The organism is Mucilaginibacter sp. 3215 (assembly GCF_050433785.1).
GTDB lineage: Bacteria > Bacteroidota > Bacteroidia > Sphingobacteriales > Sphingobacteriaceae > Mucilaginibacter.
The window spans coordinates 1-50,267 of the sequence record NZ_JBNPWO010000030.1; the positions used below are offsets into that span (position 1 = coordinate 1).

Annotated in this window: 41 protein-coding genes and 1 tRNA gene; 18 read left to right on the forward strand and 24 right to left on the reverse strand. The window is 43.7% G+C overall.

Annotation, left to right across the window (positions count from 1 at the left end):
- Nucleotides 1-281: 281 nt before the first annotated feature.
- Both ABIC84_RS26780 and ABIC84_RS26785 read left to right on the forward strand, forming a co-directional pair.
- Entirely contained in the window at nucleotides 282-773 is a 492-nt protein-coding gene (locus tag ABIC84_RS26780; protein ID WP_090529199.1) for a hypothetical protein, read from the forward strand.
- A 31-nt stretch (nucleotides 774-804) separates the two neighbouring features.
- Entirely contained in the window at nucleotides 805-1,737 is a 933-nt protein-coding gene (locus ABIC84_RS26785) for a bestrophin family protein (RefSeq protein WP_429265546.1), read from the forward strand.
- A gap of 42 nt (nucleotides 1,738-1,779) precedes the next feature.
- Here ABIC84_RS26785 and ABIC84_RS26790 read toward each other — a convergent pair whose 3' ends face one another.
- From ABIC84_RS26790 to ABIC84_RS26805, 4 genes are all read right to left on the reverse strand, one after another.
- The gene (locus ABIC84_RS26790; protein WP_354485905.1) at nucleotides 1,780-1,983 is read right to left on the reverse strand and encodes a DNA-directed RNA polymerase subunit alpha C-terminal domain-containing protein; all 204 of its coding nucleotides are present in this window, start codon (nucleotides 1,981-1,983) and stop codon (nucleotides 1,780-1,782) included.
- 287 nt (nucleotides 1,984-2,270) lie between these two features.
- Complete coding sequence (locus tag ABIC84_RS26795) at nucleotides 2,271-3,224, reverse strand: acetyl-CoA carboxylase carboxyltransferase subunit alpha (RefSeq protein WP_429265547.1); 954 nt, start codon at nucleotides 3,222-3,224, stop codon at nucleotides 2,271-2,273.
- A gap of 47 nt (nucleotides 3,225-3,271) precedes the next feature.
- Nucleotides 3,272-3,775: a hypothetical protein gene (locus ABIC84_RS26800; protein ID WP_429265548.1), complete on the reverse strand. Its 504-nt coding sequence runs from the start codon at nucleotides 3,773-3,775 to the stop codon at nucleotides 3,272-3,274.
- Between the two features lie 276 nt (nucleotides 3,776-4,051).
- Nucleotides 4,052-5,806, reverse strand: coding sequence for a family 43 glycosylhydrolase (locus ABIC84_RS26805; RefSeq protein ID WP_429265549.1), 1,755 nt, complete (start codon nucleotides 5,804-5,806; stop codon nucleotides 4,052-4,054).
- A 186-nt stretch (nucleotides 5,807-5,992) separates the two neighbouring features.
- Between ABIC84_RS26805 and ABIC84_RS26810 the strand changes: the two genes are divergently transcribed.
- Nucleotides 5,993-8,077 carry a beta-galactosidase gene (locus ABIC84_RS26810; RefSeq protein WP_429265550.1) on the forward strand — a complete coding sequence of 695 codons (2,085 nt, stop codon included), beginning with the start codon at nucleotides 5,993-5,995 and terminating at the stop codon, nucleotides 8,075-8,077.
- On the opposite strand, the gene ABIC84_RS26815 is transcribed toward ABIC84_RS26810, so the two are convergent.
- From ABIC84_RS26815 to ABIC84_RS26830, 4 genes are all read right to left on the reverse strand, one after another.
- Nucleotides 8,074-8,445 carry a hypothetical protein gene (locus ABIC84_RS26815; RefSeq protein ID WP_429265551.1) on the reverse strand — a complete coding sequence of 124 codons (372 nt, stop codon included), beginning with the start codon at nucleotides 8,443-8,445 and terminating at the stop codon, nucleotides 8,074-8,076. The genes ABIC84_RS26810 and ABIC84_RS26815 overlap by 4 nt on opposite strands.
- A 205-nt stretch (nucleotides 8,446-8,650) precedes the next feature.
- Nucleotides 8,651-10,018 (reverse strand): HAMP domain-containing sensor histidine kinase, encoded by a 1,368-nt coding sequence (locus tag ABIC84_RS26820; RefSeq protein WP_429265552.1) that lies wholly within the window; start codon nucleotides 10,016-10,018, stop codon nucleotides 8,651-8,653.
- Nucleotides 10,019-10,702: a response regulator transcription factor gene (locus ABIC84_RS26825; protein WP_429265553.1), complete on the reverse strand. Its 684-nt coding sequence runs from the start codon at nucleotides 10,700-10,702 to the stop codon at nucleotides 10,019-10,021.
- A 343-nt stretch (nucleotides 10,703-11,045) separates the two neighbouring features.
- Nucleotides 11,046-14,183: a glycosyltransferase family 117 protein gene (locus ABIC84_RS26830; protein WP_429265554.1), complete on the reverse strand. Its 3,138-nt coding sequence runs from the start codon at nucleotides 14,181-14,183 to the stop codon at nucleotides 11,046-11,048.
- Nucleotides 14,184-14,396: 213 nt separating this feature from the next.
- Here ABIC84_RS26830 and ABIC84_RS26835 point away from each other — a divergent pair.
- From ABIC84_RS26835 to ABIC84_RS26865, 7 genes are all read left to right on the forward strand, one after another.
- Nucleotides 14,397-14,467 (forward strand) — tRNA-Gln (locus ABIC84_RS26835).
- A 154-nt stretch (nucleotides 14,468-14,621) separates the two neighbouring features.
- Nucleotides 14,622-15,566 carry a ribose-phosphate pyrophosphokinase gene (locus ABIC84_RS26840; protein ID WP_090529157.1) on the forward strand — a complete coding sequence of 315 codons (945 nt, stop codon included), beginning with the start codon at nucleotides 14,622-14,624 and terminating at the stop codon, nucleotides 15,564-15,566.
- Between the two features lie 136 nt (nucleotides 15,567-15,702).
- Nucleotides 15,703-16,287: a 50S ribosomal protein L25/general stress protein Ctc gene (locus ABIC84_RS26845; RefSeq protein ID WP_426584856.1), complete on the forward strand. Its 585-nt coding sequence runs from the start codon at nucleotides 15,703-15,705 to the stop codon at nucleotides 16,285-16,287.
- Between the two features lie 286 nt (nucleotides 16,288-16,573).
- A complete protein-coding gene (gene pth / locus ABIC84_RS26850) occupies nucleotides 16,574-17,134 on the forward strand; it encodes an aminoacyl-tRNA hydrolase (protein ID WP_429265555.1) in 561 nt (186 codons plus the stop codon).
- 104 nt (nucleotides 17,135-17,238) lie between these two features.
- Nucleotides 17,239-19,695, forward strand: a complete 2,457-nt coding sequence (locus ABIC84_RS26855) for a TonB-dependent receptor domain-containing protein (RefSeq protein WP_429265556.1) — start codon at nucleotides 17,239-17,241, stop codon at nucleotides 19,693-19,695.
- Nucleotides 19,696-19,810: 115 nt separating this feature from the next.
- Entirely contained in the window at nucleotides 19,811-22,282 is a 2,472-nt protein-coding gene (locus ABIC84_RS26860) for a TonB-dependent receptor domain-containing protein (RefSeq protein ID WP_429265557.1), read from the forward strand.
- A 131-nt stretch (nucleotides 22,283-22,413) separates the two neighbouring features.
- Entirely contained in the window at nucleotides 22,414-22,764 is a 351-nt protein-coding gene (locus tag ABIC84_RS26865; RefSeq protein WP_090529140.1) for a Spx/MgsR family RNA polymerase-binding regulatory protein, read from the forward strand.
- A gap of 326 nt (nucleotides 22,765-23,090) precedes the next feature.
- Here the strand turns inward: ABIC84_RS26865 and ABIC84_RS26870 are convergent, their stop codons facing one another.
- Nucleotides 23,091-23,318, reverse strand: a complete 228-nt coding sequence (locus tag ABIC84_RS26870) for a hypothetical protein (RefSeq protein ID WP_090529134.1) — start codon at nucleotides 23,316-23,318, stop codon at nucleotides 23,091-23,093.
- Nucleotides 23,319-23,665: 347 nt separating this feature from the next.
- On the opposite strand from ABIC84_RS26870, the gene ABIC84_RS26875 reads away from it, so the two are divergent.
- From ABIC84_RS26875 to ABIC84_RS26885, 3 genes are all read left to right on the forward strand, one after another.
- On the forward strand, nucleotides 23,666-25,657 hold the full coding sequence (locus ABIC84_RS26875) for a M1 family metallopeptidase (protein ID WP_429265558.1): 1,992 nt from the start codon (nucleotides 23,666-23,668) through the stop codon (nucleotides 25,655-25,657).
- Between the two features lie 218 nt (nucleotides 25,658-25,875).
- On the forward strand, nucleotides 25,876-26,193 hold the full coding sequence (locus ABIC84_RS26880) for a hypothetical protein (protein WP_429265559.1): 318 nt from the start codon (nucleotides 25,876-25,878) through the stop codon (nucleotides 26,191-26,193).
- A gap of 12 nt (nucleotides 26,194-26,205) precedes the next feature.
- Complete coding sequence (locus ABIC84_RS26885) at nucleotides 26,206-27,615, forward strand: ATP-dependent DNA helicase (RefSeq protein WP_429265560.1); 1,410 nt, start codon at nucleotides 26,206-26,208, stop codon at nucleotides 27,613-27,615.
- Between the two features lie 319 nt (nucleotides 27,616-27,934).
- Here the strand turns inward: ABIC84_RS26885 and ABIC84_RS26890 are convergent, their stop codons facing one another.
- A complete protein-coding gene (locus tag ABIC84_RS26890; protein ID WP_429265561.1) occupies nucleotides 27,935-28,669 on the reverse strand; it encodes a LytR/AlgR family response regulator transcription factor in 735 nt (244 codons plus the stop codon).
- Nucleotides 28,666-29,781 (reverse strand): sensor histidine kinase, encoded by a 1,116-nt coding sequence (locus ABIC84_RS26895; protein WP_429265562.1) that lies wholly within the window; start codon nucleotides 29,779-29,781, stop codon nucleotides 28,666-28,668. The genes ABIC84_RS26890 and ABIC84_RS26895 overlap by 4 nt, the downstream gene beginning before the upstream one ends.
- A gap of 236 nt (nucleotides 29,782-30,017) precedes the next feature.
- Here ABIC84_RS26895 and ABIC84_RS26900 point away from each other — a divergent pair, with 236 nt between their 5' ends.
- Nucleotides 30,018-30,329, forward strand: a complete 312-nt coding sequence (locus tag ABIC84_RS26900; RefSeq protein ID WP_426584876.1) for a hypothetical protein — start codon at nucleotides 30,018-30,020, stop codon at nucleotides 30,327-30,329.
- Between the two features lie 440 nt (nucleotides 30,330-30,769).
- On the opposite strand, the gene ABIC84_RS26905 is transcribed toward ABIC84_RS26900, so the two are convergent.
- The 4 genes from ABIC84_RS26905 to ABIC84_RS26920 all read right to left on the reverse strand — a co-directional run bounded on the left by ABIC84_RS26905 (nucleotide 30,770) and on the right by ABIC84_RS26920 (nucleotide 34,100).
- A complete protein-coding gene (locus tag ABIC84_RS26905) occupies nucleotides 30,770-31,768 on the reverse strand; it encodes an ABC transporter ATP-binding protein (RefSeq protein WP_429265563.1) in 999 nt (332 codons plus the stop codon).
- Between the two features lie 124 nt (nucleotides 31,769-31,892).
- Entirely contained in the window at nucleotides 31,893-32,723 is an 831-nt protein-coding gene (locus tag ABIC84_RS26910) for an outer membrane beta-barrel protein (protein ID WP_429265564.1), read from the reverse strand.
- 32 nt (nucleotides 32,724-32,755) lie between these two features.
- Complete coding sequence (locus tag ABIC84_RS26915; protein WP_429265565.1) at nucleotides 32,756-33,547, reverse strand: hypothetical protein; 792 nt, start codon at nucleotides 33,545-33,547, stop codon at nucleotides 32,756-32,758.
- Nucleotides 33,531-34,100: an RNA polymerase sigma factor gene (locus ABIC84_RS26920; protein ID WP_090529690.1), complete on the reverse strand. Its 570-nt coding sequence runs from the start codon at nucleotides 34,098-34,100 to the stop codon at nucleotides 33,531-33,533. Before ABIC84_RS26920 ends, ABIC84_RS26915 begins: the two co-directional genes overlap by 17 nt.
- Nucleotides 34,101-34,242: 142 nt before the next feature.
- Here ABIC84_RS26920 and ABIC84_RS26925 point away from each other — a divergent pair, with 142 nt between their 5' ends.
- On the forward strand, nucleotides 34,243-34,524 hold the full coding sequence (locus tag ABIC84_RS26925) for a hypothetical protein (protein WP_429265566.1): 282 nt from the start codon (nucleotides 34,243-34,245) through the stop codon (nucleotides 34,522-34,524).
- A 36-nt stretch (nucleotides 34,525-34,560) separates the two neighbouring features.
- On the opposite strand, the gene hemJ is transcribed toward ABIC84_RS26925, so the two are convergent.
- The 8 genes from hemJ to hemC all read right to left on the reverse strand — a co-directional run bounded on the left by hemJ (nucleotide 34,561) and on the right by hemC (nucleotide 42,860).
- Complete coding sequence (gene hemJ, locus ABIC84_RS26930; RefSeq protein ID WP_188833395.1) at nucleotides 34,561-35,094, reverse strand: protoporphyrinogen oxidase HemJ; 534 nt, start codon at nucleotides 35,092-35,094, stop codon at nucleotides 34,561-34,563.
- 112 nt (nucleotides 35,095-35,206) lie between these two features.
- Complete coding sequence (hemE, locus tag ABIC84_RS26935; RefSeq protein WP_429265567.1) at nucleotides 35,207-36,232, reverse strand: uroporphyrinogen decarboxylase; 1,026 nt, start codon at nucleotides 36,230-36,232, stop codon at nucleotides 35,207-35,209.
- Nucleotides 36,233-36,425: 193 nt separating this feature from the next.
- Entirely contained in the window at nucleotides 36,426-36,956 is a 531-nt protein-coding gene (locus tag ABIC84_RS26940) for a hypothetical protein (protein WP_426584890.1), read from the reverse strand.
- Nucleotides 36,956-37,663 (reverse strand): response regulator transcription factor, encoded by a 708-nt coding sequence (locus ABIC84_RS26945; protein WP_090529686.1) that lies wholly within the window; start codon nucleotides 37,661-37,663, stop codon nucleotides 36,956-36,958. Before ABIC84_RS26945 ends, ABIC84_RS26940 begins: the two co-directional genes overlap by 1 nt.
- A gap of 18 nt (nucleotides 37,664-37,681) precedes the next feature.
- Nucleotides 37,682-38,557, reverse strand: a complete 876-nt coding sequence (locus ABIC84_RS26950) for a sensor histidine kinase (RefSeq protein WP_429265568.1) — start codon at nucleotides 38,555-38,557, stop codon at nucleotides 37,682-37,684.
- Nucleotides 38,558-38,645: 88 nt separating this feature from the next.
- The gene (gene hemL, locus ABIC84_RS26955) at nucleotides 38,646-40,013 is read right to left on the reverse strand and encodes a glutamate-1-semialdehyde 2,1-aminomutase (RefSeq protein WP_429265569.1); all 1,368 of its coding nucleotides are present in this window, start codon (nucleotides 40,011-40,013) and stop codon (nucleotides 38,646-38,648) included.
- 171 nt (nucleotides 40,014-40,184) lie between these two features.
- A complete protein-coding gene (gene hemB / locus ABIC84_RS26960; protein WP_121233467.1) occupies nucleotides 40,185-41,156 on the reverse strand; it encodes a porphobilinogen synthase in 972 nt (323 codons plus the stop codon).
- Between the two features lie 129 nt (nucleotides 41,157-41,285).
- The gene (gene hemC, locus ABIC84_RS26965) at nucleotides 41,286-42,860 is read right to left on the reverse strand and encodes a hydroxymethylbilane synthase (RefSeq protein WP_429265570.1); all 1,575 of its coding nucleotides are present in this window, start codon (nucleotides 42,858-42,860) and stop codon (nucleotides 41,286-41,288) included.
- 830 nt (nucleotides 42,861-43,690) lie between these two features.
- Between hemC and ABIC84_RS26970 the strand changes: the two genes are divergently transcribed.
- Nucleotides 43,691-47,350, forward strand: coding sequence for an ABC transporter permease (locus tag ABIC84_RS26970; RefSeq protein WP_429265571.1), 3,660 nt, complete (start codon nucleotides 43,691-43,693; stop codon nucleotides 47,348-47,350).
- 160 nt (nucleotides 47,351-47,510) lie between these two features.
- On the opposite strand, the gene ABIC84_RS26975 is transcribed toward ABIC84_RS26970, so the two are convergent.
- Nucleotides 47,511-47,957 (reverse strand): hypothetical protein, encoded by a 447-nt coding sequence (locus tag ABIC84_RS26975; protein ID WP_429265572.1) that lies wholly within the window; start codon nucleotides 47,955-47,957, stop codon nucleotides 47,511-47,513.
- Nucleotides 47,958-48,171: 214 nt separating this feature from the next.
- Here ABIC84_RS26975 and ABIC84_RS26980 point away from each other — a divergent pair, with 214 nt between their 5' ends.
- Both ABIC84_RS26980 and ABIC84_RS26985 read left to right on the forward strand, forming a co-directional pair.
- The gene (locus tag ABIC84_RS26980; protein ID WP_429265573.1) at nucleotides 48,172-49,233 is read left to right on the forward strand and encodes a sensor histidine kinase; all 1,062 of its coding nucleotides are present in this window, start codon (nucleotides 48,172-48,174) and stop codon (nucleotides 49,231-49,233) included.
- On the forward strand, nucleotides 49,223-49,966 hold the full coding sequence (locus tag ABIC84_RS26985) for a LytR/AlgR family response regulator transcription factor (RefSeq protein ID WP_429265574.1): 744 nt from the start codon (nucleotides 49,223-49,225) through the stop codon (nucleotides 49,964-49,966). Before ABIC84_RS26980 ends, ABIC84_RS26985 begins: the two co-directional genes overlap by 11 nt.
- Nucleotides 49,967-50,267: the final 301 nt, after the last annotated feature.

Here is a 50,267-nt window from a genome sequence, read left to right on the forward strand (position 1 = left end):
TCTTGATTTAAAGTGTTTGTTCTTAGTTGTTTACTTTAATCTACAACCTTTTTTTCAAGAACTCTTCTTTAACTGTTTCATGCATACGATCTTATCTGCCCTGTATGGCCCTTGGCAGGGTATAGAATTTCTCTGTGACCCCAACGCACAAATCATTCCGTGCTCCATCGATGACATCCTGAAAATTCTAATCACATTCTAATTTCTTTCTTAAACCGTTTTAATGCCTGGTACCGACTATTGTATCAACAAACAGTAGTAAACACAAAAAAGGTATCATCATGAAAACATTAAACATTATCATCCCGTCTGATTTCACCTTATCATCATTAAACATTATACCTGTTTTAGCAGAGCGCTATCCGGATCAAAAGCTCAATATATCGCTCGTTCATTTCCTGCAATTGTCCGACTCTATATCCGATCTGCTATTATTATCCCGCAGAAGCAGGGAATATCAGCTCATCAGCGATGAATTTTACGCCGGTTGTACTATGCTGAAGAATGACTATGCAGACCGGATAGAAAACATCACCCCCGATTTTTTTTATGGCAACACGGTGGCTGTATTTAAAAACTATCTCGAAGAAAAAGAGACAGGCCTGATTGCCATGCCCGAAAATCACAGCTATGCAAGGTTAACACCCAATAGTTTTGACCCTACTATATTGATGCAACGGAGCGGGTATAAAATAATTACCCTTAAAGCTGAGGTTAAACAGCCTTTAATCATAGTTAATGCCGAAGCAGAGCATGAGCTGCTGGAGGTTTAATATTTATTAAAATCATTTAAAACAACTATCTATGTTACTAAAAGAAAATATCCCGGTAAAATATGTGGTAGGCAAAATAAAGAATGAATTGTTACTGGTTGCCGTGTATGCTGTAGCTATAGCCTTATTCCATCGTTTTTTGCCTGAATACCGCATTTCAATCCCAATTGCTGTGCCGGCCATACTGGCTACCATCATATCCTTGCTGCTGGCATTTCGTTCAAACCAGGCCTACGACCGCTGGTGGGAAGCCCGGAGTATTTGGGGAGCTATAGTGAACGATTCAAGATCGCTGGTGCGCGAGTTGATCACTTTCTTAGATGGCGATAACGCTGTATGTGAAGAAATAGAAGGATTCAAAAAACGGTTTGTTTACAGGCAGATAGCATGGTGCCATGGCTTAAGCCAATCATTACGCAAGCAAGATCCATATGCCAAAGCCACTCACCTGCTGGTTGACGAAGAGGTGAAATTTACTCATCGTTTTACAAACATGCCCAACAGTTTGCTAAAACTGCACGGGCTTGACCTAAAACTGGCTTATAAAAATGGATGGCTTAATGATTACCAGCAAGTGCAGATAGATGGCACGCTTAACCGCCTGTGTGATGCTATGGGAAAATGCGAACGGATCAAGAACACGGTATTTCCGGTTACCTACAGCTTATACATCCATTTTTGCCTGTACCTGTTTATCTTATTGCTGCCATTTGGCCTCATCGAATTCTTCGGCATGTTTGAAGTACCTTTGATCATAGCTATAGCAGCAGCATTTTTACTGGTAGAGAAAATGGCCATCCACCTGCAGGACCCATTTGAGAATAAACCGACAGACACCCCAACAACTGCCATATCGCAAACCATTGAACGCGACTTAAAGCAGATGCTTAACGATAAACATGAGAGTGAAAAGGCGCCGGTGCAAGCTGCCGCCGCTAAAGCAAACGTATATTATATATTGTAAGCTTTACACCCCTGTGCGGGAAGGCACAGGGGTTCACTTATTTTATTCCCTAAAGCCTAAACCTTCTTCTTTCATCTTCTCCTTCACTATCGGCACCGAACTTTTGCCGACACCATGCAAATGCAAAAACTCTTTCTCGGTAAGTTTTGATAATTCAAGCAATGATGTAATCCCGGCATTAGCCAATGCGCGCCGTGCAGGATTGCCCAGTTTGCCAAATGGGGTATTTAATTCTTCTGTCTTCATAATGAACAGTTTTATTGATGATCAAATTTAATATCAAATTCCGTTTTGTATGCGGGGTATTTGCGACTATTGAGGGGGGACTTGAGCTTATTCCTTGCGCTCGTTTGCAACTTTATAAAACAGAGAAAAACATGTCATTGCGCAGCGCGGCAATCGCACGGAAGCATAGCGGCCCTGTATAGCATGCGATTGCTTCGTCGTTCCTCCTCGCAATGACATGGAGTTGATGTAAAACAACAAGAGCCGCCTTTTCGGGCAGCTCTTGCTATCAACAAATGGATTGAATATTATTCATTAACCACACCCATTGAGCAGAATTTATCAATACGCTCTGTTACAAGCTCATCGATATTACGCTCTTTAAGGGTTTTCAGGTCTTTTAACAATTGTTTTTTCAGAATCCCGGCCATAGCAACCGGATCTTGATGGGCACCACCAAGCGGTTCTTTAATCACCCCGTCAATTAGCTTGTTCTTAAACATTTCTGTCGAGGTTAGTTTAAGTACTTCAGCGGCACGCTCTTTATTTTCCCAGGTTTTCCAAAGAATGGTTGAGCAGTTTTCGGGAGAGATCACCGAATACCATGAGTTATCCAGCATCAGCACCCTATCGCCAATACCAATACCCAATGCGCCGCCCGATGCGCCTTCGCCAATAATAACACAGATCACCGGCACTTTCAGCACTGCCATTTCGAGCAGGTTACGGGCAATGGCTTCACCTTGTCCGCGCTCTTCGGCCTCTAAACCCGGATAAGCTCCCGGAGTATCAATTAAAGTAACAACGGGCTTGTTGAATTTTTCGGCCATTTTCATCAGCCTTAAGGCTTTACGGTAGCCTTCCGGATTAGCCATACCGAAGTTACGGTACTGGCGCTCTTTAGTGTTACGACCCTTTTGATGACCGATAAACATTACTGTTTGGCCATTCAGCGTACCAAAACCACCAATAATAGCTTTGTCATCGCCAACGGTACGGTCGCCATGCAGTTCAATAAAATCATCGCACATCAGCTCGATGTACTGCAAGGTGTAAGGCCTTTCGGGGTGACGTGAAATTTGTACTTTTTGCCAGCCTGTGAGGTTGCTGTATATATTTTTTTTGGCTTCTTCCAGCTTTCCTTCCAGCTCGGCAACAGTTGCCGACATGTCGAGTTTGTTTTTTTCCTCAACCTGCTTTACCTTCTCTATTTGCTGCTGTAACTCAGCCAGTGGTTTTTCAAAATCAAACGTAATCTTCATACACTTTATTTGGAGGCGCTAAATTAAGCAAATCAAACGGGATATTTTCAATTATGAGCAGTGAGTGTTTCCAACTTCGTGATTTGCTGAGGGGCCAATGCATTGCCGGTGCTTAAACAGGCTTGCAAAATGGCATTCCTGAGCTCTCCGTAATACAAACCCGAGCGGTTGGCGTAAAAGATAATGCTGCCATTATCCGTCCCTTTTCTCATCAGTTTATCAAGTGTGGTTTCGTTGGTAACTATAAAATTGCCCATCTCTACACGTTTGCGGTGCAGTTCGGCAGCAATGGCCGTAATTTTGGTCAGCTGAACCGGGCTCAGGCTTAGTTCTTTTTTAAACTTCAGCGCTGCATCGGGCATGGGGTAATGATTAAGCCGGGCAACCTGTTCAATATCGTCAAATAAATACTCACCGGTAATCAGTTGGGTAAACTTTTTGTCGCTCAGGGTTTTTATGGGCGATTTTTTCAGCGTACTATCGGCTTGCTGGGCTTTGGCAGTAATGCTGAGCATTAAGGTTATGAGGAGGGGAAGGATGGTTTTTACCATAAGGGGGATTTAGTATCTTATGTTTGAATAAAATATTCATTACCGTTGGTTTTAACCAACGGTAAAAAAGCTAAAAGTTCCTGGCTTTAGCCAAACTATGTAAGCGATTTGGGCTGAAGCCCCTTTTGTGCTACCTATTATCCCGTTGGTTAAAACCAACGGCAATGAACTGTCTACCTGCAAACTGTATTTATCAAATTTAAAAATATTTTATGTAGAGACACATAATTAAGTCTCCAGTAAGATAAAACGCTTTGAATGAAAGGAATATTAACACTACTCCACCTTCACAACTTTTGTCCTCACCGAAATTCCATTTTCATTAAACGCTTCTATCTGAAAATAGTATGGCAGGCTTTTATCCATCCCATTAAAATAGTATTCGTTACGGCCGTAAACCATCATATTGTTGTACAATTTATCGGGCGCTATGCCGAAGTAAATGGTGTAGCCGGTGGCATTATCGTTTGGCTTCCATTTAAGCCAGGCATTGCGGCGTTCGCTGTCGCCACGCAGTATAATCAGGTTTTGCACGGTATCGGGTTTTGCACCTACACCTTTACCAAACACCCTTAAGCCAGATATTGCAAATTTGCCTGTAGGCATGTGCAGATTAACCATTTTTATGTAACGCGCTTTGACAGGGCTTTTAAGCTCGATATAATCGTGCGGCACATCTTTACGGTTTTTGCTTTTGTCGATAAGGGGCTGCCAGGTTTTGCCGTTAACCGACGAATAAACGATATACTGATGATACACACCTAATGATTTGCCCATAAACATGGCATCCTGATCGGCATAGTTAATTTGGATGGCATTTACAGTGCTGATTCCGCCGAGATCAGTTTTAAGCCATTCTCTTTTATTGGCTGTTTTGGCGCTCCAATAAGTTTTAATGTCTTCATCAACAGCATTATTGGCGGCATAAGCGCCCAGGGTTGATGAAACCTCTACAGGTTTATTATAATTAAGGATCATCCAGCCGGTAAAATTACTTTTCAGATGGTCTTCGGGGCCGCTGGATAAATAATGCGGATAATCGCCATAAGCGGTATTGCTGTACAGTACGCCATCCTTATCAAACCCGGCAGGCCAGAAGCCAATGCGACGTTCAAAGTTGTTTTTCACCGAGATGCCCATTGTGCTGATATGCCAGTAATTGCCATATTTATCGGCCCAGGTAGCGCCGTGACCCGCGCCTTTAGCAAAGCCACCCGGCTTGTATGAGAAAGGATTATGCTTTTGATAGGTGAAAGGCCCAAGCGGGTGATCGCCCACAAAAACGCCATCGCCGTAGCCGCTTTGCTCGGTACCGGGAGCACCGAACTGCAGGTAGTATTTGCCTTTATACTTGTTCATCCACGAACCTTCAATAAAGGGCAGCAGGAACACATTATCGTTATGTTCGCCAAAGCGTTCCCAGCCATGTTCTTCGGGGTTAAGCTTTACCATTTCCTTTTTAGGGCCTATGGGCTCAAAGGTATGCCTGTCAATTTCCTGCCCGTAAAGTGGCAATGTATTGCTGGAGCCATGGTAAATATAAACGCGTCCGTCATCGTCGGCAAACATACCCGGGTCCCATGCGCCTACTTTAAAATAATCTTTGGCGGCTTTCCAATCGTCATGTGTAGGATTAGTGCTCATCCACAGGGTAAAATCTTTATTATAGGTAGATCCGATCACCAGCAGGGTATCGCCCAAAACCAGCGTTGCAGGAGCACAAAGTTCATCGCCTTTAACTTCATTGTACGGACGGACAAATTTGCGGTACACAAAATTCCAGTTCAGCATGTCGTCGCTCCACCAATAGCCAAACTGATTGGTAGAGAACAAATAATACTTACCTTTAAACAAAGTCATGGTCGGATCGGCAGTGGCGCGGTGTTTGCCCCAGCTCGCAAATGTTTCGAAAGGGGTGTAACCATAATCGAGGTTAAGCGGGTTGCAGTAGGTAAGGCGTTTTTGCTGAGCATGGGCGCTCATTGCGCAGCAAAATATCAAGACGAGCAGATAACGGATAACTGTTTTCATAAGGAAATACTAACAGGTTATAATGGTATTACAACAGGGGGCTAATATCAGTTTTTAAATAGCAATAAAAGTTTTGTGTACTACTACATCTGTTTCACATCGTAAAATATTTTAACATTGTGTGTTAAAAACACAATTAATTCGTACTTTCATCAGCACAAGCCAGTTGTCCTAAATATCGCTTTTATGAACAAGAAATCCCTGCTGCTCTTCATGATGCAATTACTTTTTATTGCATCTGCTTTCGCGCAATATCCTAAAATGGATAAGCTGCTTTACGGCGTAGCTTATTATGATGAGTACATGCCTTACGAACGACTGGATAAGGACGTGCAAATGATGAAAGCCTGCGGCATTAACGTGGTGCGCATTGCCGAATCAACCTGGAGCACGGAAGAGCCACAGGATGGCGTTTTCGATTTTACCCATATCGACAGGGTTTTAAACGCTATGCAAAAAGCAGGGATCCATGTTATTATAGGTACGCCAACCTATGCTGTGCCTACCTGGATGGTAAAAAAACATCCCGAGATCTTAGCTATTACCCCATCGGGCCAAAACCAGTACGGGCCACGGCAAAACATGGATATCACTAATAAAGATTACCGTTTTTATGCCGAGCGTGTTATCCGCAAAATAATGGAGCATGTGAAGGATAACAAGGCCGTAATCGGTTACCAGGTAGATAACGAAACCAAATCGTACGGCACAGCCGGACCAAACGTACAGGCGCTGTTTGTTAACTACATGAAGGCTAAATATAAAACGCTTGATAACATCAACCACATTTTCGGGCTCGATTACTGGAGCAACCGCATCAATAACTGGGACGATTTTCCGTCGATGGTTAATACCATTAATGGTAGCCTTTCATCGGAGTTTGCCAAATTTCAGCGGCAGCTGGTTACTGATTATTTAGCATGGCAGGCAGCCATAGTGCGCGAATATAAACGTCCCGATCAATTCATCACCCAAAACTTCGACCTGGAATGGCACGGCTATTCGTTCGGCATTCAGCCCGATGTTGATCATTTTGCAGCGGCAAAAGCTTTGGATATTGCGGGCATAGATATTTATCACCCCAGCCAGGATAAACTTACCGGCGTGGAGATCTCCTTTGGGGGCGATGTGGCCCGATCAATGAAAGGCGGCAAAAACTACCTTACCATCGAAACAGAGGCGCAGGGCTTTCCGCAATGGGTACCATATCCGGGGCAGCTGAGGCTGCAGGCCTTTAGTCACCTGGCGTCGGGCGCCAATATGGTGAGCTACTGGCCGTGGCACTCTATCCATAACTCGGCCGAAACCTACTGGAAAGGTTTGTTAAGCCATGATTTTGAACCCAACCCGGTTTATGAAGAGGCTAAAACCATCGGCAAAGATTTCGACAGGCTAAGCAGCAAACTCATCAACCTGAAAAAGAAAAACGACGTAGCCATCCTGTTCAGTAACGAAGCCCTTACCGGCTTTAAAGCTTTTGGCTTTGGCTGGGGCGTACGTACCGGCTATAATGATGTATTGCGCCAGTTTTACGACGGCTTGTACCATATGAACGTAGGCTGTGATTTTGTTGATCCGACAAGTAAAAATATTGAAGATTATAAACTGCTGATAGTTCCCCTGCTATACGCGGCGCCGGATAGTTTGTTAAAGCGCTTAAATACATATGTTAAAAACGGCGGGCACATCATTTATACCTTCAAAAGCGGTTTCGCCGACGAAAATGTGAAAGTACGTACCACCCATCAGCCGGGAATTATTGAAGAAGCCTGCGGAATTTACTACAGCCAGTTCACCGAACCCAGCAATGTATCATTAAAAGCCGATGACTGGAACCTGAAACCCGAAGATAAAAAGCTTAATACCTGGATGGAGCTCATTACCCCTACTACCGCTAGAGTATTAGCTTACTATGATCACCCGGTTTGGGGCAAGTATGCCGCCATTACCGAAAACACTTACGGCAAGGGCCAGGCAACATACATTGGCAGCTTAACCAGCAGCGCCGTTACCGACAAATTATTGGCCGATGCCGTAAAAAAAGTTGGCCTCTGGGGTGCCGATCAGCAGATAGCCTGGCCGGTTATCACCAAACAAGGTGTAAACCAGGGCGGCAAAACGGTTCATTATTATTTTAATTATTCGGCAAAAGAAACCAATCTGACTTATCCTTATAATAATGGCAAAGAGTTGTTATCAGGCGATAATGTCAGCAAAAACAGCGATTTAAAACTGGAGCCATGGGGCGTTAAGATCATTGAGGTTAATTAATTATGATTGGTCTTCCTGGTTCTCCGTAAAAGGATGAGCGCTATAAGACCGATAAAGCTGAATACCCCAAGGATCCAATACCCGCTTATCTGCGATGGGTTTACTGCTTTCTGATCGGTACTTTGCTTTACGCCGGCATCGCCGCTGGGTACGCTGGCTTTGTCACTGTCCTGCAATGTGCCCGTTCCGGTGCCTGATACGGTAGCTACGCCCGGAGCACCCTGGCTCGACCCGTTCCCGGCGCCTGCCCCATTAGCCTTGGTAGTTGATGATGAAGTATCTTTGGATGATTGCGCCAGCAAGGGCGCGGTAGCGCCCAATGTTAATCCCAGCAGCATGACGGCCAGTTTTATTTTAAATGCTTTCATGGTGTTTAGTTTTGATGCAGATTGATTAAAACAATAGCTGTGCCAGTGATGGGGTAATCTTAATAAAATTCAATGTTGAAATAAAATGATAAACAAACGGTTGAGAGCTGGCGGGAAAAAGAAATCTCTTGCGCCATGCTTAATTCGTTTTGCAATGCCTATAAAACACACAATACCCTCACGGGTTCGTTGGTGGCAAAAAGTATTATTTAATTTTATAAACAGGTAGCATCACCCTGATCTCGGTACCTTCGCCCTCTTTAGAAACGATACCGATATTGCCCTTATGCAGCCTTACAATGTTTAGTGCAAGAGGCAGACCTACGCCGTGCCCCTCATATTTGCCGGTATTTGAAGCGCGGAAGAATGGCTCAAATATGTGTTGCACATCGCTTTCGGGGATGCCAATGCCCTGGTCCTTTACGCTGAAAATAATACTGTTATTCTCGGCATATACTTTAAGTACTACCGGTTTATTCTCCGAGTATTTACAGGCATTAAGGCATATGTTACTTATAGCCAGTTTGAGGAGGTTGATGTTCCCCTCTGTCACTAAGCTATCTACATCATCGGGCAGTGATGAAAAATCAATACTAAGATTATTTGTTGGGTTAATATGATCAACGGCTTCTTTAACCATAAACGCCATTTCATCGGCACGGATCTGTTCCCAGTTTTGCTTTTTGCCATCGAAACCGCTCTGTGCCAGTCCCAATAAGCTGGTAATAATATCTTGCAGACTTTGGGTGCCGGTTAATATCTCCTGCAGGTTTTTATGCAGATCTGCCCCTGGTTGATCCAGATTTTTGAGGGAAAGTTCGGCTTCGCCTTTAATGATGGCCAGGGGGGTACGCAGCTCATGCGAGGCATTGCTGATAAAGTTGTTCTGGGTTTCAAAGGCGGTCTCCAGCCTGTCGAGCATGTTGTTGAAAGTTTGGGTAAGCTCGGCTATTTCGTCTTTCCCGTTGTAATCCTCCAAACGCAAATGCAGGTTGCTGGCGGTAATGGTATTTACCTTTTTTATGATGCTGCGTACCGGTTTAAAGGTATGGTATGAAAACCGGCGACCAATAATATACACGATCAATATCGAAATCAGGAAACTGATTATCAGCACCTGCTCAAGATCATTCAGCTCACTAAGGCCCGATGGATTGGTTGCCGAAACCACAATGATAGCATCCCCCTCGGGAAAGTGGAAGATATTGCCGGCGTAAAATACATTATCGGCTTTAAACCTCGATTTACCGTTGGCGATGATGTTATTTATTAATTGGCGCGGAACACCTGTCACCGTTTTGCCTTTTGTGTAAATATCAGGTTTAATGATGTATTGCTTTTCGGCTATGAGGCGTTCCAGATAGCGCTGGCGAATTTCACGGTACATGCCGAGGCTGTCGCGATCATTCAGATGATGGATCTGAGAGGAGATATTTACACGGGTCTCAAGCCGTTTATAAAAATCATCGAAGGTAAACTGGTGTACAAAATAAAAAATGGCGCTGCTGAATATCAATATTACCGACACTGTTAGCACCAGGAACAACAACGCTACTTTTTTCTGGATGCTCATTTAGGCTGCGTTATTTTTTAAAATATAGCCCATGCCAATAACCGTGTGGATCAATTTGTTGTCAAAATCTTTATCCACCTTTTTGCGCAGGTAGTTAATATATACATCAACCACGTTGGTTCCCATATTAAAATCAATGTTCCAAACATGCTCCAATATCTCAATGCGACTAAGCATGTGGTTTTTATTTTTAGCCAGAAACTCCAGCAGGCGATATTCCGTAGCTGTCAGGTCGATGGTTTTATCGCCGCGCTTAACCGATTTTTCGTCGCCGTTAATTACCAGGTCGGCAATTTGTATCACGTTTGGCGGCTGTGCAAGATTGGTATTGCGGCGGGCTAACGTCCGGATGCGGGCGTTAAGCTCGGCCAGGCTGAAGGGTTTAACCATATAATCATCGGCACCGCTGTCGAGGCCTACTACTACGTTTTCGGTAGTACCGAGTGCCGTAAGCATTAATATAGCAGCATTTTGATTGGCCTGCCGTAAGCGGCGACAAACCTCAATGCCATTAATACCCGGCAACATGATATCAAGGATGATCAATTGAAAATCCATTTTCATAGCCATTTCCAACCCGGTTGTACCATCAAGGGCAACGCTTATTTCGTGGCCTTCGGCAGTTAGGTCGCGCTGGATAATGGATACCAGTTTGGGTTCATCTTCTATGAGCAGGATCTTCATTGTGGCAAATATATATTACGCTTAGTATAAACAATAAATAACCATGATGTTTTGGTTAAACTCCACAGGAATATCGGTAAATTAAAGAAATAATAATTGTAAGCCCTGTCACCGGTCGAAGTTTAGCGTCAGCGTAACTTCGACCTAAAATCGCGGAAGCATCCTGCTTCCGCGACTCAGGTTAACATGCTCGCTTTAATTCTTTTAGGCAAGGACATTCAAGCTGAAAGCTTGAGCTGTTTTAGGTCGAAGTTACGCTGACGCTAAACTTCGACCAGCTCTCGTGTAGATAAAAAAAATGCCCTCCTCACCGGTGGGCATTTTCAAAAATTGAAAAGGAGACTTACTTTTTTCCCGTCACCCCAAATTTCTTTTCAAAGCCGCTCAGCTGCGTGCTGAATTTATTGAATAGTTGCGGCTGCTTGTATTGCTTGCTAAACTCAACCAAGCCACCTAATATCTGCATGGAATATTGCAGGTCACGGTTTTCGAGGTTGGTTTCGCCTTTTTGGAATAGTGCGTAGCTGTAATCAAGCTGATTGCTTACATAGTCATCAACCAGGTTAGCCAGTTTGTTGCCAAGCTGAATATCGTTTAAACGATAAGCGTTTTCAATCATATAATATTTACGTACCGCTATCTCTAATGAGTTAATAGTGGTTGGCATTACCTCATCATATTTTTTAAGTACTTTACGGGCCGAATCAGGTTTGCCGGCTTTGGCCAGGTCATCGGCCAGGGTTGAATAAAGCCTGGTGATAAGCGGGTAAAACATCGTCATTGATTCGTGATCAAGATAGCTGGCGTTTTTCATGTTGCCCCATTTGTATTTGGTCATCATGTTTTCATACATCTTACCGATGTTGCTGGCTTCAAGCGGCCCAACGGCTGTATCCGGTTTTAATGGCAGTAAACGGTAAGCGAAGCCTTCGTTATACATATATTTATCCAGGCCGATCATATTACTGTTAGGTACAGTAACCGAAAAATAAATCGGCCGCTTCCAGTTGTTATGGCTCAGGATATCCATCATCGCCAGTACATCCTTGGTAACGTAACGACCGTTAAATGTCCAGTCCATTTCCGGGGCTATTTTATCTTTATCGGCAGTTGGTACAGTGCCGGTTTTAATAACCTCATCAGCGTTAACCGTTAGTTTGAATTTATTGGTTGGCAGGTAATTGGCAACATCGCCATTGTTATACTCAACCATGGCTTCTTTTTTATCAGAGGTGATGAAATCGAAAACATCTTTCAGCTCGGTAGCCCCCGGGATTTTCTGATCGCTAAAGTAGATCACATCACGTACGCCCGGTTTAAATTTATCGTTTGTCATGCTGATCGGCAGTGGCTCCGACTCATTCATTTTGTTTTTCATACCGCGGATGTACCAGTCGGTGCCCAGCAAGCTCAGGTTCACGATACGCACATCGGGGCGTACATTTTCCACCTCCTGTATATACCAAAGCGGGTAAGTATCATTATCGCCATAGGTAAACAAAATAGCATTTGGCGCACATGAGTTCAGGTAGTTATAAGCCATATCATGCGGGGTAAGCTTGGTTGAGCGGTCATGATCGTCCCATTCCTGGTTGGCCATTAATAAAGGAGCGGCCAGTAAACAAACCACTGTAGAGATAATGGCGCTAATCTTTGCATTCAGCTTTTTGCTTAACACATCGGCAATGCCTATCACGCCCAGGCCTATCCATATGGCAAAGGCATAAAAAGAACCGGCGTAGGCATAATCACGTTCGCGTGGCTGCAGTGGGTCCTGGTTAAGGTAAAGTACAATAGCCAAACCGGTGCAAACGAAAAGGATGGCTACAACACCGGCTTCACGTTGGTTGCGCGCAAAATGAAATACCGCGCCAAACAAGCCTATGATAAGCGGTAAAAAGAACAGGCGGTTATAACTTTTGCTTTCGGTAACCGAATACGGAAGGGGCTTGTTAAAGTTCCATCCGCTGATCCATTCGCCGTCGGCACCTGAATTTAAACTCTGACCGTCAAGATCATTAGCCCTGCCGGCAAAGTTCCACAGGAAATAGCGGGTATACATTTGATTGATCTGCCATTTGGCAAAAAAACTGATGTTTGAGCCAAAGGTTGGGTGTTCGCTTTCCCCGAGACCAGTCCACTCACGGTAAAACTCCGGATGGCCGGGCTTATCGCTAAACATCCGCGGGAATATGGTATTACGGTCATAAACGGTATTCAATTTTTTACCGGCAACTTCGTATTTGGTTGCCCCGCGGCGGTAAATATTAGCACCTTCGGTTTGAGCCGTAGCTTCCGAATCAAAAAACTGCCCGTATAATAACGGGGTATCGCCGTATTGGTCACGGTTAAGGTAGCTGTTTAGGGCAAAGGCATTTTCCGGGTCGCTGTTATTCAGGTTAGGGTTAGCCTTTGCACGTACCACGATCATTACAAATGAACTGTAGCCAAACAGGATAAACAGCAGGCAGATCAAAAAGCTGTTGAGCGCGAAGCGTTTTTCGCGGATCTTTACTACATACTCTAACAAGGCTAAAACTGCTCCGCTTACTATCAGGCCAATAATGCCACCGCTTATGCCTAATATCAATACAAAGCATACGGCCGCTAAAATAATGGCAGGTTTAACAGGATTTATAGTATAGTAAATGCCTGCAACAATGGTAATAATGAGCAGTACAAAAAACACTACTGCCCCGCTGCCAAAACTCATGCCCAGGGTGTTTACAAAAAGCAGGTCGGAAAAAGCCGCGCCTTTTACGGTGTATTGTATCACTCCCCAAAGTACAAAGGCCAGGGCCACCACGCTTGCCAAAAAGGTAAGCAACGTTCCCTTTGTAGTAACATTTTTTACCCTGCGGAAATAGATCACCAAACCGATAGCCGGGATCACCAGTAAGTTTAATAAGTGAATACCGATGGAAAGGCCCATTACATAGGCGATGAAAACTATCCACCTGTCGGCATGAGGCTCATCGGCATGGGCATCCCATTTTAATATCGCCCAAAATACTACTGCAGTACAAAGTGATGATTGTGCGTAAACTTCCGATTCAACAGCCGAAAACCAAAAGGTATCCGACCATGCATAGGCTAATGCGCCTACAAGGCCCGAACCTATGATCAGGACGAGGTTGGTAACATTAAGCTGTTCCTGTGTTTTAACCAATAGTTTTTTAGCAAGGGCTGTAATGGTCCAGAACAGGAACATGATGGTAGCGCCGCTGGCCAGGGCCGATGCCATATTGGCCCAATAAGCAACTTTGGTATTATCGCCCATGGATAGCAGGGTAAATACCTTGCCAATGATGGTAAACAGGGGCGCGCCGGGTTGGTGGGCTACCTGTAAGCGATAGATACAGGCTATAAATTCGCCGCAATCCCAAAAGCTTGATGATGGCTCAAGGGTTAAAATGTAAGTTACCGTGGCAATGATAAAGGCCACCCAGCCAAATATATTGTTGAGTTTTTTGTAATTCATGTTCGGATGCTATCTAAAAAACAGGTTTAAAGCAGCCGAAAATAATAAAACTATTGGGATGTTGCCATTAAAAGAGGCGTTTTGAGGCGCATTTGTATTTTATTTTACTGTGTTTGAGTTGATAATAAACTTTTTTAAAATTCTATTTTGAGAATCAAATATTCGCGCTATATTTGCATTCCTTTTCGGGGAGTAAAACAAACCAAAGGAGATTGCCTGATAGTATAATGGTAGTACGACGGTTTTTGGTACCGTTTGTCTAGGTTCGAATCCTGGTCGGGCAACAATAAAATTCGGATTTCGGATTTTCAATTTCGGATTTATTCTGATTGGAAAACTTGAAATCCGAATTGTGTTTTATAACGGTTGTATTTGTAAAAGATCAACGGTGAAGGACAGGTAAAATCCGAAATCGAACATCCCAAATTCAAAATCAAAATGCCCTTACAATTTAACCCGGTTAAATTATTTTCAGGATCAGGTTCGCAGGAACTTGCGCATCTTATAGCTGATGCTTATGGTCGTGAGTTAGGCGAAGTTGTGATATCGCGTTTTAGCGATGGCGAATACCAGCCGCATTTTAATGAATCTGTAAGAGGATGTGATGTTTTCCTGATCCAGTCTACCCACCAGCCTACCGATAATTTAATGGAATTACTCATGATGATTGATGCCGCCCGCCGCGCTTCAGCACATTATGTAAACGCCGTTATACCTTATTTTGGTTTGGCGCGCCAGGACAGGAAAGATAAACCACGTGTTGCCATTGGTGCAAAACTGGTAGCCAACCTGTTAGTTGCAGCCGGTATTAACCGCATCATGACCATGGATTTGCACGCAGCGCAGATTCAGGGATTTTTTGATGTTCCGGTTGATCACCTGGATGCCTCTATCATTTTCGTACCTTATATTAAAAGCCTTGGTTTAGGTCACCTTACTATTGCATCGCCTGATATGGGCGGTTCATACAGGGCCCGCAGCTTTGCCAAGTTCTTTAATGCCGAAGTGGTAATTTGCGACAAACGCCGTAAACGTGCTAACGAAATTGAAGCCATGACGCTGATAGGTGATGTTACTGATCAGGACATTGTACTCATTGACGACATTTGTGATACCGCAGGTACGTTAGCAAAAGCAGCCGGACTGATCATGGAACGTGGCGCACGCAGCGTTCGCGCGGTTTGTACACACCCGGTATTATCAGGTAAAGCTTATGAAACTATCGAAAACTCGGCATTAACCGAACTGATAGTTACAGATACGATCCCGCTTAAACACAGCAGCCCTAAAATAAGGGTGCTTTCAACCGCCGAACTGTTTGCTAAAGCGATAAGCAACGTAAACGAACACGGTTCGATTAGTACCTTGTTTAAGGTGGATTAAGAGTTTATAGATCATGGTTGATGGTTCATAGTAAATTGCCAACCGTGAGATAAAAACGAATAAAGATTTTATGGGAAAATAGGCCATGAACAATGATCTATCAACCATGAACTAAATAATAAACAAATAAATAAAAATGAAATCAATTGCTATTAGCGGTTCTCCAAGAGAGAACGTAGGGAAAAGAGACGCGAAAGAGCTGCGTTACAATGGCCTGGTGCCTGCAGTGCTTTATGGTGGTGCTACCCAGACCCACTTTTCTGTGTCCGCAGCTGATTTGAGGGCCGTTGTTTATACTCCGGTTGTTCATTTCATCGATCTTGAAATTGCCGGTGTTAAATCACAAGCTATCATCCAGGACATCCAGTTCCACCCACTAACTGAAAAAATCACTCACGTTGACTTTTTATTGTTAGATGAGAAAAAACCTATCACTATCGAGATCCCGGTAAAATTAACCGGTACTTCTCCAGGTGTTAAAGTAGGTGGTAAACTGGTTCAAAAATTAAGGAAACTGCGTATCAAAGCGCTTCCTAAAGATCATCTTGATGCTATTGAAGTAAGCATCGAATCTCTTGAAGTAGGTAAATCAGTAAAAGTATCTGATATTAAATTAGATAACTTAACTATCACTAATGCTAAAGAAGATACCATTGTTTCTGTAACTACCTCACGTGCATTGCGTCAGGCTGAACAAGAAGCAGCTTCAGGTAAAAAATAGGCTCCCTAACCCTCTGAAGGAGGAACAAGAGGTGAAATTAAAAACAGCGGTAGAGTACTTCTATCGCTGTTTTTGTTTGAGCAATAAATAATATCTTCGCATAAAAATTTAATTAATTACTCGGAGCATTTCTGAAAAGATAACCATCACGTCATTGCGAGGTACGAAGCAATCCCCGATTAGGAGGTCCGTCCTGTACAGTTTGCGATTGCTTCGTACCTCGCAATGACGATTGTATTATTGGTTTGGATAGCTTCATAACTCCCCCTTTAGGGGGTCAGGGGGCATGAAATATTTAATTGTAGGTTTAGGAAATATTGGTCCGGAGTATGCAGATACCCGGCATAATATAGGTTTTATGGTGTTGGATGAACTGGCCAGGCAAGAGGGAGCGAGGTTCCAAAACTCGCGGCTGGCTTATTATACCGAGATATCCTTCAAGAGCCGTACGCTTTGCCTTATTAAACCTACTACCTACATGAACCTGAGCGGAAAAGCCCTGAGCTACTGGATGAAAGACCTGAAAATTCCGGTGGAGAATGTTTTGGTTATTGTAGATGACCTTGCTTTACCGCTGGGTACCTTGCGCTTAAAACCCAAAGGCAGTGCCGCCGGGCATAACGGCCTTAAAAATATTGAACAGGTGCTTGGCAACAATAACTATGCACGCCTGCGTTTTGGCATTGGCGATAATTACCCCAAAGGCCGCCAGGTTGATTTTGTGCTGAGCCCGTTTGATAAAGATGAACAGCCCGAATTGCCTGCACTGATCGACCGCTCGATAGAGATGTTAAAGAGTTTTGCCACTATTGGAACCGAACTTACCATGACCCGTTATAATAAGTAACAACGTCGTTACAAACTAATATTTTAGTTAAAATTCCGTTCAAATCGTAATTCGTGTTGTAACACACGGGTGTGTACTTACGTCTTGTAAACCTAAATAACCTTATGAAACAAATCCTGCTAACGGTACTTTGCTGTTACTTTTCTACGCTTCTACTTGCTCAAACAAAGGCTCCGGCTGCACCGGCGGTTCCTGCTATTATTGTAAAAGGTATTATCATTGATTCAGCTAATAACAAGCCTATGGGGTATGTTACTGTTGCACTCCAGGATGCCGCCACCAAAGCTCCGGTAAAAAGCACGCTGGCGAAAGACGACGGCAGCTTTGAACTGAAAGCGCCCGAAGGTAAAACTTACCAGTTGGTTGCTGTTTTTATTGGTTACGCTACCAAATCCATCCCGGTAAAACTAACAGGGAATATATTTAACGCAGGCCGGATCCTGCTTTCGGCATCGAGCAAGCAATTGAAGGAGGTTACCGTAACCGCGGTAAGGCCGGTAATGAAACAGGAGGTCGACCGCCTGAGCTATGATGTAACTGCCGACCCGGAAAGTAAATCGATCACCGCTTTGGATATGATCCGTAAAGTACCTTTGTTATCTGTTGATGGCAACGATGCTATCAAGCTACGGGGTAACGACAATTACAAGATCCTGATCAATGGAAAAGAATCGGCCATGATGGCCAAGAACCCATCGGATGTCCTGAAATCCATGCCTGCTGCCAATATCGAAAAGATAGAGGTGATCACCACACCACCCGCAAAATATGATGCCGAAGGTCTTGCGGGGATCATCAATATCATCACCAAAAAAAATGCCGACCAGGGCTATAATGTAAGTATCAATACAGGCTATAACAATGTTTTTGGCGAACGCGCCAATGTGAACTTAACCGTAAAGCAGGGTAAATTTGGTTTTAGCGGCTATGCAGGTTATAACTACAGGCCCTTGCGTACGTCATCGTTCGAGAACATGACTACTTTTTTTAAGCCACAGTCAACCGATCCGCAGTCAACACTTAGTCAAACAGGTACAAGAGGCAACACTGGTAAAAACCTGTATGGCAGCGGCGAGTTAAGTTATGAGGTAGATACCCTGAACCTGATTACCGGTATGTTTGATTTTTATCATGGCAAAAGCAATCAGCATAATTATCAGGTTACCACCCAACGCGATAGCGCCGATGCTGTTACGCAATTTTACCGTTTGTTTAACAATGGCACAGGCGAATTTAAAGGATCAGATGTGGGGCTGAATTACCAATTAGGCTTTAAAAAAAACAAGGAGCAGTTGCTTACCGTATCTTATAAATACAATTATAACAACAATCTTCAAACCAGCGAGGCCACAAAAGGAGACGGTGCTACCGGCAAAGGTATCCCCAATGATTACAGGCAATATAATAACTCAGGTTCAAAGCAGCATGCTTTTCAGTTAGATTATATCCAGCCTGCCAAAATTCTTACTGTTGAGGCCGGTGGTAAAGCAACTCTGCGTAATAACTATAGCCAGTTTAATACCGACGTAAAAAGCGACGTTGATAATGAGTATCACGCCGATACAGCGCAGGTGAATAATTTTACCTATAAACAAAATATTTATGGTGTATACAACTCCTATTCCGTTAAGTTAACCAAATGGGCTTTTAAAGGCGGTATGCGGTTGGAACATACCACGGTTAACGCCGATTTCGCGGTAGGGAAACCAACCGTTAACCAAAACTATGATAATTTTGTGCCCTCGGTATCGGTACAACGGAGCCTGAAAAGCAGCAGTCTCACGCTTGGTTTTACCCAACGCATCCAACGCCCCGGTATTTACCAGCTTAACCCATATACTGATCAATCCAACCCGCAATACCGTAACGTTGGTAATCCTAACCTAAGGGCCGCGGTAACCAATAATTTTGAGCTGGGTTATAGCAATTTTGCCAAAGGCTCCATCAACCTGAGCACCAATTACTCATTTGCCAATAACACGGTACAAAATTTAGCCTCGGTTGATACCGCAGGAGTTACTACTACCACTTACGCTAATGTGGGCTCGAACAAAAACTGGGGCTTTGATCTGAATGTGAATTATCCCATCACCAAAAAACTGAACGTGAATATAAATGCCGAATTACTGTTTGTTTGGCTGAAGGGCTATTACAACGGCTCGCTTTTCAGCAACAGTGGTAACCAGGGACACATTTTTACTTATACCAGCTACAAATTTGATGGCGGCTATCGCGCCGGCTTAAACATTGGGTATGACAGCCGTTATGTATTGTTGCAGGGAAAGGACAATTATTTCTTTTTCAGTTCCATCAGCGGAACCAAAACGATGTTTAACGAAAAGGTATCATTATCATTAAACGTTAACAATCCTTTCAAAAAATTCAACAAGCTCGACTTTTATACCAAAGGTGATGGCTTTGAAACTTACACAGCCAATAACAACTTTTATCGCACTATTAACGTGAGCCTGAGCTACAAGTTTGGCAGGCTTAACAGCAGCATAAAGAAAAATCAACGTGGTATTAACAATGATGATACCAGCAGCGGAAGCCGCAATTAACAACTTCAGTAACTAATCCGTTACCCGGCAGTGGCAAACGTTAAAAAGTGTTAAACGCATACTTTTTACTGTCACACCCGGTTATCTTAAACGTCTTATGACCAAAATCGCAATTATGAAACAATTTCTACTAACAGTGATCTGCTGTTTTGTCACGGGCATGGTTATGGCCCAGGCTGCCGCACCGGTTCCTGTTCAAAATATAACTGTTAAAGGTACCGTGATCGATTCGGTAACCAACAAACCATTGGGGTATGGTACGGTGGCACTGCAGGATGCCGCTACCAAAACCCCGGTAAAAAGTACGCTTGCCAAAGATGACGGGAGCTTTGAACTGAAAGCCCCCGAAGGTAAAACCTATCAGTTAGTAGTAGCTTCTGTTGGATATGCAACAAAAGTACTCCCGGTGAAAATAACCGATAAAACGTTTGATGCGGGGCGGATCCTGGTAGCAGCATCAAGCAAACAGCTGAACGAGGTAACCATTACCGCTGTAAAGCCGGTTATGAAACAAGAGGTTGACCGCCTAAGCTACGATGTAACTGCCGACCCCGAAAGCAAAGCGGTTTCTGCATTGGACATGATGCGTAAAGTACCGCTTTTAGCCGTGGATGGCGACGATAACATCAAGTTAAAAGGCAGCGGCAAATACAAGATCCTGATCAACGGGAAAGAATCGGCACTGATGGCTAAAAACCCGTCAGACGTATTAAAGGCAATGCCGGCCACCAACATCGAAAAGATTGAGGTGATCACTACGCCGCCTGCAAAATACGATGCCGAGGGTTTGGCAGGTATAATTAACATCATCACTAAAAAGAACGCCGATCAGGGGTATAACGGCAGCGTCAACATGCGCTATAATAGTGTATGGGGCCCTGGCTATAACCTGAACATGACTGCCAAGCAGGGTAAGTTCGGAGTTTCGGGTTATGCAGGTTTTGGTAACCAGAAGCGTAATACCAATACATCAACCACCAAACAAACTTTTTTTGATCCTGAATCAAGCATCCTGCAAACAGGCAATAATTCATTTGGCGGCAAATATCGCTATGCTAATGCAGAGCTGAGCTATGAGATTGATACGCTAAACCTGCTTACCGGTTCATTCGAGTTTTTTCATGGCGAATTTGATCAGGACGGCTCACAACGATCGGCCCAGACGAATGCGGCCGGTGATCTGACCCAGGGTTATAGGCTGTCGAGCAACGGTTACAATCATGATCAGGGTCTCGACGCGTCTATCAACTACCAGTTAGGCTTTAAAGGGCATAAAGATGAATTGCTAACATTATCCTACAAATACAGCTACGGACCGAGCAAAAATTTCACCGATAACCAGTTTTCGGAAAGGGTTAATTATTACAATGCCCTCCAACCCGATTTCAGGCAATATAATAATGCAGGTAACCGTGAGCATACTTTCCAGTTAGATTATGCTTATCCATTGAAGAAAATCAGTATTGAGGCCGGCGGTAAAGTGATTCTGCGGAACAATTTCAGCGACTACAGACGCGAAGACAAAGATTCAACCAGTTCGGTATATAACGTCAATGCAGGACAAACCGGCGAGTTCGACTATCACCAGGATGTGTACAGTGCTTATAACTCATACCAGTTAAAGATGGATAAATGGACAGGCAAGGCGGGTTTACGTTTAGAGCATACCCAGGTAAATGCCGTGTTTACAGGCACGCCGCTTGATAAAAGCTATAATAACTTTATTCCATCGGTATCTGTTCAGCGCTCTATGAAAAGCAGCAGCATCAGTTTGGGCTTTACCCAGCGCATTCAAAGGCCGGGCATTTACCAGTTAAATCCATTTATTGATAAATCGAACCCTAAATTCATCAGTACCGGTAATCCCGATCTGAAACCCGAGCTGAACAATACTTTTGAGTTGAACTATAGTAATTTCTCAAAAGGATCAATCAATGTTGGTTTGAGCTATGCGTTCTCCAACAATGCTATCCAAAACGTAACCAGCCTGATTCAAAACAACATGGGTGATCATATTGATACGGTTACGTTTACTACGTACCAAAATTTGGGTAGCAACCGTTCACTTGGCTTAAACTTGAATACCAATTACTCAATCACTAAAAAGTTTACGGTTAACATCAACGGGCAAATTTCGCATGTATGGTTAAAAGGTACTTATAATGGTCAGTTTTACAAAAACGATGGTTACACCGGCAACGCTTTTGCCAATATTGGTTACAAGTTTGATGGTGGCTACCGTTTAGGGCTTGATGCCGGTTTCTTTAGCGGTGATGTTACCTTACAAGGTAAATCGAGCAATTTTATTTTTAACTCCTACGTACTATCTAAAGAGTTCCTGAACAAAAAGCTAACCATATCAGCGGTAGCCAACAACCCATACAGTAGATACCGTACATTCAGATCGACCACACATACAGTTGATTTTGACCAGGAATCATTATACCATAACCGCTACAGGAATTTTGCCGTGAGATTAAACTTTAAGTTTGGTAAATTGAATGGCGATATCAAAAAGAACCAGCGTGGCATTAATAACGATGATACCAAAGGCGGAGGAAAAAGCAATGGCGGCGGCAATGGTTAATTGCTGATAGATATTTGTTAGGAGAGGCGCGTAATGGCGCCTCTTTTTGTTTCGTATCGTCTCATTGTAAAAGAACAGGTGAGTTGCCATAGCATCTGCCTATGATACCTCTAAATCCGTAAATTTACCCCATGAAAGTTTACGGAATTACCAATTGCAATACAGTAAAAAAAGCCCTCGACTGGCTTAAAGAAAATAAAGTAGCTTACGATTTCCAGGATTTCAAAAAGCTGGGTGTAAGTACCGAAAAGCTGCAGGAATGGGACAGCAAAGCGGGCTATGAGAAATTTTTGAATAAACAGGGCCTCACCTGGAAACAGCTTGACCCCGCGGTTAAAGAAAGCATCAAAACCAATGTCGACGCGATGCAATTATTACAACAAAAAACCAGCATGATCAAACGCCCGGTTATTGAGGATAATGGTTTCCTTTTCTTCGGTTTTGATGAGAAGGTTTATGCCGATCATTTTTTGGGGAAGTAAGGGATTTCGACGACTTACGAGGCTTAGGGCTTCGTAAGTTTTAGTTAGCTTTCGAATTCATCGGGGTTTCGTTTGGTATGAAAAATTGAGATAATAAAAGCAGTATCAAGGTCTTTATCGTGCCAGTAAACTATTATATATGGGAATTTCTGTAGCGGGGCGAAGTGAAGATCTATATCATATCTTTTTGAATACAGTTCGGGATGGAGTTTTATAATACCTAAAACCCCTTTGAGCTCTTCCTAAGATATTTTGATAGGCCTTTTTGTTGTTCTTCATACCAGTTACAGGCATCAATAAATTCAAGCTCGGCCCTCCTTAAAAGTTTAATTGTAGGCACTGTTCAGGTCTTCTTCTATATCATCCCAATTTCGGGCGGTTGTTTTTCCTTCTAAAAAGTCCTTTTTTGATTTGAGTAAGCCTTCGATATCTTTTTTTGAAAAAGAGAACTCATTTTCTATATCGATAGTATACGTTAAACCAAAACGATTTAATATCTCCTGTAATACAGGTAAATCGCTTTCATTAGTTATGTTCACAGTTAGCGTGGTCATATTCAAATTTACAAAAGAAATTTGGTTTATGAATATAAGCCTTTAAAGTTCCACCGTTGTTGGTATGACAACTCCCAACAATGGTGGAAATAAATATGTTATCGCGAGGAACGAAGCGATCGTACGGAGGTAGGCCGCCCTGTATAACATGCGATTGCCGCGCTACGCTCGCAATGACATGATATTTTCGAAATGCTTATTTCAATATTTATCCCAATCCACCTGATATATAGCTACTAAGCATGAATTTAATTATTTAATAAATCCGTAACAATCGTTTTACCGATCTTTTGCTTCTGCCTAATTTGTAGTATACTTGTTCCTTTACGCAATTTATTTGACTGAACATGAAACTAAAACTGATGGCAGGTTGCAGCCTTGCCTTTATGTTGGCCGCAGGGATGAGTTATGCCCAGCAGCCAGCGCCTACCACCACACTCCCCGCTGGTTCTGTTTACGATTATCACGAAACTTTCGGTCCCGGGTTTTACACTAAGAATGGTACTGAGTTCCGCGCGGCAAGCGGTGAGCCGGGATATAAATACTGGCAAAACCGTGCCGACTATCAGTTGGCTGCCAAGCTGAACGATCAAACCAACGAAATTACCGGCTCGGAAGTTTTAACGTATACCAATAACAGTCCGCAAACATTGGGCTTTATGTGGATGCAGCTTGATCAGAACCTGTTTAAGCTCGATTCAAGAGGCACAGCTATCGTTCCGCCTGCGGGTAGCCGTAACTGGGGCCGCGGTGAAGCATTTGATGCTGGTTATAAAATTAAATCGGTAAAAGTTGCCGGTACGAAAGGCGAATATGTCGACGTTAAATTCCTGATCACCGACACCAGGATGCAGGTTTTCCTTCCAAAGGAAATTGCCGCGAACGGCGGACAGGCTAAACTGAAAATTGAATACTCATTTGTGTCGCCAAATTATGGATCAGACCGTATGGGCTATCTGCAAACCAAAAATGGTAAAGTTTATACTATTGCACAGTGGTACCCGCGCGTATGTGTGTATGACGACGTAATGGGCTGGAACACCCTGCCGTATAGCGGCCCGGGTGAGTTTTACCTGGAATATGGTGATTTTGACCTGAGCATCACTGCTCCTGCAAACCATATCGTAGTAGCATCCGGCGAATTATTAAACCCGCAGGATGTATATACCCCTGAGCAATTGAAACGCTGGGCAGCCGCCGAAAAAAGCGAAAGCACAGTGATCATCCGTTCGGCTGCTGAGGTTACCGATCCAAAATCGCGCCCTGCCGGTAAAACCCAGTTAACCTGGCACTTTAAAATCAAGAATGCCCGTGATGCTTCATGGGCTTCATCTGCAGCATTTATTATCGATGCTGCCAAGATGGACCTGCCAAGCGGTAAAAAATCAACTGCTATATCTGCCTACCCGGTTGAAAGTGATGGCAACGATGCCTGGGGCCGTTCAACAGAGTACGTTAAAAAATCTATTGAGTATAACTCATCAAAATGGTTCGAGTTCCCTTATCCTGCTGCTACTGCGGTTGCAGGTATAGTGGGTGGTATGGAATATCCAGGCATTGTTTTCTGCGGAGCTAAAGCCAAAAAAGCAAGCCTTTGGGGTGTAAACGATCACGAATTTGGGCATACCTGGTTTCCGATGATCGTAGGCTCAAACGAGCGCATGTACGGCTGGATGGACGAGGGTTTTAATACGTTCATCAATACGCTATCGACAGCTAACTTTAATAACGGCGAATACAAAAGCACCCGCGTGCCGGATATGCACACTATCGGTGCTTTCTTTACCAGGCCCGACCTTGAGCCTGTTATGAGCCAGCCGGCCAACCTTAAAGAAAAAAATACCGGCACCCTGCTTTATTCAAAACCAAGTGCCGGTTTAGTATTGCTGCGCGAGCAGATCTTAGGTCCTGAGCGTTTTGATTTCGCCTTTAAAACCTACATTAACCGCTGGGCATTTAAACACCCAACTCCCGACGACTTTTTCCGCACGATGGAAAATGCAAGCGGCGAAAACCTGCAATGGTTTTGGAGAGGCTGGTTCCTGAACGACTGGCGTTTGGATGTTGCTGTAAGCGATGTAAAATATGTTGATAATGATCCAACCAAAGGCTCGCTGATCACTTTAGATAACCTGGGTAAAATGGCAATGCCGGTTATCCTGGAAGTTAAAACCAAAGGTGGTAAAGTTGACCGCGTAAAACTGCCGGTTGAAATTTGGGAGCGTTATGCGTCATGGACATTTAAATATCCATCAACCGAAGAAATTGAATCGGTTACTTACGATCCTGATAAAGTATTACCGGATTACAATCCTGAAAATAACGTTTGGAAAAAATAACCTTATAAATCTCTCCTGAAGGGGAGATCAGTGAACGGCGACAAGATATCTTGTCGCCGTTTTTGCATTAAGCGTCCCTTGCCTGATCTCCAATAGCGATAAGTGCCCCTGCTTACAAAGCTAAACACCATACCCAGGAACGACCAGTTTTAAACTTGTTTTTTAGTCATATAGCCTCTGCAGTTTTTTGTAAATTGCATATTAATAAACGGAAGCCTATGGGACAGATTGTAATTGTTGCTTATAAACCTAAATCGGGCAAACAGGAAGCATTAAAACAGTTAATGAAAACGCATATACCGCGCCTGAAACAGGAAGGACTGGTAACCGACCGTGAATCCATCATTATGGAAGCTGCCGACGGCGCCATTATTGAAGTTTTTGAATGGCTGAGTGCCGAAGCCATTGCAAATGCCCATCATAATAAAGCAGTGCAGCAAATGTGGGGCGAATATGCTGAAGTTTGTGATTATGTTCCGCTTAATACACTGAAGGAGGCCGGAAACATGTTTGCGGGCTTTGTGCCCGTTAATTAAAGAAGGATTCCCGTGCCCATTACTTTAAATACAGATCAAAAATCTGCTTTCAAGGCAATCCAAAAATTTCTTGACCATCCGGCTGCCGATGTTTTTGTGCTGAAAGGATATGCCGGTACCGGTAAAACCTTTTTGATGCAGCACATTGCGCAATGGCTTAAAGAAAAGGAAAAGAAGTTTTGCATGCTGGCGGCAACGGGCAGAGCCGCCACAGTTTTAAGGGGTAAAACGGGTTTCTCCGCCACAACAGTTCATGGCGAATTATATAATTTTGATAAGATAGATGGCCTTGACGAGGAAACACTGGCCGAAAGTTCGGCACCACGTATGGCCGGACAAATGACCATGCAGTTTTCAACCCGCACTGCCGATGCCGAAACCACCATTTATATTGTTGATGAGGCTTCGATGCTTTCAGGCACGTTGACTGAGGGCAATGGCTTCGCGGTTTTTGGCTCGGGAATTCTGCTTCAGGATTTTTTCCAGGTAGCTAACAAGAGCAAGATTATTTTTGTCGGCGACCCCTGCCAGTTGCCACCCGTAGGGCAAAGCTTTAGCCCCGCGCTTGATACAGACTGGCTGGCTAAAAATCAGCGTTTCCCGGTATCTGTTAAGCTTTCAAAAATAGAACGTAATAAAGATGACAACGATATTCTGGTTTTGGCAGGAGCTATCCGCACGATGAGCGAAAGCCGGGAGCGCACCAAATTTCCAAAGATCCCGGCATCAAACCTCAACAATGTAAAACTTCACGCTACAGACGATGTTATGTTTAACCTGTACGCGGCAAATTATAAGGCGGCCGGACCCAATAGCTGCCTGGCTATAGCACGCAGCAATAAAAAAGTTCAAATGATAAACCGGGATATGCGACGCGAACTTTTTGGTTCGGGATATGTGCCCCTGCAGGTAGGCGATGTGCTGCTGGTAACACAAAATAATTATTCGGTACCACTCACCAACGGCGATTTTGTAATTGTAAATGAGCTTGAAGAAACCGAACAAAAGCTGGGCATGAAATTTCAAAAAGTGTTGGTCACCGCGCTGGCTTCGGGGAAGGAGTTTAAGATGCTGCTTTCTTTAGATACGCTTGAAAGCTTAAAGGGAAATCTCACTAACGATCAATCCAAAGCGCTGATCATCGATTTTAATGACCAGATGAAGGCAAAAGGCATTTCTCAAAAAAGTGAACAGTATAGGGAAGCCATGCGCGAAGACCCTTATCTCAACTGCCTTAAAGTTTCGTACGGCTATGCCGTAACCTGTCATAAAGCCCAGGGTGGCGAGTGGAACAATGTTTACCTCTTTTTAGATAAAAGCATGTACGGTTCACCATACTATGAACTTTGCAAATGGTGGTACACTGCCGTTACCCGTGCAAAAGATGAATTGAATTTGGTAAATGACTGGTGGGTTGCGTGAGTTTAAAAAAAGTTATTGCGAGTATCCATTAGGGAAACCCTAAAAAAAATGTAATGACATGTAAAATATATTTTAACGGTGTTGCGCGCGGGCCGCATTAGGGATTGCAGTGTAAAGCCCGGAGCGCGTAAAGGGGTTGCGGGCGGGAAAGGCGAGGACTTGCAACGGAAAGCCCGGGCCGCAGGCAATGCCCATGTTATAAAATCCATCAAGAAAAATACACTTAATAATCAATGACTTACAATCATGAGCTCCCTGCGGTCGGTTGTCTTCGTACCTGGCAATGACGCTTTTATTATTAATAGAATTTTAAGACACTTCACCCCATCTGCAACCGCTCACTCTTCAACTTTTTCTGAACGTCCTGCTTATAGTTGCGACCGATAGGCAGTTCATGTCCGGCAACATCCATGCTATAGGCATAAAAAGAATCTATTTTGTTCAACGCAACTATAAACGACCGGTGGATGCGTACAAACCTGTTCTCAGGAAGCATTTCTTCGAGCAGGCTGATCTTTTGCCTGGTAATGTGGACGTGGTTATTTACGGCCACTACTTTAACATAATCGCGCAGGCTTTCTATCCATAAAATATCATTGATATTAACCTTAATTGTTTTACGGTCTACTTTAAGATAAATGAACGTATGGGTATCACTTACAGGCTCTTCATGGGTAATCAGGAGTTTGCCCTTATGCTCGTTTAGCTGATAAATCTTGTCGACCGCCCGCAGGAAACGCTCAAAGGAGATAGGCTTTAAAAGGTAATCAACCGCATTCAAGTCAAAACCATCAAGGGCGTATTCGCTGTAGGCGGTGGTGAAAATTACTTTAGGTGGGTTCTTGAGGCTTTTCAGCAGGTCGGTACCTTTTATTCCCGGCATCTGAATATCCAGGAACATCAAATCGATAGGTTTTTGTTGCAAGAGGCGAAAGGCTTCAATACCGTCATTACAGGTAGCGGTAACCTCCATCTCGCTGAAGCGCGCAAGATAGTTTTTCAATACCTCAATGGCATGTGGCTCATCGTCGACTATAAGTGTGCGGATTTTCATGCGGTTACCATTTGTTGTACAGCAGCGTGTTTTATGATTTTCAGGTCGAGGTCAAGCGCCACAAAAAAGGTATCTTCTTCGTTCACGATCTTCAGGCGTGAGGTATGAGGGTACAGCAGGTTGAGCCTTTTGGTTACGTTCTTTAGTCCGATATGCCCCGGTGTATAGCCTTCTTCAACAGGATGTTCGGGTTTGCTGTTGGCTACTTTTAACTTGAAGTGGTTTAGTGTAACGCTGATATCAATATTGATCCAGGTAGCGCCAACCTGCTCGCTGGTGCCGTGTTTAAAAGCATTTTCGATAAAAGGTAAAATGAGCAGCGGGGCTATAGTTTTATCTTTCAAATTACCGGTAATGGTAAAGTTAATGTCGATGCGGTCTTCATAGCGAAGTTTTTCGAGCTTTACATATTGCTGCATCATAAATACTTCCTTCTCCAAAAGCACTTCATTATCTGAGCATTCATAGAGCATATAGCGCAGCAGGTCCGACAGGCCAATTATAGCCTGCGGCGATTTGGGCGAATTATTAAGACTTAACGAATAAAGGTTATTAAGTGTATTAAATAAAAAATGCGGATGTACCTGGGCTTTCAACGCGTTGAGTTCGGCTTCTAATGCCGCCTGCTTGCGCTCATACCACATTTTAAAAAGTTTAATAGCAAGTACAAACCCGGTAAACAGGTTAGTCCCTTTAAATGAATTTACCAGGCTTTGCCCATCTGTTAATTGCTCAAAAAACGGACGTTGGGTTGAGGCGATATAACCGGCATCTGTTACGTGCATCACCCTGATCAGGTAGGGCGCAACAAAAAGGATTCCGATGGTACGGCTGATAAACATACATGCAAAAACAAGCGGTATCAGCATCATGAAAAACATCACATATCGTTTTTCAAAAACGTATTTGGGCACCAGCCAGTAAGCAATGGCATAGTAATACGCTATTTGTATGGGCATGTACAAAAGGTTATTGCGTAAGGATACCCAAAAATTGGTCTGGAACGAATAAAGCGTCGTGATGAAAAACGATACAATTACCCAAAATATCAGGTGCTGCCAAAAGCGCGGCAGCTTTATATTATTGAGCAGGAGATCGAAGCCGGTATTCATATAGCTAATTTACTGTAAAACAGTTTAATTGGGCGGCTTTTAGGATAAAAGTGCGACAAACTGCAATCATTTGATGACGAACTACCTGGAGTAAGGCTGCTTCGGTACGTTTTTCAGGTTGGATGTTTATTTGTCGTATTAAAATGCAGTTAATCGTAACTGGCGGGTTGTGTGCCTACGCTATTTTCATGCCATTTTACGAGCCCTTAATTTTAGTTTATATTAAAAATAACACCATGAAAAAGTTAATTATCACAGTTTGTATCCTGGCATTTGCAGCAGTTGCGGTGCAGGCTCAAAATAAAATAACAAACGTACACGGTTTTTGGGTAGTTGAACACAAGATTAATTTGCCCCGCGTGCAAACCATTAAGTTTTATAACGATAACAATAAGCTGATATACGAGGAAACAGTTTACAGCAAACTCAACATTAAAAAGAAAAAGACCCGCCTGGCGCTTGATCAGGTCCTTGACAGGTTGAACGAGCGCACCGCCTATGTTGAAAGTAAAAACCTGGTAATGCTGAGCCTTGATTTAAGGCATTAAGATCTTTTTAAATATACGTTTAAAAACCGGTGGTCAACGCGAGGTATGGCGCCGGTTTATTTTTAAGAAAATTCTTTTCCTTCCCGTCAGCGGGTAAGCTTCGGGCGAAAGCGGGCAGAACAATGCCGGCCTGTGCTGCTGTTGGGGCATAGCAAGTTTTTGCAGAAGCGGGGACAACGAGCGAGCGAAGCAGGGCAAAATAATTGCAGCCCGTGGTTATGCCCGGTTTGCAGGGCAAAGGCCTTGAGCGCAAAGAAGCCTATCTGCTGACTTGATTTTTGGTTACTTTTGTGTCAAGACAGACGGCGAAGCCCTCTTGAGCACCTTAAAAAAACAAACAACAGCGAAAAACGTAACAGCCAACCCGCGGCGATTGAGCGGGCCGATGATGTCATATACAACTAAATCACGTTGCTAACCTTAGAACGTTTAATTGAAGATTAATACTCCAAATACTTCTCAATCCTTACCGCTACCAAATCTCCCTCGATATATTTCCCGGTTTCCTCGCTCAAGACCCGTACGGTTATATCTTCGTGCTGAAGGATCAGATCCTCATAAAAACCTTTAAATAGCACCTGCTTAACAACCCAGCTTTTGGTTGCCGCTATCAATTTAATTTTGATTTGCTCAGGATAAACAACCGCATATTCTTTGGTTATGTCAATGCCGCAAAAACGGGCTTCATGAGCGGTTAGTACGTTGCAATTGGTGAGCAGTTGGGCCGTATAAAGAAATTTGGGATGTTTGTATAGAGCCTTGGGATTGCCATGCTCAACAATTTCTCCTTTGTTTATAACAATGAGCTCATCTGCCATCGATAGCACTTCGGCAGGGTCATGGGATACCATGATCACCGTTAATCCGATTTCTTTAACTATCTGCCTGATATCATGCTGTAAGCCTTCCCTAAATGAAGTATCGACCTGGTTAAAGGGCTCATCGAGCAGCAATACCTGGGGATGGGTAACAATAGCGCGGGCAATGGCTACGCGTTGCTTTTCGCCGCCGCTTAGGTCGGCCACACGCTTATCGGCCATGGCAAACATATTGAGCTGTTTAAGCACCCTTTCGGTTTTCTCCTGTTTGGCTTTGAGATCTGTTGCCGGCAGCATAGCCGCCACGTTATCCCAAACTTTGGCAAACAGGTTAAGATCATCGGTATGCTGGGTTACCATTTTCATGGCATCATGACCGGGGATCAGCTTTTCTTCGGGTCCCCAAATGCGTTCGCCCTTAAAGTAAACAGTGCCTTCATCGGGCGAGAGCAAACCATATAACAATCTCAGTAAAGTACTTTTACCACTGCCGCTTTCGCCGATAATGGCGGTGATTTTGCCCGGTTCAATAACGAGCCCGGTTTTTTTTACACCGGCCTGCTGCTTTCCCGGGTATATTTTACTTATGGCAACCGCCTGCAAAAAAGGAATCTCTGACATCAGTGGCAAAGATAAACGTTTGAGTCATGATTCTGAACCATGATTTACCTGATTTAAGGATTACAGGATGGCAAGTCATCCATCTATCATGGCCATCCTGTAATCCTTAAAATCATGGTTCTGTTTAGAAGCCAAAAGTCAATCCGAATGAGAAGTTCCTTAACCCTTTTTGATCCGGGCTGTTTTCAAACATATCGTTGAAGTAATATTTGGCATATAAGCCCATGATACCGTATCCCATGCGTACAAATACGCCTTTGCGCAGTTTGGCAAAATGATAATCGTCATTAAATTTTTGCTTGCCATTTTCCTCGCTGATCTGTTTTACGCGACCATTAAGCAAGATCCCAATCTCCGGACCGGCAACCAATCTGAAGTAGTTGCCCCTGTCGTCCTCATGGCTGCGGTAGTAAAATGATAGGGGGATTCGCAAATAGCTTGATGAGAAACGGTTTTTGCTGTAGTGGATGCTATCCTGCACGTACGTAAGTACCGGCGCGTTACGCTGGATAGTAATATCGTTGCGCAGCCGGATATGTGTCCAGTCAAAACCGCCGGATACATAAATTTTGAAGGCACTGTTAAAGCGATAGCCAAATTGCAGCACATCAAAACCGAAGTTGCTTGTTTTCCACTGGCGGTAGCTTAAAAACTTGTTTTTGTCAGATAGGGTAAAGCTGCCGTTGTCGATCAGCGTAGCAAAACCCAGGTCGATCCTTGAAAAGGTTACCCCAAAGGAAAAGCCGGGCGCTTTGTGTGCGTGGTAGGCGGTATCAGGCTCATCATTGTTAATATTCACCTGGGTTACATCTTCGCCAAAACCCAGTTTTACCTTAACATGCTTTTTAAGGGTGGTGGTATCTGACGTGTTTTGGGTGGAATCGGCAGGTGTGCTTTGAGCGAAAACAAAGCTCGCGGCAAGGCATATTGTGATGGTGAAAATAAGGCGTTTCATATGTTGTGGTATATCTATCTTTCGCTAAAATATTATTTCTCTTTCTCTTTTTTTACTTTAATAAAGCCCAGGTTCAGGCCTGTAATGGTGGCGTCGTCTTCATCGGTATTACTGAATTCAATTACTTTGTCTTTACGTTTATCAACAGCGGCTATCACCACGTTAAAAACATCGCCAAGGCTACGGATACGATGTTTTTTTACAGGTTTGGCTGCAATTACATGAGCGTCATGCGACGGTACCCGGGCTATTAATGCCGCCTGTGTGTTGTCACTTGCAATGATGGTTAATTTCGGGCTGATTCCCGTTGCTGTATCCGGAACCACGGCGTTAACAACAGGATAATCTGCGGCGGGGGCATTTGCTAATAATGGTTCATCTGTATGGGCTGTTACAGGTGAGGGGATAGGATTTACCGGCTGTGATACAGATGGTGTCAAATTGCTTTTTGTTTTATTAACATGCGCTATAGTATTAACAGGTGCTATAACCGGATTTGCAGGTACTTTGTTTTGGGCCGTGGTTGGACGTACCACGGGTTTAACTGTAACTGCCATAGGTTGTGTTACCGGTTGATGGGTTTTAACTATTTCTGTTGGATGGTCATGATGTTTAGCCCTTTGTTTCGGGATGAACAGGATACCTGCGGTGATCAGTAATATTACACCTGCTGCCGCGCTTAGCAGAGGCGATAAAATTCCTTTACGCCTGCCGAGGTTTAATTCGGCGTTGATGCCCTGCCATACATGGGCCGATGGTTGTATTTCCAGGTCATCAAGCTTTTGTTGAAACAGCCTGTCCAGTTCCTTATCCTGCATATCCATAACTTTTGCCCTCCATTTTAGCAATTTGTTCTTTCAGTATTGTACGAGCCCTTGATAGCTGCGATTTAGAGGCACCCTCGGTAATGCCCACAATCTCCGCTATCTCTTTGTGCGAATAACCTTCCAGCGCGTAAAGGTTAAACACTATCCGGTAACCCGGTGCCAATTGCTGTATCATGCCCATCAGCACTTTTGCATCCAGGTTGGCCGCAGCTAATGGATTAACCGATGGCTCATGCCCTGCCTCGTCAATATCAATTACCTGCATCATTTTATGATGTTTGCGATAGTATTCAATTGAACTGTGAACCATGATGCGCCTAACCCAGCCCTCAAATGAACCATCGCCCCGGTAATCATCCATTTTGTGGAAAACCCTTATAAAACCATTCTGCAACATGTCTTCGGCCTCCATGCGGTCGGTGGCATAGCGCATACACACCCCCAGCATTTTTGAGGCAAACTGTTTATAAAGCAGTTCCTGCGCCTTCCGCTCGCCGGCCCGGCAGCGGTCTATCAGTTGGTGAATGGTATATTTAGGTTCCAAAAACATCATTTATAAGTAAGATGGCGGAGTGATGTAAATGGTTGCATGGGGATGTAAATATTTTGATGAATAGTTTAAGAAGATGAATGATGATGATTTGTTGTAACTTCGGTTTACAGCTTTTTGAGAAGCGCCAATAGATAAAATCATGGAATTAATCCTAAAATCAGATAACAAGCAAAGCATCGCGAAGATAATCGCTTTGGCTAAAGAGCTTAATGTTATTGTAGAAGAAAAAAGTGCAGAAACTGAGAGTATAAGCCGCGAAGCGCTCAAAGAGCGGATTTTGAATTTCAGGGCTGCTTCTGAATCTTCATTTGGGGATCCGGTAGAATGGCAAAGAGCTCAAAGGGGAGATCATGAATTAGATATATCTGCGATTTTAGAAAATCAAAAGAAGTTGCTTGAACTGGAGGGGAAAATAGCTTGACGATGAGGCTTTTAGATAAATATTAAAATCAGCTGATTATTTCTTCTCCCTATATCTTTTATAAATCTTCACGGCTATCATCAGTATCACAGCCAGCGATACCAAGCCAACAACACCAAAGATCCAATTCAAAGCGCTCTTAAGCACCACAAGAAAAACAATGGCGAACAGAAAAATGGTAGCAACTTCATTCCACAAACGTAGTTGAATGGATGTCCATTTGAACACGCCGTTACGCATCTGTTTTATTTTATTTTGGCAGATGAAATGATAGATCACTAAAGCCACAACAAAGGTTAGCTTGATATGCATCCATCCAAATTGAAGCCAAATTGGCTTGAGGATAAGCATCGTTGCGCCCGCTGCTATAGTAAGGTACATTGAGGGGATAGTTATGATATTCCATAACTTGCGTTCAATGATTTCGAATTGTTTAGACAATATAGTACGATCCGGCTCGGGCTTATCCTGGGCTTCGGTATGATAAATAAATAAACGTACGCTATAAAATAACCCCGCCATCCAGCAGACCACAAAAATGATATGTATAGCTTTTACGTAATCGTACATGTCAATTAATACATGTCATTGCGAGGAACGAAGCAATCGCGAACTTTACAGAGCGACTTGCATAGTTCGGGATTGCCACGCTATCGCTCGCAATGACATGTTGGCTTTATTATTAGTTTCTGTATTCTTTTATCACTTCTACCGCGTACTTCACATTATCAAACGGGATATCAGGCATAATGCCATGGCCCAGGTTAAAGATGAAGCCGTTTTCGCCTTTCATTCGGTCGAACAAACGGTAGATGCGTTCTTTAATTACTTTTTTATCAGCATAAAGAATATGCGGATCAAGGTTGCCCTGTACCGCTATACCTGCCGGTAAACGTTTTTTGATATCTAACAGATCAACATTCCAGTCGATAGAGATCACATCCGGTTTAGCCTCGGCCATTAGCGGTGCAAAAACCGAGCTGCCTTTACAGAAAGAAATCACCGGGATATCTTTACGGTTTAGTTTGCTGATGATCTCTGCAATATAACGGTGACTAAATTCTTTATAATCATCCCATGCCAAAGCCTGTGCCCAGCTGTCAAAGATCTGTACAGCGTTTACGCCGGCGGCGATCTGCATGTTCAAGTAATCAGCCGTAACGGTGGCAATTTTTGATAACAGCTGATGGGCCATTTCCGGCTCATTGTGCAGCATCAGTTTGGTACGTTTAAAATCTTTTGATGATCCGCCTTCAACCAAATAGCTCATTACGGTAAACGGCGCACCTGCAAAACCAATTAACGGGATGCGGCCGGCAAGGCGTTGCTGAATTACTTTAATGGCATCGGCGACATATTGCAGCTTATCCAATACATCAGTTTGCAGGTTGTCTATATCGGCCTGTGTACGTACCGGATTGGCAAACAGCGGACCAACACCCGCGTTGAAACTCAGGTCGCCTCCCATGGCTTCACCCGTTACCAGGATATCTGAAAATAAAATGGCGCCGTCAATCCCTAACAGGTCAACCGGTAGCATGGTAACATCGGCAGCGATCTCCGGTGTTTTACACATTTCGAGGAACGAGTATTTGTTTTTAATATCCCAATACTCTTTCATAAAGCGGCCTGCCTGCCTCATCATCCAAACCGGCGGGCGTTCTGTCTGCTCCGAAAATGCCGCTTTTATTAATAACGAATCTCTCATATTTTATGTTAGAAGCAAGAAAGTGGATAGAAGCAAGAGGTCAAGAATCAAGAGACAAGAAAGAAATTTAATCCTGTCTTGATTCTTGCTGCCTCGTCTCTTTATTCTTTCTGTCCCGACTCTTGCTTTTCTTTTCTTATTTTCTTAAATCTCGACTCTTGCCGTCTTGCCTCTTTTTCTTGTTTCTTGACTCTTACAGTCTTGATTCTGTCTTAAGCTCCTGCTGAAGGCGGCTTATCACGTCCTTCATTTTAGCAGTTATTTTATCCTTATGCTTTTCGGTTAATTGAAGATAGGCTTGGGCTTTTTCAATATTACCGCGCCTGATGCTGATATTGGCTACGCTAACCAATGCTGCTACGTGGTCATTAACCGAACGCAATGGATATTGCGCTGCAATTTCATAGTGTTTTTCAGCCTCTTCAAAATCCTGCCTTTGCAAACAAAGGCCACCGTATATAAATTCATAATAACCCCGGCGGTTTTTGCTGAGCCACTCGGGTTTCGCGATCTCGTTTAACGAGGCCGCTGTTTTGTCATAATCCTTTACATGAAAGTGTTTGGATGCAACAATTAACGTACCCTGCCTAAAATAATCCCAAATGAGCAGGATGATCATCATTGCTGCCACTACCGCAAGTTCGTAAATACGAAAATACACCAACACCCCTAACGACAGCAGAAATACAAAGGCAATGAATATACGTACCCTGTTACTGAACATTAATGCTGGTTATCGGTAAATTTATAGCCTACACCACGGATAGAGTGAAAATAAACCGGGTTTTTAGGATCTGGTTCAAAATACTTACGGAAGGTTAAGATGAAGTTATCGATAGTACGTGTTGACGGATAAACGTCATAGTTCCATACGGTTTCCAGGATCTGCTCGCGTGATACGGCGTCGTTACGGCGCTCAATCAACAGTTTAAGCAGCATCGTTTCCTTTTTGGTAAGGGCGGTAATGGAGCCATCTTCATTAACCAGCTCAAATGAGTTAAAGTGAATGGTTTTATCACCTATTTTATAGCTGTTAAACTCTTTCAGGTCTTCGCCTTTTAAGCTGCGTTTTACCAGGTTATTCACCCTTAAAATAAGCTCTTCAAGGTTAAATGGTTTGGTAAGATAATCATCAGCACCTTTTTTTAAACCCGAGATCTTGTCCTCGTTGGTGTTTTTAGCCGTAAGGAACATGATAGGTACTTCGGTATTTTCAAGCCTGATGGTTTCGGCGACAACAAAGCCGTCAATTTCGGGCATCATTACGTCCAGTATCACCAGGTTAAAACGTTCTTCCTTAAATAGCTGTAAAGCTTTTTTGCCGTTTTTAGCCGGAGTTACCTTATAGCCTTCCAGCTCAAGGTTAAGCTTAATTGCTTCTAACAAATGCTCTTCGTCTTCGGCCAATAAAATCCTTTTTTTGTTTGGCATATTATTCATTGTCTTAATTTAGGTTAGTCCAAATGTAACTTCAAAAATGCTACCAGCAGGGCGGTTATCTTTAACCCTGATGCTGGCCTGGTGCTTATCTAACACCTCCTTAACAATGTAAAGGCCCAGTCCGGTACCTTTGGTGTTACGGGTTTCTTCGCTGCCCACGCGGTAAAAGCGGTCGAAAATTCGGGTCTTTTCCTCGTCGGTTATGCCGATACCATGATCAGATACCTGCAAATAAACTTTATCATCTTTCGAAAACAGCTTTACGCCAACAGATGAGCAGGGGCTTGAATATTTTACAGCGTTTTCTATCAAATTGGTCACTACCGATGTAAGGGCAAACTTATCGCCAACTATTTCCACCTTAGGTTCTATCTCGGCCTCGATGATCTGCTGGTTGCAATCGCATTTGGAGATCTGTAGGCGGTTAACAATACTGTCAACCAAAACCGAAAGGTTAAAGCTGGCCTTAGGGAAACTGTATGAACGGTTTTCGATCTTAGATGCCAGAAGCATATTCTCAACCATGTCATCCAAACGCTCAACATCGTTCAATGATTTTTCAATAAAATCAAGCAGCTGTTCTTTAGTTAGATGACGCTTTTGGATAGTTTGCAGCAGGATCTTGATTGATGCCAGCGGCGATTTCAATTCATGCGTTACCGAAAGCAGGAAGTTCTTTTTCTGCTCCTGTAACCTCCGTTCTTTATTAAACGAGCGGTGCAGGTTAATGGCGCCAATTAAAAATACGGCCACAAACATGGCCCCTTCGCCCAGGATCATACCGGTGCGGCGCGGTTGCAGCGTAACCAGCATGTAGCCCCACCATACCAGTTCGGCAACGGCATAGGTTATGAGTGCGTAAAAAATAACAAATGACTTTTTCATATCAACCTCCTCTAAATCTCCTCCAAAGGAGGAGACTTCAAGATTTTATTTTTTTAAGCCCTCTCCTTCCGGGAGGGTTTGGGTGGGGTTATTTCCCGTTAAATACTAAATCCAAACTATCAAATATAGCACGTTTTGTTTTCTCCAGGTCTGTCTTGGTATGTGCCGATGATATAAAGCCAACCTCATACCCCGACGGACCTAAATAAATACCCCTGTTCAGCAGCTCACGGTGGAACTTTTTGAATTTTTCCATGCTTGATGCATCAATATCTTCGGCTTTACGAATATACTCTTTATCTGTAAAAGCAAACCAAAATATGGAGCCTATGCCAAACACCTTAAACTTATAATTGCGGGCGGTAGCAAAACGCTGGATAGCTTCTACGAACTCTTCTGTTTTATTGTTCAGGTCGCGGTAAAAGCCTGTGCGTAACAGTTCGCTCAACTGGGCAATACCGGCGCCCATGGCAACCGGGTTGCCTGATAAGGTACCTGCCTGGTAAACCGAACCTTCTGGAGAAATATTACTCATGATTGCTGCTGATGAGCCATAAGCACCAACAGGCATACCACCACCGATAATTTTACCATAAGTGATAATATCAGGTTTAATTTGGTAGTAACCGGCAGCGCCTTCAAAGCCTACACGGAAACCCGAGATCACCTCATCAAATATCAGCATGGTGCCGTTTTGTGTACAGATGTCGCGCAGGTATTGCAGATATTCTTTTTCTTGCAAAAGCAGGCCGTTATTGGCGGGCACCGGCTCAATGATTACTGCCGCAATCTGGTTTTTAAATTCTTCAAAAGCTTTGGCTAATGCTTCTTTATCATTAAGCGCTACAACGATAGTTTCGTCGGCAACTGATTTTGGTACACCGGCTGATGAAGTTTCACCAAAGGTAACCAGGCCCGAACCTGCTTTTACCAACAGGGCATCGGCGTGGCCATGGTAGCAGCCTTCAAATTTTAAGATCTTATCGCGTTTGGTATACCCCCTGGCCAACCTGATAGCCGACATTACAGCCTCGGTGCCAGAACTCACAAAACGGATCTTTTCAATAAACTTGTTGTTTTTCAGGATCAGCTCGGCCAGTTCATTCTCTAATGCGGTAGGCGCGCCGAAGCTCATACCATTTTGCATTACCTCGATAACTTTTTCCCTTACTTTAGCATTGTTATGGCCCAGGATCAGTGGTCCCCAAGAGCAGCAGTAATCGATAAACTCGTTACCATCAGCATCCCAGATATGACTGCCATCACCTTTTTGAATAAACAGCGGCGTGCCATAAACAGATTTAAAAGCCCTTACCGGCGAGTTAACCCCACCCGGAAAATAGGTTTGCGCCTTAGCATACAATTCGGCCGATTTTTCACGACTGATATCGGGCTTGCCCGTAGTATTTACCGGTTCATCCTCTGCAGAAAACATCTTTTTTATTGAATCGAACATTGTTATTTATAAGCTTAAAGCTATCTTTTTAAAGCCGTCATTGCGAGGTACGAAGCAATCGCGAACTACACAGGGTTAACCTGCTAAGCGGGGATTGCTTCGTACCTCGCAATGACGGTTGTTTTATATTTTTATTTCCTAACCTCTTATTTCCAACCTCTAATCACTACCCTATAACCACTTATTCTCCAAAACCTCTTTGGCATGGTAGGTTAAAATAGCAGTTGCACCGGCACGGCGGATGCTGGTAAGCACCTCGGTAATGGCACGCTGCTCGTTTAACCAGCCGCGTTGTATGGCAGCTTTGATCATGGCATATTCGCCGCTTACGTTGTAGGCTGCAACAGGCAATTCGGTATTGTCTTTTATCAGTTTAATAACGTCAAGGTAGGGTAGGGCCGGTTTCACCATCAGGAAATCTGCACCTTCCAGTTCATCCAGTTCAGCCTCTATCAAAGCTTCGCGCTGATTGGCCGGGTTCATCTGGTAGGTTTTTTTATCGCCGAATTTTGGTGCCGAGTTCAATGCATCCCTGAACGGGCCATAAAAAGCGCTGGCATATTTAGCCGAGTACGACATGATAGATACATTGGTAAAACCATTGTCATCCAATACATTGCGGATATAACCCACGCGACCGTCCATCATATCTGAAGGGGCAATAATATCAGCACCGGATTGCGCGTGCGCTAAAGCCATTTTACCCAAAACGTCAAGCGTTTCATCGTTCAGGATCACGCCATTTTCCACAATGCCGTCATGGCCGTCGCTGCTGTAGGGATCCATGGCAACGTCGGTGATAACGCAAGCTTCCGGGAAGTTCTTTTTTACCTCGCGGATAGCGCGCAGATACAAACTCTCGTCGCGGTAGCTTTCGGTAGCAAATTTATCCTTCAGTTCTTCGGCGATATTTGGGAACAGGTCGAAAGAGTTAAGCCCAAGTTTAAGGCAGCTTTCAATTTCGCGCAGCAGGTTATCGATAGAATAACGGAAAATTCCCGGCATTGATGCCACTTCACTTTTCTGGTTTACGCCATCAATAATAAACAGCGGAAAAATCAGGTTAGCAGCGCTAACATGCGTTTCCTGAACCATCTGGCGTATCACTTCACTTTTTCGGTTCCTTCTTGGTCGTTGTAACATAACTTTTAGTTCATGGTTCATAGTTGATGGTTCATGGTGGCTTCAGCAACTATAGCCAATTATTGTTTATAGCTCACATTGACGATTTACAGATAGCTATGATCTATGAACCATCAACCATGAACTAACCTATAATCCAAACACTGCCTCTGCCAGTCCAACTTCGTCGGGCGAGTAGGGGAGTGTGTATTTTACACCCATTTCGTCAAATTTTTTGCCGGTTGATTTGCCTATGGCCACAACTTTTTGGTATGGGTCGAGCAGGTTATCGGCAAAGTAGGCTTCTACGTTTGACGGGCTGGTAAACACCATTACATCCGCGCCGCTTGCCTCCACATCTTCTTCCAGCATAGTTTCGTAAACCGGTAAATCGATGATCTTGGTATCGGCAGACAGGCCTTGCTGTATGCTCCTCATCGGGTTTTCGGCACCGGGGAACAGTACAATTTTACCGTTAGCCAGTTTTGCAAATTCTTCAGCAACTTCGGCAGTATCGGTACCCTCGCCAACATAATCGGTAAAGTGACCTTTGCGGCGCAGCATTTCTTCGCTGCCGCTGCCCATTACCCCAAATTTTACTTTTTTAGGGAATTGTGGGTTCAGCTGGAAAAAATATTCAACAGCGTTTTTGCTGGAGAAAAACACCCAGTCGATATTTTTTAATATGTATGAGTCAAAGCGGGTAATCACCGGCACCGTACGGATCAATGAGCGATCTTCTATCTGGATGCCATGTTTTTCAAGCGCTTTGCGGAAGTAGCTTTGTTCGCTAAGCTCGCGCGAAATAAATACACTTGACGGATGCTTACGGTTTTTGGCAAATTTGGCTACTACTTTTTCTGCCAGGCCTTCGGTAGTTGGAGCTTCTAAAAACAATCTGTCCGGAAAATCATCCCCTTCGTTAGCCTTTGAAGTAAATACCTGGAAAAGGCCATCTTCCCTGCGGCAATAACAACCCAAAGGCAGGTGACAGCCACCGCCAAATAATTTTAATACGGTACGCTCAACAGCCAGTTCTTCGGCTACATCGGTATGATGTAAGGCCTGCAGGGCTTCAAAAAGTTCATGATCTGTTTCGCGGATCTGGATAGCCAATGCGCCCTGTGCAGGGGCCGGGATCATTTCAACCGGAGTTATTTCTTCCACATGAAACTCGCTCAGGTCGAGGCCTAAACGGGTAACGCCGGCTTTGGCCAGCATAATGGCATCATATTTTTCATCGCGCAGCTTACCGATACGGGTAGGCACGTTACCGCGAAGTTCTTCAATTTCAAGATCGGGACGGTGGGCCAGGAGCTGGGCTTTGCGCCGGTTTGACGAGGTGCCAACGATAGCACCATATTTAACAGATAGCTTTTGGTGCACATCAACGCAGTCTTTCAAGATCAACAACAGTTCAGCCGGGTCTTCCCGTTCTGAAACTGCTGCGATGATGAGTCCCGGAGGATTTTCGGTAGGCAGGTCCTTATGCGAATGGACCGCAATATCAATGGTGCCGGCTATTAATTCTTCTTCTAATTCTTTGGTAAAAAAGCCTTTACCTTCCAACTTATCAAAGCTGAGGTTAAGGATGCGGTCGCCCTGGGTTTTAATGATCTTTAACTCGGCGGTAATATTAATGGCAGCAAGGCTGTCTTTAACGAAATTGGCCTGCCATAAAGCCAATTCACTGCCACGGGTTCCTATAATCAGTTTTCTGTCCAAAAGAATGAATGTTTGCAGCTGCAAATTTAATTTTTTATGCCGATGATAAGGTACATCAATATAATGAATTATTGTTAATTGCAACAAAATGACGGTAATGTGTACGATTAGCGCCACGTAAAACCGGCAGGCTGGCAACCGGGCTGCAAGCCGGGAGGCTTGCGACGGCGACGATTTTATAATAGCAGCATTTGTGTAACAAACAGGCTGTCCCAATTTTTTGATTCCCCAAAAAAAATGAAAAAAGCCCCGTGTTTCTTTTTCTTAAAAAATGGATATGTTCCATTTTTTAAGAGTGAAACAGTGAAACGGGTTTTATAAGTTATCGATTGATAGTCAGCGCTTTAATGTTTTGTATGGAACATTGTTAAATTATTGATAATCAACGTTTAAAACTTTATGGAATGTTTATTGAGTGTTTCACGGTTGTTGAAGATAAAGCTGATTTTTTAATCTTTTTTCCCATTTTTTTTCATTTTTTTAAGGTGAAACCGGTTGGTTGAATTTGATACTGACAAAGTATTGCCACCAGTAGTTAAAGAATGTAATATTAGCTTTGTGCCCTTCTCTCTATATCTGACGAAGCGTAGCTTCGTCAGATAGCTATTGCAGGCGCATATAACAGATTTTAACTTCGGCCGGCTAATGAAAAGTGGAACATAACGCCGCGGAATCACAAACCTGACCTTGTATCCTCAAACAATAATGGTGACCCATATCCGCACAACCAAACGTCCGTTTTTATTACAATAATTGCCTCTTGTAAAATTGTAATCGCTATATTTCAGTAAGTTATAAAGTTGGAATAACCTTTGACGCAATTGGGCAACTTGACTGCATTCATTTTCCATATTACCCCTTATGATTTTGCATTTTTAGCAACGATATTTATCGGGCTGACTTTTAGCCTGCTCTTATGGTTTACCCCCAATATTAATCGCGCTGCAAACCGTTTTCTGGCCCTGGCGATGCTAATCATAGTTTTATGGATGGTCCGGGTATTGGGACAAAGCATTGGATTGGGCACTTACTTTCCGCATTGGAGCCGGCTGCCGCTTCAATTTTCACTTGCGCCTGGTCCGCTCATTTATTTTTACGTACTTATGATAACCCGGCCAGAGTATAAATTACGCCGCGCGGATCTGCTGCACTTTATCCCCTTGTTGCTGCAACAGGGCATTTTTGTATTGGAGATTGGGCAAAGCGTCAGCACCGGCACGGCAACTTATGATACACCGATCTTTCGGCAAGCGAATCCGGTACTCAATATGGTGGCCTTCATTTCGGTGGTTGCCTACCTGTATATTTCTTTCAGGCTGATAGAAAGTTATTACCGGGAGTTAAAATTCAATAGCGTAAACGACCGCTACTGCAACCAAATGCGCTGGCTGCATCGGTTAATTAAGGCTTTGGGCCTTTTATGGTTATTATGGCTGCCGTTTGCCGCTGCGGATTATTTTTATTTCCACTACCGGTTGGGTATTAACGCGTATTACCCCTTGTACTTGCTGTTAGCAGGAATGATGATCTGGATAGCGGCGACAGTCCATTCAAAACCAGGAAGCACTATTATTGCGCAGGCTCCCGCGGTTTCGAGAACACCGGTTCCGGCAGTGCTGCGGCAAAAGGGGGCCTGGCTCAGGCGGGTTATGGAAGACAAGCGGTATTACGAGGACGCGGAGTTGAGTTTGACCTCGCTCGCTGACAAGCTTGGGCTCACAGTGCATGAATTATCCCGGATCATTAATATTGCTCTCAAAAAAAACTTTAACGATTTTATTAACGAATATCGCGTTGCGGAAGTAGTCCGGAAAATGCAGGATCCTGCTTTTGCTCATATAACCCTGCTTGGCATAGCACTGGATTCCGGTTTTAACTCAAAATCATCCTTCAACCGCATTTTTAAACAAATAACCGGCAAAAGCCCGGCGGAATATAAAAATGAACCTCAAAAAGAGTTCCCAGGTTATAACTTAAGACGACGTACTCAGTTTGCAAGGGTAATTTCGGACCATGAAGCCGCGATCATGTGGTCTTCCCGAAAATTAAACCGCAGCTATATGTTCAAAAATTATTTTAAGATCGCGTGGCGTAATATCACCCGTCACAAAAGTTACTCGGCCATTAATGTAGCCGGGCTGGCGGTGGGCATTGCGGCCTGCCTGCTGATATTTGTAGTTGTTCAATATGAGTTGAGCTTTGACACCTATCAACCCGGTTATAAAAGCACGTATCGCATTGTTACAAAAAAAGAGCGGGAAGGTAATATCAGGTATAGTGCCGGGATCTCAACGCCTGCGATAGATGCTTTTCGTCTTTATTTCCCACAGGCTACCATTGCAGGTATCAACGCCATTTATGGCAGCCAGATCGTAGCCCCGGCGGCTAACGGTAACCCCGCCGGCGATAAAAAATTTATAGAGAACACCGGCATCATGTTCGCCCAACCTCAGCTTTTCGATATTTTTTCAGCAACCTGGCTTGCCGGCAGCGCGTTGGCTTTAAAAGATCCTAACATGGTGGTGATTGATAAAAGCAGCGCCATAAAATATTTTGGTAACTGGCAAACGGCAGTAGGAAAAACGCTCAGGATGGATAACCTGCTGACGCTAAAAGTGGCGGGTGTGATACAGGATGTTCCCCCAAATACCGACCTGCCGCTCAAAGTGTTGATTTCGTACATCACCTGGAAGAACAACCCCAAAAGCTACCATTACGCATATACCTGGGATGAAACCAGCAGCGACTGCCAGGTGTATATAAAATTTCCTGCAAATGTATTGCAAAGCAGCATCGAAAGTCAAATGCTCAGTTTTTCCGAAAAACAATTTAATAGTGATAGTAAACGCGCTGCCAGGAAAAGATATGCTGTAGCGCAACCCTTATCGGCAATCCATTTTGACACCAGTTTTGGCGGCACGCTGGGCGATCATGTAACCGGCAAGTCCACGCTGCGTACCTTGTCGTTTATCGCGGTGCTGATCATCGTTATGGCATCCATCAATTTCATTAACCTTTCAACCGCGCAATCTGTTGGCCGCTCCAAAGAGGTAGGCATCCGCAAAGTGCTGGGCAGCAGCCGCGGGCAATTGGTAGGCCTGGTAATGTGCGAAACGGCCATTATCGTACTAATTTCGGCCGGCCTTGCAATTTGCATAGCCGAAATTGCTTTACCGTTACTCAAACATATCGCCAGCGTTCCGGATACCATTGGTTTGTTCAATCCTGGCATATTGCTTTGCCTGGCCTGTGTAATAGTTGCAGTGATACTGCTTTCAGGAGTATATCCGGCAATTATCGTATCGGGATTTAAACCTGTTGATGCGCTGAAAAATAAGATTAATTCGGCAGCTGTTGGTGGTTTATCGCTCCGCCGTGTGCTGGTAGTTACCCAGTTTACCATTTCACAGTTGCTGATCATTGGAACGGCTATCGCCGTTAAACAAATGGATTTTGTAAACAATGCCGACCTCGGGTTTAATAAAGAAGCCGTATTGGCCATACCATGTCCTGCCGATAGCATCGGTTTATCACGAATGAACAGCTTTAAACAGCAGGTACTTACCTTGCAGGGTGTAAAGGCAGCCAGTTTTTCGGCTGACGCGCCATCGTCATCGCATAATAATTCAAGCAATTTCTACTTCAATCATTCAGATAAAGATCCTGGCTTTGATATTTTCATGAAAGTGGCCGACGCGGATTACTTTAAAACTTTTGGCCTCAGGTTTATAGCAGGCAAAAGCTATGAACCCAGCGATACCGCACGCGAACTGGTGGTTAATGAAACTTTTATACACAAATTGGGTATTAAACGTGCAAATGATGCTTTAGGCAAAACCCTTACCTTTGATAGTTACGGAAATCTGCCCATAGCAGGCGTTGTTGCCGACTTTAAAACAAACTCCATGCGCGAGGAAGTTAAGCCGCTGGTGATGTATCCCTCAAAACAATCGGAACAGCAAATAGCAATCAAAATTGAAGGCCGAAAGTTTGCCAAAACGGTAGCACTGGTGCAAAGTACCTGGGAAAAGAAATATCCGGAATATGCTTACACCGGCTTTTTTGTTGACGATAGCATTGCCAAATTTTACGAACAGGAAAACCAGCTCGAACTGATCTATAAAGTATTCGCGCTCATCGCTATTTTTATCTCCTGCCTTGGTTTGTACGGCCTGGTATCATTTATGGCGGTACAGCGCACCAGGGAGGTAGGCATCCGAAAGATTTTAGGTGCATCGGTAAGCAGTATTGTGTACTTGTTTTCGAAGGAGTTTTTAGCGCTCATTGTTGTGGCATTTGTAATTGGCGCCCCCCTTGCATGGTACCTGATGAACGGATGGCTGCAAACTTTCGCCTATCGTATTTCGCCGGGCTTATGGATTTTTGTCGCAGCTATTACAACATCCTTATTGATAGGCTGGTTTACTGTAGGTTACAAAGCTTTAAAAGCGGCGCTGGCAAATCCTGTAAAGAGCTTGAGAACAGAATAATTAAGTGGCCATTAGTAAGGTTTAGGTCAAATTAACGTCCCATCAGGGTCTCTCGCAGAGGACCCTGATGTATACGCCATGCTGATTCGATGTTTCAGCGAGCCTCAGGTACTTTGGGAGAGACCCTGATGGGAACAGGTGTTTGTTTCTCAGAATCGTCTTACCGCAGCATGGCCAGCATTTCACCATTAGGCAGCTCGTGTGAAGTATAATGCAAGCTGAGTTCATGATTACTGTTTTTCTTTTCCAGCTGTAACAGTTCTTTCACCGGCACCGTCATAGCAAAATCCGAAGCATCAGCAAAGGCCCATTTTTTCAATGTGTTTCCTTTTTCATCCTGTAGGGTAAGGCTGCGGCCGGTGCCGGGGCCTTTCATCCGGCAGTGGGTATACTTAATGCGCAACTCGTCGCCTTCATTTGCTTTATCCAGTTTCAGCACCCTTAAACTTATTGGTTGGTTCACATACTGCTTTAGGATGAGTTTGTTGTTTAAATAGATCTCGTATCCGTCCAGCCCGAATTTGTTGGTGAAACCCAATGCGGTGAAGCTTAGGGTGATCAGCGTAAATAATCCTATAAACGCATGATGAAATTTGATGTGTTTCATGATCATAATTTTTAAATGAAATCCTCTGTTGTTTGTAAGTGCAATATTAAACGGATTGAAAATCAGTCAGAAAAATAGTAGACCAATAACCGGAATAATAGATATCAGCTTTTTTATCCTTATCTTCCTCTACTATTTGTGCAGTTTGTCGATATAATTTTGCAGGCCAAATGCTTTTAGTTTCTTTTATGCTCAATGATAATGAAACACTGAAATGGATGCGCTGGATAAACCAATCTCGCTACCGTTTTTAAAACGCAGCACCACATTAAGGCATGCCCTGATGCATAGCGCTTATTGGGTGCTGATCACCGGCTTTTTCATTTATGAGAAAAGGTACCTCATATATAAAGCCAGCATGCCTTACTTTGTTGTTTGTGTTGCCGGACGTATCGCGCTGCTTATCATTATAGCCTATCTTAACCTGCAATATTTTTTGCCGCGGTACCTGTTAAAGAAGCGGTACCTTGGTTATTTTACGGCAATTACCCTGTCGGTAATTGGGTATTTGGCCGCTCAAAGCCTGTTTGATTTTTACCTGTATGGCTACGTAGTAGGCCCCATGCGCAACAGTAACCTGCTGGAGTCATTATCCTACAACTTTTTTAGCACGTTGTGGTACCTGGGGTTGATGCTGGCGCTCAAGTTAAGTATGGACTGGTATGGGCAGCAGTTAGTCATTCAGAAAATCACCGTAGAAAAGCTGAACGCCGAAGTTAATTTTCTGCGTGCGCAGGTAAACCCGCATTTCCTGTTTAATGTCCTGAATAACCTCTACGCACTAACGCTTAAAAAATCAGAACTCGCACCGGATGTTGTACTCAAGCTATCAGAGATGATGGAATATATGCTTTATGATAGTACCGGCGAAAAAGTGCCATTGGAAAAAGAGATCAGCTATCTCAATAACTATATGGAGCTGGAACGGTTGAGGTTTAGCGGCGACGCTGCCATTGAGCTCAACATTAACGGGGAATTAAGAGGGCATGAAATTGTCCCGCTGCTGTTGCTGCCCCTGGTTGAGAATGCTTTTAAACACGGACTGGGCAGGCAAACTAAAAGCGGCTGGCTAAAGGTGAATATCAGCCTGGGGCAGTCAACGCTGGAGGTAATTATTGAAAATGCCAAACCAGTATCTGTAGTTAATAATAGTAAGGGAGGAATAGGGCTCGACAATTTGCGAAAGCGCCTCGACCTGCTTTATCCGGCCAGGCATACGCTGCAATTGAAAGATAGAAAAGACACCTTTTGGGTTAAACTGGTGATTGAATTATAAGGACGGATTTGATATGGAAGCCTTGCTGAAATTTGTGGTAGTTGATGATGAGCCGCTCGCGCTTGAAATATTGGATGGTTACCTGAAAAGGATTGATCATGTGCATTCGGTGTTTCTGTTCAGCAATGCGGTTGATGCTTTACATCATTTAAAAGATCACCACGCTGATGTATTGCTGCTGGATATAGAGATGCCGGAAATGACAGGGATTCAATTTTTGAAATTACTGCCAGAACCGCCACTGACTGTTTTTACCACAGCCTACCGCAACTATGCCTTTGAAGGCTATGAACTGGGCGTAATTGATTTTTTGCTGAAACCGATATCATTTAAGCGTTTCGGGCAAGCCATTGATAAGATCAGGGAGTTCCTGGCCCTGAAAGCACAATATGATCATGCAGATGACCTGCCGGCAGGTGAAAGCACCGGTTTCATTTTTGTTAAAAGCGGTGTACAGCGCATTAAGCTTTACTTTAATGAGGTTACGCACATCCAGGGCTTAAAAGATTATGCTATCATTTATACTAATAAGGAAAAGATCCTGTTAAAAGGTTCCATTAAAGCTATGCTGGATATTTTTCCGGAGAAGCGTTTTGTGCGGGTGCATAAATCGTTCATTGTGTCCGTTAATAAGATTACCCGGCTGGAAAGTAACCGCATTATTTTGAATGGACATGAAATTCCGGTGGGGAGGAGTTTTAAGGAAGATTTGGAGCGAGTGTTAAGGGGATGATAAGACAGAACTTCGACTGGTTGAAGTTTAGCGATAGCATAACTTCGACCTAAAATAAAGCAAGCATTCTGCTTGCACGGCTGAAAGTTCGTTTTAAAGAAGGATGGTGTTTTTATTGTGGATGGTCCCTTTCATCGAATCTGTGTGAGTAGAAGGGGATGGCAAAATGCCATACAGGTTAAGCCCCCGTGCCGTTGTTGGTGTTTTCACCATAGCCGTTAACCTAAGGATTTTAAAAAAGTTTTTTTGAGGAGTTATAAATGACGGGGCTTCGCCATTGGGCAAAACCACTTAGATTTTC

Excerpts from the sequence above, each read along its gene's own strand:
- ABIC84_RS26865 (WP_090529140.1), top strand. The coding sequence starts at position 22,414 with ATGAAAGTTTACGGAATTACCAATTGCAATACAGTAAAAAAAGCCCTC.
- ABIC84_RS26895 (WP_429265562.1), bottom strand. The coding sequence starts at position 29,781 with ATGAATACCGGCTTCGATCTCCTGCTCAATAATATAAAGCTGCCGCGC.
- ABIC84_RS26860 (WP_429265557.1), top strand. The coding sequence starts at position 19,811 with ATGAAACAATTTCTACTAACAGTGATCTGCTGTTTTGTCACGGGCATG.
- ABIC84_RS26920 (WP_090529690.1), bottom strand. The coding sequence starts at position 34,100 with ATGTTTTTGGAACCTAAATATACCATTCACCAACTGATAGACCGCTGC.
- ABIC84_RS26925 (WP_429265566.1), top strand. The coding sequence starts at position 34,243 with ATGGAATTAATCCTAAAATCAGATAACAAGCAAAGCATCGCGAAGATA.
- pth (WP_429265555.1), top strand. The coding sequence starts at position 16,574 with ATGAAATATTTAATTGTAGGTTTAGGAAATATTGGTCCGGAGTATGCA.
- ABIC84_RS26790 (WP_354485905.1), bottom strand. The coding sequence starts at position 1,983 with ATGAAGACAGAAGAATTAAATACCCCATTTGGCAAACTGGGCAATCCT.
- ABIC84_RS26915 (WP_429265565.1), bottom strand. The coding sequence starts at position 33,547 with ATGGATATGCAGGATAAGGAACTGGACAGGCTGTTTCAACAAAAGCTT.
- ABIC84_RS26810 (WP_429265550.1), top strand. The coding sequence starts at position 5,993 with ATGAACAAGAAATCCCTGCTGCTCTTCATGATGCAATTACTTTTTATT.
- ABIC84_RS26795 (WP_429265547.1), bottom strand. The coding sequence starts at position 3,224 with ATGAAGATTACGTTTGATTTTGAAAAACCACTGGCTGAGTTACAGCAG.
- ABIC84_RS26845 (WP_426584856.1), top strand. The coding sequence starts at position 15,703 with ATGAAATCAATTGCTATTAGCGGTTCTCCAAGAGAGAACGTAGGGAAA.
- ABIC84_RS26910 (WP_429265564.1), bottom strand. The coding sequence starts at position 32,723 with ATGAAACGCCTTATTTTCACCATCACAATATGCCTTGCCGCGAGCTTT.
- hemB (WP_121233467.1), bottom strand. The coding sequence starts at position 41,156 with ATGTTACAACGACCAAGAAGGAACCGAAAAAGTGAAGTGATACGCCAG.
- ABIC84_RS26805 (WP_429265549.1), bottom strand. The coding sequence starts at position 5,806 with ATGAAAACAGTTATCCGTTATCTGCTCGTCTTGATATTTTGCTGCGCA.
- ABIC84_RS26820 (WP_429265552.1), bottom strand. The coding sequence starts at position 10,018 with ATGAGCATCCAGAAAAAAGTAGCGTTGTTGTTCCTGGTGCTAACAGTG.
- ABIC84_RS26785 (WP_429265546.1), top strand. The coding sequence starts at position 805 with ATGTTACTAAAAGAAAATATCCCGGTAAAATATGTGGTAGGCAAAATA.
- ABIC84_RS26800 (WP_429265548.1), bottom strand. The coding sequence starts at position 3,775 with ATGGTAAAAACCATCCTTCCCCTCCTCATAACCTTAATGCTCAGCATT.
- ABIC84_RS26875 (WP_429265558.1), top strand. The coding sequence starts at position 23,666 with ATGAAACTAAAACTGATGGCAGGTTGCAGCCTTGCCTTTATGTTGGCC.
- ABIC84_RS26890 (WP_429265561.1), bottom strand. The coding sequence starts at position 28,669 with ATGAAAATCCGCACACTTATAGTCGACGATGAGCCACATGCCATTGAG.
- ABIC84_RS26945 (WP_090529686.1), bottom strand. The coding sequence starts at position 37,663 with ATGCCAAACAAAAAAAGGATTTTATTGGCCGAAGACGAAGAGCATTTG.
- ABIC84_RS26815 (WP_429265551.1), bottom strand. The coding sequence starts at position 8,445 with ATGAAAGCATTTAAAATAAAACTGGCCGTCATGCTGCTGGGATTAACA.
- ABIC84_RS26830 (WP_429265554.1), bottom strand. The coding sequence starts at position 14,183 with ATGAATTACAAAAAACTCAACAATATATTTGGCTGGGTGGCCTTTATC.
- ABIC84_RS26950 (WP_429265568.1), bottom strand. The coding sequence starts at position 38,557 with ATGAAAAAGTCATTTGTTATTTTTTACGCACTCATAACCTATGCCGTT.
- ABIC84_RS26870 (WP_090529134.1), bottom strand. The coding sequence starts at position 23,318 with ATGACCACGCTAACTGTGAACATAACTAATGAAAGCGATTTACCTGTA.
- ABIC84_RS26980 (WP_429265573.1), top strand. The coding sequence starts at position 48,172 with ATGGATGCGCTGGATAAACCAATCTCGCTACCGTTTTTAAAACGCAGC.
- ABIC84_RS26975 (WP_429265572.1), bottom strand. The coding sequence starts at position 47,957 with ATGAAACACATCAAATTTCATCATGCGTTTATAGGATTATTTACGCTG.
- ABIC84_RS26905 (WP_429265563.1), bottom strand. The coding sequence starts at position 31,768 with ATGTCAGAGATTCCTTTTTTGCAGGCGGTTGCCATAAGTAAAATATAC.
- hemJ (WP_188833395.1), bottom strand. The coding sequence starts at position 35,094 with ATGTACGATTACGTAAAAGCTATACATATCATTTTTGTGGTCTGCTGG.
- hemE (WP_429265567.1), bottom strand. The coding sequence starts at position 36,232 with ATGAGAGATTCGTTATTAATAAAAGCGGCATTTTCGGAGCAGACAGAA.
- hemL (WP_429265569.1), bottom strand. The coding sequence starts at position 40,013 with ATGTTCGATTCAATAAAAAAGATGTTTTCTGCAGAGGATGAACCGGTA.
- ABIC84_RS26900 (WP_426584876.1), top strand. The coding sequence starts at position 30,018 with ATGAAAAAGTTAATTATCACAGTTTGTATCCTGGCATTTGCAGCAGTT.
- ABIC84_RS26780 (WP_090529199.1), top strand. The coding sequence starts at position 282 with ATGAAAACATTAAACATTATCATCCCGTCTGATTTCACCTTATCATCA.
- ABIC84_RS26855 (WP_429265556.1), top strand. The coding sequence starts at position 17,239 with ATGAAACAAATCCTGCTAACGGTACTTTGCTGTTACTTTTCTACGCTT.
- ABIC84_RS26880 (WP_429265559.1), top strand. The coding sequence starts at position 25,876 with ATGGGACAGATTGTAATTGTTGCTTATAAACCTAAATCGGGCAAACAG.
- ABIC84_RS26840 (WP_090529157.1), top strand. The coding sequence starts at position 14,622 with ATGCCCTTACAATTTAACCCGGTTAAATTATTTTCAGGATCAGGTTCG.
- ABIC84_RS26940 (WP_426584890.1), bottom strand. The coding sequence starts at position 36,956 with ATGTTCAGTAACAGGGTACGTATATTCATTGCCTTTGTATTTCTGCTG.
- ABIC84_RS26825 (WP_429265553.1), bottom strand. The coding sequence starts at position 10,702 with ATGAAGATCCTGCTCATAGAAGATGAACCCAAACTGGTATCCATTATC.